This is a genomic window from Fusobacterium mortiferum ATCC 9817 (assembly GCF_000158195.2).
GTDB lineage: Bacteria > Fusobacteriota > Fusobacteriia > Fusobacteriales > Fusobacteriaceae > Fusobacterium_A > Fusobacterium_A mortiferum.
Window position 1 is genome coordinate 697,058 of sequence record NZ_GL987994.1, and the last position, 57,671, is coordinate 754,728.

The 57,671-nt window shown below is 29.0% G+C and carries 54 protein-coding genes and 2 riboswitches (2 of these 56 running past the window's edge); of the genes, 47 read left to right on the forward strand and 7 right to left on the reverse strand.

The window, feature by feature from the left end:
• A protein-coding gene (locus FMAG_RS12945; protein WP_005887382.1) for a sirohydrochlorin cobaltochelatase crosses the window boundary here: on the reverse strand, positions 1 to 686 show its 5' portion. It extends 253 nt beyond the left edge of the window; the window shows 686 of its 939 coding nt (coding positions 1-686); its start codon is at positions 684 to 686; the stop codon falls past the left edge of the window.
• Between the two features lie 103 nt (positions 687 to 789).
• Positions 790 to 964: riboswitch (cobalamin riboswitch) on the reverse strand.
• Between the two features lie 178 nt (positions 965 to 1,142).
• Here FMAG_RS12945 and FMAG_RS12950 point away from each other — a divergent pair.
• From FMAG_RS12950 to FMAG_RS12975, 6 genes are all read left to right on the forward strand, one after another.
• Positions 1,143 to 2,036, forward strand: a complete 894-nt coding sequence (locus tag FMAG_RS12950) for an ABC transporter substrate-binding protein (protein WP_005887383.1) — start codon at positions 1,143 to 1,145, stop codon at positions 2,034 to 2,036.
• Positions 2,020 to 3,009 carry a FecCD family ABC transporter permease gene (locus FMAG_RS12955; RefSeq protein ID WP_005887384.1) on the forward strand — a complete coding sequence of 330 codons (990 nt, stop codon included), beginning with the start codon at positions 2,020 to 2,022 and terminating at the stop codon, positions 3,007 to 3,009. The genes FMAG_RS12950 and FMAG_RS12955 overlap by 17 nt, the downstream gene beginning before the upstream one ends.
• 1 nt (position 3,010) lies before the next feature.
• A complete protein-coding gene (locus FMAG_RS12960) occupies positions 3,011 to 3,781 on the forward strand; it encodes an ABC transporter ATP-binding protein (protein ID WP_005887385.1) in 771 nt (256 codons plus the stop codon).
• A 69-nt stretch (positions 3,782 to 3,850) separates the two neighbouring features.
• A complete protein-coding gene (locus FMAG_RS12965; RefSeq protein WP_005887386.1) occupies positions 3,851 to 4,534 on the forward strand; it encodes a response regulator transcription factor in 684 nt (227 codons plus the stop codon).
• The gene (locus FMAG_RS12970) at positions 4,531 to 5,862 is read left to right on the forward strand and encodes a sensor histidine kinase (RefSeq protein ID WP_005887387.1); all 1,332 of its coding nucleotides are present in this window, start codon (positions 4,531 to 4,533) and stop codon (positions 5,860 to 5,862) included. The genes FMAG_RS12965 and FMAG_RS12970 overlap by 4 nt, the downstream gene beginning before the upstream one ends.
• A 101-nt stretch (positions 5,863 to 5,963) precedes the next feature.
• The gene (locus FMAG_RS12975) at positions 5,964 to 6,335 is read left to right on the forward strand and encodes a hypothetical protein (protein WP_005887388.1); all 372 of its coding nucleotides are present in this window, start codon (positions 5,964 to 5,966) and stop codon (positions 6,333 to 6,335) included.
• 235 nt (positions 6,336 to 6,570) lie between these two features.
• Here the strand turns inward: FMAG_RS12975 and FMAG_RS12980 are convergent, their stop codons facing one another.
• Positions 6,571 to 8,700 (reverse strand): heavy metal translocating P-type ATPase, encoded by a 2,130-nt coding sequence (locus FMAG_RS12980; RefSeq protein WP_005887389.1) that lies wholly within the window; start codon positions 8,698 to 8,700, stop codon positions 6,571 to 6,573.
• Between the two features lie 167 nt (positions 8,701 to 8,867).
• Here FMAG_RS12980 and FMAG_RS12985 point away from each other — a divergent pair, with 167 nt between their 5' ends.
• The 3 genes from FMAG_RS12985 (at position 8,868) to FMAG_RS12995 (ending at position 12,593) form a co-directional block, all read left to right on the forward strand.
• Entirely contained in the window at positions 8,868 to 10,082 is a 1,215-nt protein-coding gene (locus FMAG_RS12985; protein ID WP_005887390.1) for a class I SAM-dependent methyltransferase, read from the forward strand.
• A gap of 94 nt (positions 10,083 to 10,176) precedes the next feature.
• Positions 10,177 to 12,237 (forward strand): elongation factor G, encoded by a 2,061-nt coding sequence (gene fusA, locus FMAG_RS12990; protein WP_005887392.1) that lies wholly within the window; start codon positions 10,177 to 10,179, stop codon positions 12,235 to 12,237.
• A 110-nt stretch (positions 12,238 to 12,347) separates the two neighbouring features.
• Positions 12,348 to 12,593, forward strand: a complete 246-nt coding sequence (locus tag FMAG_RS12995; RefSeq protein WP_005887394.1) for a hypothetical protein — start codon at positions 12,348 to 12,350, stop codon at positions 12,591 to 12,593.
• A gap of 180 nt (positions 12,594 to 12,773) precedes the next feature.
• Here FMAG_RS12995 and FMAG_RS13000 read toward each other — a convergent pair whose 3' ends face one another.
• The 4 genes from FMAG_RS13000 to FMAG_RS13015 form a co-directional block, all read right to left on the reverse strand.
• Positions 12,774 to 13,166, reverse strand: coding sequence for a hypothetical protein (locus FMAG_RS13000; protein ID WP_005887396.1), 393 nt, complete (start codon positions 13,164 to 13,166; stop codon positions 12,774 to 12,776).
• An 83-nt stretch (positions 13,167 to 13,249) separates the two neighbouring features.
• Positions 13,250 to 14,425 carry a MalY/PatB family protein gene (locus tag FMAG_RS13005; RefSeq protein WP_005887399.1) on the reverse strand — a complete coding sequence of 392 codons (1,176 nt, stop codon included), beginning with the start codon at positions 14,423 to 14,425 and terminating at the stop codon, positions 13,250 to 13,252.
• Positions 14,426 to 14,452: 27 nt separating this feature from the next.
• The gene (locus FMAG_RS13010) at positions 14,453 to 15,298 is read right to left on the reverse strand and encodes an aldo/keto reductase (RefSeq protein ID WP_005887401.1); all 846 of its coding nucleotides are present in this window, start codon (positions 15,296 to 15,298) and stop codon (positions 14,453 to 14,455) included.
• Between the two features lie 24 nt (positions 15,299 to 15,322).
• Positions 15,323 to 16,033, reverse strand: coding sequence for an NAD-dependent protein deacylase (locus FMAG_RS13015; protein ID WP_005887403.1), 711 nt, complete (start codon positions 16,031 to 16,033; stop codon positions 15,323 to 15,325).
• 209 nt (positions 16,034 to 16,242) lie between these two features.
• On the opposite strand from FMAG_RS13015, the gene FMAG_RS13020 reads away from it, so the two are divergent.
• The 9 genes from FMAG_RS13020 (at position 16,243) to FMAG_RS13060 (ending at position 24,450) form a co-directional block, all read left to right on the forward strand.
• On the forward strand, positions 16,243 to 16,659 hold the full coding sequence (locus tag FMAG_RS13020) for an META domain-containing protein (RefSeq protein WP_005887405.1): 417 nt from the start codon (positions 16,243 to 16,245) through the stop codon (positions 16,657 to 16,659).
• A gap of 21 nt (positions 16,660 to 16,680) precedes the next feature.
• Positions 16,681 to 17,286 (forward strand): HD domain-containing protein, encoded by a 606-nt coding sequence (locus tag FMAG_RS13025; RefSeq protein WP_005887407.1) that lies wholly within the window; start codon positions 16,681 to 16,683, stop codon positions 17,284 to 17,286.
• Positions 17,287 to 17,301: 15 nt separating this feature from the next.
• Entirely contained in the window at positions 17,302 to 18,012 is a 711-nt protein-coding gene (locus FMAG_RS13030; protein WP_005887410.1) for a hypothetical protein, read from the forward strand.
• A 9-nt stretch (positions 18,013 to 18,021) separates the two neighbouring features.
• Positions 18,022 to 19,185 carry a bifunctional phosphopantothenoylcysteine decarboxylase/phosphopantothenate--cysteine ligase CoaBC gene (coaBC, locus tag FMAG_RS13035; RefSeq protein ID WP_005887412.1) on the forward strand — a complete coding sequence of 388 codons (1,164 nt, stop codon included), beginning with the start codon at positions 18,022 to 18,024 and terminating at the stop codon, positions 19,183 to 19,185.
• A 206-nt stretch (positions 19,186 to 19,391) separates the two neighbouring features.
• Entirely contained in the window at positions 19,392 to 20,318 is a 927-nt protein-coding gene (gene nikB, locus FMAG_RS13040; protein ID WP_005887414.1) for a nickel ABC transporter permease, read from the forward strand.
• 2 nt (positions 20,319 to 20,320) lie between these two features.
• On the forward strand, positions 20,321 to 21,145 hold the full coding sequence (gene nikC / locus FMAG_RS13045) for a nickel transporter permease (RefSeq protein ID WP_005887415.1): 825 nt from the start codon (positions 20,321 to 20,323) through the stop codon (positions 21,143 to 21,145).
• Positions 21,146 to 21,176: 31 nt separating this feature from the next.
• Positions 21,177 to 22,727 (forward strand): ABC transporter substrate-binding protein, encoded by a 1,551-nt coding sequence (locus FMAG_RS13050; protein WP_005887417.1) that lies wholly within the window; start codon positions 21,177 to 21,179, stop codon positions 22,725 to 22,727.
• A 12-nt stretch (positions 22,728 to 22,739) separates the two neighbouring features.
• Positions 22,740 to 23,513, forward strand: a complete 774-nt coding sequence (locus tag FMAG_RS13055; protein WP_005887419.1) for an ABC transporter ATP-binding protein — start codon at positions 22,740 to 22,742, stop codon at positions 23,511 to 23,513.
• Complete coding sequence (locus FMAG_RS13060; RefSeq protein ID WP_005887421.1) at positions 23,506 to 24,450, forward strand: ABC transporter ATP-binding protein; 945 nt, start codon at positions 23,506 to 23,508, stop codon at positions 24,448 to 24,450. Before FMAG_RS13055 ends, FMAG_RS13060 begins: the two co-directional genes overlap by 8 nt.
• Positions 24,451 to 24,560: 110 nt before the next feature.
• Here the strand turns inward: FMAG_RS13060 and FMAG_RS13065 are convergent, their stop codons facing one another.
• Positions 24,561 to 25,862, reverse strand: coding sequence for an MATE family efflux transporter (locus FMAG_RS13065; protein WP_005887423.1), 1,302 nt, complete (start codon positions 25,860 to 25,862; stop codon positions 24,561 to 24,563).
• A gap of 428 nt (positions 25,863 to 26,290) precedes the next feature.
• Here FMAG_RS13065 and FMAG_RS14205 point away from each other — a divergent pair, with 428 nt between their 5' ends.
• From FMAG_RS14205 to FMAG_RS13195, 29 genes are all read left to right on the forward strand, one after another.
• Positions 26,291 to 26,719 carry a transporter substrate-binding domain-containing protein gene (locus FMAG_RS14205; protein WP_261660877.1) on the forward strand — a complete coding sequence of 143 codons (429 nt, stop codon included), beginning with the start codon at positions 26,291 to 26,293 and terminating at the stop codon, positions 26,717 to 26,719.
• Positions 26,720 to 26,936: 217 nt separating this feature from the next.
• Positions 26,937 to 28,340, forward strand: coding sequence for an ABC transporter substrate-binding protein (locus tag FMAG_RS13075; RefSeq protein WP_005887426.1), 1,404 nt, complete (start codon positions 26,937 to 26,939; stop codon positions 28,338 to 28,340).
• Positions 28,341 to 28,627: 287 nt separating this feature from the next.
• Positions 28,628 to 29,599: a thiamine ABC transporter substrate-binding protein gene (locus FMAG_RS13080; protein WP_005887428.1), complete on the forward strand. Its 972-nt coding sequence runs from the start codon at positions 28,628 to 28,630 to the stop codon at positions 29,597 to 29,599.
• Positions 29,600 to 29,672: 73 nt separating this feature from the next.
• On the forward strand, positions 29,673 to 29,795 hold the full coding sequence (locus FMAG_RS14210; protein WP_005887429.1) for a hypothetical protein: 123 nt from the start codon (positions 29,673 to 29,675) through the stop codon (positions 29,793 to 29,795).
• A gap of 65 nt (positions 29,796 to 29,860) precedes the next feature.
• A complete protein-coding gene (gene pyrB, locus FMAG_RS13085) occupies positions 29,861 to 30,928 on the forward strand; it encodes an aspartate carbamoyltransferase (RefSeq protein WP_005887432.1) in 1,068 nt (355 codons plus the stop codon).
• 27 nt (positions 30,929 to 30,955) lie between these two features.
• A complete protein-coding gene (locus FMAG_RS13090) occupies positions 30,956 to 31,762 on the forward strand; it encodes a dihydroorotate dehydrogenase electron transfer subunit (RefSeq protein ID WP_005887434.1) in 807 nt (268 codons plus the stop codon).
• Positions 31,763 to 31,778: 16 nt separating this feature from the next.
• A complete protein-coding gene (locus tag FMAG_RS13095; RefSeq protein ID WP_005887436.1) occupies positions 31,779 to 32,696 on the forward strand; it encodes a dihydroorotate dehydrogenase in 918 nt (305 codons plus the stop codon).
• A 207-nt stretch (positions 32,697 to 32,903) separates the two neighbouring features.
• The gene (gene pyrF, locus FMAG_RS13100) at positions 32,904 to 33,632 is read left to right on the forward strand and encodes an orotidine-5'-phosphate decarboxylase (RefSeq protein ID WP_005887438.1); all 729 of its coding nucleotides are present in this window, start codon (positions 32,904 to 32,906) and stop codon (positions 33,630 to 33,632) included.
• On the forward strand, positions 33,626 to 34,840 hold the full coding sequence (locus tag FMAG_RS13105) for a dihydroorotase (protein ID WP_005887440.1): 1,215 nt from the start codon (positions 33,626 to 33,628) through the stop codon (positions 34,838 to 34,840). Before pyrF ends, FMAG_RS13105 begins: the two co-directional genes overlap by 7 nt.
• On the forward strand, positions 34,833 to 35,456 hold the full coding sequence (gene pyrE / locus FMAG_RS13110; protein ID WP_005887442.1) for an orotate phosphoribosyltransferase: 624 nt from the start codon (positions 34,833 to 34,835) through the stop codon (positions 35,454 to 35,456). The genes FMAG_RS13105 and pyrE overlap by 8 nt, the downstream gene beginning before the upstream one ends.
• 240 nt (positions 35,457 to 35,696) lie before the next feature.
• The gene (locus tag FMAG_RS13115; protein WP_005887444.1) at positions 35,697 to 38,291 is read left to right on the forward strand and encodes a cation-translocating P-type ATPase; all 2,595 of its coding nucleotides are present in this window, start codon (positions 35,697 to 35,699) and stop codon (positions 38,289 to 38,291) included.
• A gap of 367 nt (positions 38,292 to 38,658) precedes the next feature.
• Complete coding sequence (locus FMAG_RS13120; RefSeq protein ID WP_005887446.1) at positions 38,659 to 42,705, forward strand: hypothetical protein; 4,047 nt, start codon at positions 38,659 to 38,661, stop codon at positions 42,703 to 42,705.
• On the forward strand, positions 42,706 to 44,628 hold the full coding sequence (locus FMAG_RS13125; RefSeq protein ID WP_005887448.1) for a hypothetical protein: 1,923 nt from the start codon (positions 42,706 to 42,708) through the stop codon (positions 44,626 to 44,628).
• A gap of 106 nt (positions 44,629 to 44,734) precedes the next feature.
• Positions 44,735 to 45,826, forward strand: a complete 1,092-nt coding sequence (locus FMAG_RS13130; RefSeq protein WP_005887450.1) for a ParA family protein — start codon at positions 44,735 to 44,737, stop codon at positions 45,824 to 45,826.
• 13 nt (positions 45,827 to 45,839) lie between these two features.
• Positions 45,840 to 46,550 (forward strand): hypothetical protein, encoded by a 711-nt coding sequence (locus FMAG_RS13135; RefSeq protein ID WP_005887452.1) that lies wholly within the window; start codon positions 45,840 to 45,842, stop codon positions 46,548 to 46,550.
• 59 nt (positions 46,551 to 46,609) lie between these two features.
• Positions 46,610 to 48,892: a bifunctional dihydroorotate dehydrogenase B NAD binding subunit/NADPH-dependent glutamate synthase gene (locus FMAG_RS13140; protein ID WP_005887454.1), complete on the forward strand. Its 2,283-nt coding sequence runs from the start codon at positions 46,610 to 46,612 to the stop codon at positions 48,890 to 48,892.
• A gap of 66 nt (positions 48,893 to 48,958) precedes the next feature.
• Positions 48,959 to 49,057, forward strand: a riboswitch (TPP riboswitch).
• Between the two features lie 88 nt (positions 49,058 to 49,145).
• A complete protein-coding gene (gene thiC, locus FMAG_RS13145; RefSeq protein WP_040494284.1) occupies positions 49,146 to 50,423 on the forward strand; it encodes a phosphomethylpyrimidine synthase ThiC in 1,278 nt (425 codons plus the stop codon).
• A gap of 9 nt (positions 50,424 to 50,432) precedes the next feature.
• Positions 50,433 to 50,648, forward strand: coding sequence for a sulfur carrier protein ThiS (thiS, locus tag FMAG_RS13150; RefSeq protein WP_005887457.1), 216 nt, complete (start codon positions 50,433 to 50,435; stop codon positions 50,646 to 50,648).
• A 123-nt stretch (positions 50,649 to 50,771) separates the two neighbouring features.
• Positions 50,772 to 51,545, forward strand: a complete 774-nt coding sequence (locus FMAG_RS13155; RefSeq protein ID WP_005887458.1) for a thiazole synthase — start codon at positions 50,772 to 50,774, stop codon at positions 51,543 to 51,545.
• Position 51,546: 1 nt separating this feature from the next.
• The gene (thiH, locus tag FMAG_RS13160) at positions 51,547 to 52,653 is read left to right on the forward strand and encodes a 2-iminoacetate synthase ThiH (protein WP_005887460.1); all 1,107 of its coding nucleotides are present in this window, start codon (positions 51,547 to 51,549) and stop codon (positions 52,651 to 52,653) included.
• Positions 52,650 to 53,186, forward strand: a complete 537-nt coding sequence (thiF, locus tag FMAG_RS13165) for a sulfur carrier protein ThiS adenylyltransferase ThiF (protein WP_005887462.1) — start codon at positions 52,650 to 52,652, stop codon at positions 53,184 to 53,186. The genes thiH and thiF overlap by 4 nt, the downstream gene beginning before the upstream one ends.
• A complete protein-coding gene (gene thiE / locus FMAG_RS13170; protein WP_005887463.1) occupies positions 53,176 to 53,808 on the forward strand; it encodes a thiamine phosphate synthase in 633 nt (210 codons plus the stop codon). The genes thiF and thiE overlap by 11 nt, the downstream gene beginning before the upstream one ends.
• A 323-nt stretch (positions 53,809 to 54,131) precedes the next feature.
• Positions 54,132 to 54,578: a hypothetical protein gene (locus FMAG_RS13175; protein ID WP_005887465.1), complete on the forward strand. Its 447-nt coding sequence runs from the start codon at positions 54,132 to 54,134 to the stop codon at positions 54,576 to 54,578.
• Positions 54,579 to 54,599: 21 nt separating this feature from the next.
• Positions 54,600 to 54,914: an alpha/beta fold hydrolase gene (locus FMAG_RS13495; protein ID WP_050795462.1), complete on the forward strand. Its 315-nt coding sequence runs from the start codon at positions 54,600 to 54,602 to the stop codon at positions 54,912 to 54,914.
• Positions 54,915 to 54,928: 14 nt separating this feature from the next.
• Positions 54,929 to 55,114, forward strand: a complete 186-nt coding sequence (locus FMAG_RS13500) for a hypothetical protein (protein ID WP_050795463.1) — start codon at positions 54,929 to 54,931, stop codon at positions 55,112 to 55,114.
• A 68-nt stretch (positions 55,115 to 55,182) separates the two neighbouring features.
• Positions 55,183 to 55,380: an alpha/beta fold hydrolase gene (locus FMAG_RS13505; protein ID WP_050795464.1), complete on the forward strand. Its 198-nt coding sequence runs from the start codon at positions 55,183 to 55,185 to the stop codon at positions 55,378 to 55,380.
• 300 nt (positions 55,381 to 55,680) lie between these two features.
• Complete coding sequence (locus FMAG_RS13185) at positions 55,681 to 56,466, forward strand: alpha/beta fold hydrolase (RefSeq protein WP_005887467.1); 786 nt, start codon at positions 55,681 to 55,683, stop codon at positions 56,464 to 56,466.
• Between the two features lie 221 nt (positions 56,467 to 56,687).
• The gene (tnpA, locus tag FMAG_RS13190) at positions 56,688 to 57,092 is read left to right on the forward strand and encodes an IS200/IS605 family transposase (protein WP_005887469.1); all 405 of its coding nucleotides are present in this window, start codon (positions 56,688 to 56,690) and stop codon (positions 57,090 to 57,092) included.
• Positions 57,093 to 57,110: 18 nt separating this feature from the next.
• Positions 57,111 to 57,671: part of an RNA-guided endonuclease TnpB family protein coding region (locus tag FMAG_RS13195; protein ID WP_005887471.1), annotated on the forward strand (this coding region is incomplete at its 3' end). The annotated region continues 202 nt past the right edge of the window; the window shows 561 of its 763 annotated nt.

Sequence of the window (57,671 nt, forward strand, 5' to 3'; positions counted from 1 at the left end):
TCTTTTAATTTTTTTACTACATTGTCAAATTCTGGATATCCTTCAACTGTTCCTACAGCATAATTTTCATAACCTTCAGCAGAGAAAACATAATCCATCATAGCATAAGCTGAACCACCAAAGTGATGAGTACCATGTCCTACTAAAACAACTCCTTGATTTTCTTTTAGTGGACCAATTTTTTCAGCAATAGCTTTAGCTACTTTCTCATAGTCATGAGCCTCTGTAAGAAGAGGAGCACCTAATCTTATATCCTTAAATGAATCTTCATAAAAAGCTACCTCATTTTTTAAGTTTTCACTCTCTACTCCATTCATTATATTTGTACCTTGAACTAATACATGAGTATAGCCTTGTGCTTTTAATTCATCAAGCACCTCTTGAGGATTTAATTTTACAATTCCTCTCTCTTTCAATCTTCTCATAATAATTCTAGAAGTATAAGCTTCTTTTACATCTACATTTTTAAATTCTTTTTTTACTTTTTCATTGATTCTGTCAATAGTTAAAGCTCTAGTGTCGTCAAAAGTAGTACCAAAATGTACCATCAAGATAGCTGCCTTATCATCTTTCTTCATTCCTTTAAAAAAATCTTTGTCCACAAATCCTCCATCTGAATGAGCTAGTGCCATAGTCCCATTGACTAAAAGCATTGAGCTTAGAAATAGTTTTGTAATTGTTCTCATAAAAGTCCTCCTAATTTTATTTTAGGGAAATAAAAAATCCCCATATTCTAGGGGACAGATATAGACTCCAATAGAGTAAATATCCTTGTCCTCGCAAGATATTTTAAAATAATGTATCAAGGCTGGTCTCCTGACTTAGCTTCAATTTACTCAGTAACCTTCCCAACAGAGTCAGTGGCATAACTACCTTTCATCAGCAACACAGTGGCGGGACCGTGGAGGAATAAAACCTCTCTTCCCAATTAATCTCAAAAGAGAACCTCTAACATATATTTCATCTAATATCAATATACTATCTTTATTTTAAAAAGTCAATCCTTTGACGGTGAAAAAATATGATTATATAAAAAGAATATCTTTTATCAAATTATAATAAAAAAAAGGAATATTATTTTCAATTGACAAAGAGTGGATAACATAATAAAATTTAGATATTAAGTTTAAAAGGAGTTCATAATGAAAAGATTTAATATTTTATTTTTATTCATATTTTTAACTCTAGAGATTTTAGGAGAGGGATTTTATATCAGACAGGGAGATGAAGAGTTAAGATTAGATTACACTCCTAAAAAAATTATAACTGATTCAGCTATTCTTTCAAGATTTTTTGATGCATTGGATATAGACTTAGTTGGTATTCCAAACTCCTCTACAAAAATACCAGAGAGATACAAAGACGTAGAGAGGATAGGAAAAGCTGGAATACCAGATTTAGAAAAGGTAAAAGCACTAGGAACTGATTTAGTAGTAGCAACTCTTTTTTCTAAACCAACTATAAAACCAAAGTATGATATGCTAAATATTCCAAGTTTTTATATAGATGTGGAAACTTATGGAGAATCTAAAGAGGCAGTGGAGATTTTAGGAAAAGCTTTTGATAGAGAGGAGAAAGCACAAGAGATTTTAAAAGAGTGGGAGAGAAGAGAAAAAATTTTACAGGAGAAGGTAGAAAATAGAAAAGGGAAAAAGATAGCTATCATATATGGAAATGGAGAGAGCTTCTTTATGACAGGAAAAGAACATTTTTTAGAGGAGTTAATAGAAAAGATAGGTTGTGAAAATGTAGTTACATCTTTAGATAAAAAAGCTACTGAAAAAAAATCTGTACCTTTTAGCTTGGAACAATTAGTTTTATTAAATCCAGATGTGATTCTGATTATGCCTAATAGTAAAACTAAAAATGGAGAGGTTTTTAAGGAGAGTTTTAAAACAAACTCCATTTGGCAATTGACAACTGCTTATAAAAATCAGGCTATCCATATAATAGACCCAACACTTTTTAGAATGAGTGCAGGAGTAAATTCTATTGATGCTTTAGAGGAGTTATATAGATATGTCTATGAAAACTAAAAAAATTTCACTGATATTTTTTTCAGTAGTGGCTTTAATTTTTATTACAATTTTCTCCATTAGGTTTGGTAGTGTAAATTTTTCTTTTATAGAGATTGTTAAGGCACTATTTGTAAAAAATTATGAAAATGAAATACTTAAATCTATTCTCTGGGATATACGTATTCCTAGAATTTTAATAGCACTTATGGTGGGAGGAAATCTTGCTCTAGCTGGAGTACTTCTTCAGGCTGTGATGAAAAATCCTCTTGCTGACCCAGGGCTGACAGGAGTATCAGCGGGAGCTAGTGTTTCAGCTCTTATCGTTATGATAATTTATCCAAGTGCTATACTTTTTATGAACTTAACAGCTTTTTTAGGGGGAGCTTTAGCTTGTGGACTTGTATTTCTTCTTGCTTGGAAAAAAGGTTTAAAACCTTTGAGAGTAATCTTATCTGGAGTAGCTGTAAATGCTTTTCTTGGAAGTGTAACAGGACTGATGTTTATCCTTTTTAGTGATGAGATACAGGGAGTTCTCTCTTGGTTGAATGGAAGTTTAAATGGGAAAAACTGGACACACGTATATGGGATACTTCCCTATACTGTATTTGGAATAATTGGCTCTATGACTTTAGTGAGAGATGCTAATATTTTACAATTGGGAGATAATTTTGCTATAAACTTGGGATTAAATATTCCAAGAAAAAGATTGAAATTTTGTATCTTTGCTTGTTTTCTCACAGGAATATCTGTGGCAAATGTAGGGCTGATTGGATTTGTGGGGCTTGTTGTACCACATATGGCAAGAATGATAATTGGTTCTGACCATATGTATCTATTACCATTTTCTGCTATCTTAGGAGCTATTGTTTTGGTATTAGCTGATACAATTTCACGTACTCTCTTCTCTCCTATTGAGATACCAGCTGGAATAGTTATGGCTATAATAGGGGTACCATTTTTCCTATACCTACTCAGAAAGACAGGAGATTAATATGATTAGTGGAAAAAATATAGAGATAGCTTATGAAAAAAATATTGTTATTAAGGATTTAGATATTGAGATAAAAAGGGGAGAGATTCTTACAATATTAGGAACAAATGGTTGTGGAAAATCTACACTTCTCAAAGGAATATCTAGAGTAATTCCCTATAAAAATGGAACTATCTCTTTGGAAAATGAGATAATTCATAATATAAATAGTAAAGAGTTTGCTAAGAGATTGGCATTTGTTTCACAAAATAATGAGATTCCTGAGGATATAACTGTTGAAGAATTTGTAAGATATGGAAGAACTCCTCATAAAAAATGGTATGAGTTATTAAATGAAGATGATGAGAAAATAGTTAGTTGGGCTATGGAGATTTGTAAGATAGAAAAATTTTCTAAAAGGAAAGTGATGAGTTTGTCAGGAGGAGAGCGACAAAAGGTTTGGATTGCTATGGTACTAGCTCAAAAGACTTCAGTTCTATTATTAGATGAACCAACTACATATTTAGATATATGTCATCAGTTTGAAATTATGGAGTTGATAAAGGAGTTAAATAAAAAATTGGGAATAACTATTGTAATGGTACTTCACGATTTAAATCAAGCTTCTCAATACAGTGATAGGGTTTTAGTGTTAAAAGATGGGAAAAAATATATTGAGGGAGATACTAGAGAGGTATTGACAAAGGAGTTAGTAAGAGAGGTATACAAAGTGGAGGCAGAGGTAGAGTATTACAATGAGTTGCCATATTTTAAATTGAGAGGACTGCTATAGTTCCTCTTTTTTAATTTAATTTTAATAAATAAGTGGTATAATATAAAAAATCTTTATGAGGTGAGGGGTATGAGAGTATTAGTAGTAGAAGATGAGAGAGATTTGAATAGAGTAATTTGTAAAAAATTAAAAGTAGAAGGGTACAGTGTAGATGCTTGCTATGATGGAGAAGAGGCTCTTCTTTATATAGATGGAGCTACCTATGATATTATTTTAATGGATATAATGATGCCAAAATTAAATGGATATGAGGTACTAGAAAAGATGAGAAGAGAGAAAAACTCTACCCCTGTACTTTTTTTAACAGCTAAAGATGCTATTGAAGATAGGGTAAAGGGATTAGATTTAGGAGCAGATGACTATATAGTAAAACCTTTTCATTTTGATGAGTTGATGGCGAGAATAAGAGTTTTAATCAGAAGAAATCACGGTTCTGTAAGTAATGAGTTGAGAGTAGCAGATTTAGTTATGGATTGTGCTACTAGAATAGTAAAACGTGGAGATAAGGAGATAGATTTATCAGCTAAGGAGTTTGCAATACTTGAGTATATGATGCAAAATCAAGGAGTGGTATTGAGTAGAGAAAAATTAGAAGAGCATATTTGGAATTATGATTATCAAGGAGCTTCTAATATGATAGATGTATATATTCGTTATCTTCGTATCAAGATGGATAAAGATTTTGAACCAAAACTTATACATACTATAAGAGGTGTAGGTTATGTTTTAAAGGATAAGGAGAGTAATCTATGAGTTTTTTAAATATTAAAACAAAGCTAACTCTATGGTACACTTTTTTTATGGTTGTATTAGTAGGAGGAATATTAGGGATTCTTGTGGAATTTACAGATATGACACTGCTTACTAATCAAAAAAGTCAACTTGTAGAGGTAGTAGAGGATGTAATAGAAGATATAGAAGAGGGAGATGATTTTGATAATTTTGATGATGGAGTATATATTCTCCTATATAATGAAAATGGAGAGTATTTAAGTGGAAGTTTGCCATTTAATTTTCCAATTGAGTATCCATTTAAACTAGGACAAGTACAGGAGATAAAGGAAAAAGATAGAGGTTTTTATATATATGATAAAAAAATAGTAACCGAAGGTGGCGAAAAAATTTGGATACGTGGAGTATTTTCAGATATACAGATTAATCAACTTACTCAGATAATAGTTACAGGAGCTTTTTTAATTTTACCAATACTTGTTATCTTATCCACAGTAATTGGATATTTTATAACAAAAAAAGCTTTCCTTCCAGTGAAAAAAATTCAAGAAACAGCTCAGAATATAACAGAGAGTAATGAGTTATCTTTAAGAATAGGGCTACCTAAGGGAAGAGATGAGATTACAAAATTAGCTAATACGATAGATGAGATGTTAGAGAGATTAGATAAAAGTTTTCAAAAAGAGAAACAGTTTACTTCAGATGCCTCTCATGAACTACGTACTCCAGTTACAGTCATATTAGCAGAGAGCGAGTATATATTAAAACATGGGGAGGATATGGAAGAGGCAAGAGAGTCTATGAAGATTATAAATAGACAAGCTGAAAAGATATCTGGACTTATTAATCAACTCCTATTTTTCAGCAGAGCAGATAGAGGAGATTTAAAATTAAAATTAGAAAACGTAAATATTGTAAAAACTATTGAGGAATTGAAAAATGATAATAGTATAGAGGCTGAAAAGAGAAATATAACTATAACTTATGAAAATAATTTAAAAAATTATGAATATGTTGTAGATAAAATTATGTTTATAAGGGCTATTCAAAATATTATTCAAAATGCTATAAACTATGGAAAAGAAAATGGGAAAATAGAGATAGAGAGTTTTGAAAAGAGTGAATATTTTGCTATTAAAGTAAAAGATGACGGTATAGGAATAGCAGAAGAAAATCTCCAAAAGATGTGGGATAGATTTTACCAAGTAGATGAATCACGTACTACAAAGAGTATGGGACTGGGACTTTCTATGGTAAAATTAATAGTAGAAAAACATGAGGGATATGTAGAAGTAGAGAGCGAATTAGGAAAAGGAACTGCATTTACCCTGTATTTTAAAAAATTATAAAAAATTTTAATTTTAATCTTTCTTTAATAATTCATCTGTATAATAAAAGCATAAAGATAAGAGAAAACTTTTAAATAAGATAAACCGTGGAGGTATTAATTATGAAAAAACTAATAATGGGATTATTTTTAACACTATCAATTATGGCAGTAGCAGGTGAAAAGTATGATTATGTAGAGGATAGATTAGAACTAAAATATACTACTTTAACAGACAGCAAGAAAAATTCATTAAAAATTGATGATATAGATATGGGAGTTTTTAATAATCATATTTATTTAAATATGGAAGTAGAAGCCTTTTCAGGAGATGGAGGTTGGGGAAAATTTGATAAAACTTCATATGATGAAATTGCAAAAACAATAGCAGATGATGTAAGAAAGATGTTAAATGTTAATGATAAAGTGGAGATTACTTTGCTTCTTGAAAGAGAGATAGGTAAGGATATGATGTTACATAATGGACTTTATTAAAAATAAAGTATAAATTAATTAAAAAAAATTTGAAGAAGAGTATAAATTATAGAAAATAAAGAACTCTAAGAGTTAAAAAGAGTTGGAAAAATAAAAGAGCAAGATAGCAAAATTAAACTAAAGCTACTTGCTCTTTATTCTTTGAAAAAAAAATAATTATAGAGTTATTTTTTCTTATTAGAATATAAAATAATTTTCAGATTTTTTAAGTAAAAAATGTTGAACAATTGTTAATTTAATTATATCCTCTTTTTATTCCCCAAGAGGCATTGATTACAGCTAAAAGAGATACTCCTACATCTGAAAATATTGCCATCCACATATTAGCTATTCCAAATACTCCCAAAATCATAACAAGGATTTTTATACCAAGGGCAAAAACTATATTTTGAATAACTACTTTTTTATTAAGTTTAGCAATTTTTAAAAGCTCTACAATCTTTGAAGGCTCATCTTTCATAATTACCACGTCAGCAGACTCTACTGCTATATCACTTCCAGCTCCTCCCATAGCAATACCAATATCAGCTAGGGATAAAACAGGGGCATCATTTATACCATCTCCAACAAACACCACTTTTTTATTAGAAGTATTCATTATCTCTTGAAGTTTCTCTACTTTATTTTGAGGAAGTAGATGAGTAAAGATATTTTTTAAAGGGATACCTAATTTGTTTCCAACCATCTCTCCAATAGTTTTACTATCTCCAGTTAGCATATAGCTATCTACTCCAAGATTTTTTAGATTCTCAATAGTTGAGAATGAATCATCTTTTATCTCATCTGAGATATAGATATATCCTAAAAATTCTCCATCTTGAGCTGTATATATTACAGTTCCAGCATACTCTTTCTCTTGGGCAGCTATACTGTATTCTTCCATAAGTTTATAGTTTCCCACTAAAATCTCTTTTCCTTCATAGTAAGCTACTACTCCAAAGCCACTTAGTTCTTTATATCCTTCAATATAATCCTCATCTATCTCTTCACTAAGTTGTGAAAGAATAGCTTTTCCAATAGGGTGGTTAGAATAAAGCTCTCCTATTTGAGCAGTTTTTAGAAGCTCTTTTTCATCACAATTTATAGCCACGATTGAGTCAATTTTAAATTTTCCCTTTGTCAATGTACCAGTTTTATCAAATACCACTGCTCCAATATTAGTAAGAGTTTCTAAATAGTTTCCACCTTTTATTAATATTCCTTGCTTAGATGCCATTCCAATACTACTAAAGAAAGTAAGTGGAACAGAGATAACAAGAGCACAAGGACAAGAGATAACTAAGAATATAAGTGCTCTACCAAACCAAAGATTAAAGTTTCCAAATACAAGTGGGAATAAAATTCCAACAACAACAGCTGAGATTACCACAATAGGTGTATAATATCTAGCAAATTTTGTAATAAATTTTTCTGATTCAGCTTTTTTATTGCTAGCATTTTCTACCATCTCTATTATCTTATTAATTGTAGAATCAGAGAAAAGCTTTGTTACTTTTACTTCTAAAATCCCATTTCCATTGATACTTCCACTTAAAACTTCGCTGTTTATATTTACTTCCAAAGGAAGAGATTCTCCAGTAAGAGCTGATGTATTAAGAGTGGATTCTCCTTTAACTACAATTCCATCCACTGGGATTTTTTCTCCAGCCTTAACTACAATTATATCTCCTTTTTTTAATTTTTTAGGTGATATTGTAAGAAGCTCTCCATTTTCTCCTTTTATATTTGCATAATCAGGTCTGATATCTAAAAGTTTTTCAATAGATTTTCTTGAATTAGATACAGCTTTATCTTGGAAGTATTCTCCTATTTTATAAAACAGCATTACTCCTACAGCTTCTGTACTTTCATTGAGATAAAAAGCTCCAAAGGTAGCTATTGTCATTAAGAAATTTTCATCCATAAAGTTACCTTTAGTAATATTTTTAAAAGATTTTAATACTACATCCCAACCTAAGATGATATAAGCTATTATAGAGAGTATCAATCTAATTTGTAGAGAGATATTACCAGAGATAATAGCTACGATAAAAAGAATAGTTCCCATTATTATTGTAATTTTTTCTCTTTTCTCTCTTCTTTCCTCCTCTTCTCTCTCTTGAAGTTTTCTTTTTGTCTCTTCCTCTTCATCATACTCTTCCATTTTTAAAATCTGTGTGCCTGGTTCTATAGAATCAGCAAAGAAATTAATCTCATGTAAAAAAAGCTCCTCTTCATAATTTTCATCAGTTTCAAGGGTAAATCTTTTTTTATATAAATCTAGGTTAGCATTTAAAACACCGGCCATAGTTCCAGCTTTATGTTGAATTTTACCAGCACAACCAGCACAATCTAAATTTTTTACTTCATACTCTACTTTTTTCATTTTAATCTATCCTTTCATAAAATATTTTATTACACTATATACCCCTATACCCTATATATAAAATTTAACATATTTGATTTTTTTTGTCAAGAAATATTTAAAATAATAGACAAGCTCTATCCTCTATGCTAAGATATATTTAGAAAAATAGTAGAGGTGAAAAATTTATGAAGGTTAACAAAGAATACATTGAAAATCTTTTTAAAGATATTGTAGAAAAAAATATTTTTATAAAGGGAAGTGTTTCTAATCCTATAAATAAAAAAAATGGAATTACTAAGGGGAATTTAAAACCTGTAAAAATAAAAAATGAGATTTTTATACAATTAGAATATTTTATAGATAAGAAAGCTTATCATGATAATATTTGTCTATGTGATTTTACTTCAAAATTTTCAGAGATATTAGATAGTTTCAAACAAATTTTACTTATTACTCAAGGAATAGATTATCAAATTTTGAAAGGGAAGAATGAATACACTATAAAGGAGATAAAAAATAGTAGAGCAGTAGAATCTTTAGAGCATAATAAGAAGAAAAAATATATTATAGATGAGGGAGTTCCTGTTCCATTTTTAATTAAGCTTGGAGTTATGGGAGAAGATGGAAAAGTTTTTAAAAATTCCTATGATAAGTTTAGACAGATTAATAAATATCTTGAGTTTATAGATGATACTATAAGAGAGATACAAAATAAAAAACTTATAAATAATCATATTAAAGTTGTAGATTTTGGTTGTGGAAAATCTTATCTCACTTTTGCCCTTCGCTATTATTTAAATAATATAAGAGAGTTTACTTATGAGATAATTGGATTGGACTTAAAAAAAGATGTTATGGAAAAATGTAATAAAATAGCTCAAGAGTTAAACTGTGAAAATCTTGAGTTTTTAACAGGAAACATTAAAGATTTTGATAAGTTACAAAATGTAGATTTAATTTTTTCGTTACATGCTTGTAATAATGCTACTGATTATGCACTGCTTAAGGGATTAGAGCTAGGGGCAAAAGCAATTTTAGCTGTACCTTGTTGCCAACATGAATTTAATGAAAAGATGAGTAAGAATAAAGGTTCTGAATTTTTCCAAACAGAGCTACCATTAGGAAAACATGGAATACTATTTGAAAGATTTACTTCATTGGCAACTGATGCATTTAGAGCACAATGTCTAGAGTTATGTGGATTCAAAACTCAAGTTATGGAGTTTATAGATATGGAGCATACTCCTAAAAATATTTTAATAAAAGCAATAAAAGAAAAAGTTTCTAAAGATAGCTTAGAAAAAAAATATAGTGAATACAGAAGATTTAAAGCTTATTTAGGAATAGAACCATTGCTAGATGAGTTACTTTCTCCATATTTCTTAATAAAATATAATTAATTTGAGTTTTCCTCTTGACTTATTGAAGTTTATTAGCTATATACAGTAGTAGGGATACAGAAATAAACTACAATATTAACAGGAGGGCATACTTATGAAAAACTATGAAATTGCAAAAATAAGAAACATATCTCTTTTAGGACATAGAGGTAGTGGAAAAACTACTTTGATGGAAGCTCTACTTTATATTTCAAAAACTATTGATAAGATGGGAACAATAGAAGATGGGAATACTGTATCAGACTATGACAAAGAGGAAATAAGAAGAGTTTTCTCTATCAATACATCAGTTATACCTATAGAGTATGGAGATGGAAAATATAATTTCTTAGATACTCCAGGATATTTTGACTTCGTTGGAGAGGTAGAATCAGCAGTAAGAGTTTCTGGAAGCTCAGTTATTGTATTAGATGCTACATCAGGGGTAGAGGTTGGAGCTGAAAAAGCTTGGAGAATATTGGAAGAGAAAAAACAACCAAGAATAATCTATCTAAATAAGATGGATAAAGGATATATAAACTATGAAAAATTACTCTATGAATTAAAAGAAAAATTTGGTAAAAAAATAGCTCCATTTTGTATACCAATAGGAGAAAAAGAAGAGTTCAAAGGTTTTGTCAATGTTATTGAAATGAAGAGTAGAATATTTAATGGAGTAGAGTGTGAAGATAGACCTATACCAGACTTTATGGATGTTTCAGAAGTAAGAAATCTTTTGATGGAAGCTGTGGCAGAAACTGATGAAGAGCTTATGGAAAAATATTTTAATGGAGAGGAATTCACTACTGAAGAGATAAAAAGAGGACTTCATAAAGGTGTCGTAAATGGAGATGTAGTTCCTGTTATTGTAGGTTCTGCTGTACAAGGAATTGGAATACATACACTATTTAAAATTATAAATGACTATATGCCATTACCTAATGAGATGTTTAATGGAGAGAGAATTGGTAAGAATTTAGAAGGAGAAGAGGTAGTTAGAAAAGTAGATAGAGAGGAGCCATTCTCAGCTATAGTTTTCAAAACATTAGTTGACCCATTTATTGGAAAAATTACTTTATTTAAAGTAAACTCTGGTGTTCTTAAAAAAGACATGGAAGTTTTCAATATAAATAAAAATAAAAAAGAGAAAATATCTCAAATTTTCTTCTTAAGAGGAAATAAGCAAGAAGAAGCTTTAGAAATAGCTGCTGGAGATATAGGTGCTACTACAAAACTTCAATATACTCAAACAGGGGATACTCTTTGTGATAAGGATAACCCTATACAATATCCAGCAATTAATTTCCCAGCACCATGTTTCTACTCTGGTGTAGAACCAGCAGAAAAAGCTGATGATGAAAAATTAAGTACTTGTTTACAAAGAATGATGGAAGAAGATCCTACATTTAAAGTATATAGAAATCATGAAACAAAACAGTTATTAATAGGTGGATTAGGAGAAAAACATCTATATATTATAATTTGTAAGATTAAAAATAAATTTGGAGTGCATGCTGTATTAACTGACCCTATTGTTTCATATAGAGAAACAATAAAAGGACAAGCTTCTGTACAAGGAAAACATAAGAAACAATCTGGAGGAGCTGGACAATATGGAGATGTATTTATAAAATTTGAACATAGTGAAAAAGAGTTTGAATTTATAGATGATATTCATGGTGGAGTAGTTCCAAAATCATTTATTCCAGCAGTAGAAAAGGGACTTTTAGAAGCAAAAGAAAAAGGAACTTTAGCTGGATATCCAGTAATTAATTTTAAAGCTACACTTTATGATGGTTCTTACCACCCAGTTGACTCTAATGAGATTTCATTTAAACAAGCAGCAATACTAGCTTTTAGAAAAGGAATGGAAGAAGCTAAACCTGTATTACTTGAGCCAGTTTTATCTATGCAAATTACTATCCCAGAAGTTTATCTTGGAGATGTAATGGGAGATATGAATAAACGTAGAGGAAGAATTTTGGGAATGGAACACAATAGCTATGGAGAGCATGTATTAAATGTAGAAGTTCCACAAGTAGAGGTACTAAAATATGCTCTAGATTTGAGAGCAATGACTCAAGGAAGAGGAGAATTTTCATTTGAATTTGCTAGATATGAAGAGGTACCAGAGGTACTAGCCCAAAAAATAATTGCTAGCAGAAAAAAAGATTAGTGTAACATATGTTACTGAAATTAAAAAAAATATAGTGTAAAATATTAAGAGTTGTGGAAGAGATGAAGCAACTCTTAATTTATTGTATAAAAATTTAGGAGGATAAAATTATGCACGATGGTTGCTCTGGAAAATTTGAAAATGGGAAACAAGTAGTAGAAAAATTAAGAATGATGGGATTTAATGAACAGTTGATGCCAATACCAGCTCAATTTATTTGTGAAGAGTGTAATAATGAGATAACTATGGATACATTTGAATATAAATGTCCACACTGTGGAACAATTTATGCTGTAACTCCTTGCCATGCTTTTGATGTAGAAAATATAATGTGTGCTGGAAAAGAGGAGAAATAAATAAAGTATTTCTTAAGTTGAAATTAAAGTAACTAGTCAGCTAGTAAATTAATTTGAGAAAACTCAAAGAATTGTGTAATTTATCAGAGTTTAAAGTTATTTCTTATTTAACTTCTTGGAATATAAAACAATTCTTAGTTTTCTTTTTAAATTATAAATAGCTGACTAGTTACATATTAATTATTCTGGTTTATATACTCCACTATTTATAGCATTTTGCATAGCAGCTCTTATTTTTGTAGCTCTTACAGAAGCTCCAGCTCTAGGAATATCTTCTGGTGCGTAAAGAGATTCTAAGGCATCTCCTACTTTTTTGCCTTGAGTAGAATCTAAAGCTGCTTGGTATCTATCTTTTTCTTCTTTTAAATTTTCAGTTTTTAAATAGTTTTTTCCTTTATAAAAAAGTGTTCTAAATTTAGGTTTATCAACTACATCATCTTTTAAATTAAACTGAACTTCTACCTGTGTTTCTTGTCCACTTACAAATGTACCTCTGTAAGTTCCATTTCTATACTCACTAGCTAAGCTCATCATACTACAAAGTAAAAAAGAAAAAATAACAAATTTTTTCATATAGCCTCCTTCAAAAAATTAATATACACTATTTTACTATATATTTTTGAAAGAGTCAATTACTTTGTAAATAAAAATATTAGTTATTTAAGAGAATTTACTATTCTATTTAATGCTTCCTCAAGAATAGATTTAGGACAAGCAAAGTTAAGTCTAATATAACCTCTACCCTCTTCTCCAAACCAATGTCCATAATCAATAGCTACTTTTGCTTCCTCTTCAAAGAATTTTTCAATCTCTCTATCTTTTAATACATCTCCTAAATATATCCATGCTAAGTACGTTCCCTCAGGTTTTACATATTTAGCTTCAGGAAGATTTTTCTTTAAAAACTCTTCAATAAAAGCTCTATTATTATCAAGATACTCAATAACTTGATCTAACCACTCTTCTCCCTCGGTATATCCAGATTTTATAGCAGCAATACCAAAGCTATTAGGAGTTTCTATTCTAACATTTCCTAAAGTTTTTTGATAAGCTTTTCTCAAATTTTCATCAGGAATAATTATAAGGGAAGTTTGTACTCCTGCTAAGTTAAATGTCTTACTAGGAGCTGTACAAACAATTAGTTTAGAAAAATATTTTTTATCTAATGTAAGGAATGAACAGTGTTTATGTTCTTTGAAAATTAAGTCAGAGTGAATTTCATCTGAAATAATTAAAACATTATGTTTAAGACAGATATCTCCCATCTTAATTAATTCTTCTTTTGTCCATACTCTTCCTACTGGGTTGTGAGGATTACAAAGAATGAAAATTTTTACATTGTTATCTACTATTTTTCTTTCAAAATCTTCAAAGTCTATAGTATATACTCCCTCATTATTAATAAGAGGATTAGTAACTATATTTCTCTCATTATTTTCAGTTGTCATTCTGAAAGGGTGATATACTGGAGTTTGTATTAAGATATTATCTCCTTTTTGTGTAAAAGTTTGTACCATAAAACTAATAGCTGGAACTACTCCATTAGTAAAAACTACCCACTCTTTTTCAATATGACTATTTTTTCTTTTTTTATTCCAATTTATAATAGCTTGATAGTACTCTTCATCTACACCAGTATATCCTAAAACTCCATGTTCAATAATTTTACTCATAGAGTCTAAGATAGGTTGAGCTACTCTAAAATCCATATCAGCTACCCAAAGTGGTAATAAATCATTATGTCCATTATAAGTAGCCTTATATATATCTGGATTCCATTTTTTTGAATTTGTATTAGCTCTATTAATTATTTCATCAAAGTTGTATTTCATTTTCTTTATATCCTCCAAGTTATTTTGTTATCTTAAATTTTCAAATCCATATTCCATCTCATCTGGATGAGAACCAAGTCTTTCATTTCTATTTAATAATTTTATTTTTTCCATTTCCTCTTTACTTAATACAAAATCTAACTCTCTATTCTCTTTTATTCTAGAAGGAGTAATAGATTTTGGAAGAGGTAATAACCAATTTTGAATATGCCATCTCAAAATTACTTGAGCAGGTGATTTACCATGAATTTTACCTATTTCAACAAGCACAGGATCATTAATATTACCTTGAATCAATGGACTCCAAGACTCTACAATAATATTTTTACTTTCACAATAAGCTCTTAGTTCATCTTGTTGATTATATGGATGAATCTCTATTTGGTTTACCATAGGAGTAATAGTAGAGTTTTTTTCTAACTCTTCAAGGTGATGTTTTTCAAAGTTGCATACACCAATTGCTCTAACTCTTTTATCTTTGTAAAGTTTTTCTAATGCTCTCCAAGTTTCAAAAGTTGTTTTCATATTTTTAGTATTAGGCCAATGTATAAGATAAAGATCAATATAATCTAGATTTAATCTAGTCAAAGAATCTTCAAAGGCTTTTAAAGTTTCCTCATATCCTTGGTCACTATTCCAAACTTTTGTGGTGATAAAGAGATCTTCTCTTTTAACATTAGGAGTTCTTTCTAAAAATTCAGCTATACCTTTACCAACGAAAACTTCATTGTTATAAATTTTTGCAGCATCAATATGACGATAACCACATTCTAAAGCATATCTAACACTTTTTCTACAAATGTTTTCATCTGATATTTTCCAAGTCCCAAAAGCAATACTAGGAATTTCTACGCCATTCATAAGTTTATACATATATATCCCCCCTTTGATTAATACCTATTTTAAAATATTCATAACTTCAGTCATTACTTGAGCAAATCTCTCTCTTATTACAAGAGTAGCAATATCATCTCTTGAAGTAGGAGTTTCATTTAAAATTATAAGATTTTTTCCTTTAAAATACTCTATATAGTAAGCTGCTGGATAAACTGTAAGACTTGTACCCACAATAATTAAGGTATCAGCTTTTTCTATTTCACGAATAGCTTCACTAGTAACTTTTTCATTGAGCATCTCTCCATACAAAGTTACATCAGGTCTAACAACTCCACCACATTCACATATAAAATCTTTATCAGATGTTTTTCCACATTTTAGACAATACCATCTTTTTAAAGTTCCATGAAGTTCTAAAACTTTTTTACTTCCAGCATCTTGGTGTAAATTATCTATATTTTGAGTAATTACAGCCTTAACTTTTCCCATCTCTTCTAATTTGGCTATAGCTAAATGCCCATTGTTAGGTTTTATATTGTTAATAGATAATTTTTCTGTAAGATATTTATTGAAAATATCTCTGTGTAAGAAGAAAAAATCATGACTAAGAATCTCTTCTGGTTCATATTCCATAAATTTTCTTTCATTATATAGTCCATTTTTACCTCTAAAGTCAGCTAATCCAGAATCTGTAGATGCACCAGCTCCAGTAAAAAAAACTACATAGTTACTATTTTTAATAATATTAGCTAAAGTTTCAACACTGTTCATAAATCCCTCCTGTAATCTTATGCAAAGGAAGTATTTTCTACTTTCTTAATAATATTATACTATATTTTTTTTATTTTGTGTAAAGAGAAGCTTAAAATTCTTGAATAAAATAAAATTATTGGGAAATTTATAGAATTTTATATACAATTTATTAAGATATGTAGTATAATCTTCTTATAGATAATCAAATAAAATAGGGAGTGAGGAAGATGAAAAAAATTGCTATATTGATGACAATGATAATTTCATTAGTAGGTTGTAGTAATTTACAAGAAAAACCTAAAGATGTACCACAAAATGTTAGTAGTTCACTTGAGATATCAAATGTGGAATATACTTTAATAAATATATTTCCAGGACAAGGGCTAACTGTTGGATTTGATGAAGCAGGAAGAATATTTGGTTATTCTGGATTGAATAGATTTTTTGGAAAAGTAGAAATAAAAGATGGTAAAATGGTAGTAGATCCATTGGCATCTACTAGAATGGGTGGTTCAAGAGAAGCACTTATAAGAGAGGATCAATACTTGACACTTTTAAAAAGTATGACTACAATAACTAAAAAAGAAAACAGTTTAATATTATCAAATGAAAAAGGAGAACAACTTATTTTCCAAGGAAAATAGTTTTATTACGAGAGGAATTTTATGAGTAAGTTACAAAATCAAATAAATTTTTTAATGGAAATAGATAAAGTAAAGGGGATTTTAAGACAATCAGTTATACTTGGGGATACTAATAGGAGAGAAAATGATGCTGAGCATAGTTGGCATATGGCTATTTGTGCTATAACTCTAAAGGAATATGTAGAGTTTGATAAGATAGATATAGAGAGAGTATTAAAAATGATATTATTACACGATGTGGTAGAGATTTATAGTGATGATACTCCTGCATTTAGCAAATATGATAAAGAGGAGAAGTTTCGTAAAGAGCTAGCAGCAGCTGAAAAAATATTCTCTTTACTTCCAGAGGAGCAGTATAAAGAGTATTTCAAATTGTGGTTAGAGTTTGAAAATATGGAGTCTGATGATTCAAAATTTGCAAATGTCTTTGATAGATTTCAAGGATTTATACAAAATTTATCTTCTGATGGACATACTTGGAAAAAATGGAGTGTAAATAAAGATATGGTAATAAAAAGATTAGAACCAGTAGTAAAATATGCACCTAGATTATTTGAAGAGTTTGTTTTTCCAGAGATAGAAAAATATATAGAGAGAGGTATTATAAAAAATAACATAGGGGAATAAAGTTTGGAGGTTTTTATGGGATTATTTTCTATATTTGGCAAAAAAGATCTTGAGGCAGAACAAAAATTATTGAAGAAAATAGAAGAGTTAGAGCAAACAATAGCTAGAAAAGATAAAGAGATATCTGATTTAATAAATGAATTGGATAGAGTAAATCAAAGTATACCAAATACCAATACTAATACTAATTTAAATTCTAAACAACTTGAGCTAATCGAAAAAAATATTAAGGATACTAAAGAGGAAAATGATAGATTAAAACAAGTTATAGATGAGTATAATCTTTCTTCTAAAAAAGAGAAATATTATTATAAAGTAGATATAGAAAAATTTTACTCAGCTGCTAGATTTAAAGAGTTAGCAAATACAATAGTAAACAACGGGATAGTATATCTTCAAGATTTGACTTTAGAGTTTTTTGATACTCTTTCACAAGATATAAAAAATTTAGAAGAGGGGAAAATAAGATTTCAAAAATTTCTTACTAAAGAGTTTATTGAATGGGAAGTAGTAACATATCTAAATAAAGGGGAGAGAGTTTCAAAATTATATAGTAAAAGTAGAAAGTTAGTAAACATTTTTATAGAAAATGATATTGAATTTATGGAAGATTTAATAAATTTTGATTTCTCTAAACTTGTGGATTTAGGTTTTAAAGATAGCCAAATAGAAGAGTTTATATTAAAAAGAGATGAATATTATCAAGAGAGAAGAGTAGTAAAATAAGGAGTGATTATGAAAAATATACTTATAGGAGTTACAGGAGGAATTTCAGCATATAAGTCTGCTAATATTATTTCAAAATTAAAGAAAAAGGGATATAATGTCAAAGTTATTATGACAGAAAATGCTACAAAAATAATTACTCCACTTACATTGGAAACTCTTTCAAGAAATAGAGTGTATGTGGATATGTGGGATAAAAATCCGCATTTTGAAGTGGAACATATCTCATTAGCAGATTGGGCTGATGTAGTATTAGTAGCTCCAGCTACATATAATATAGTAGGAAAAGTAGCTAATGGAATAGCTGATGATATGCTGTCAACTGTAATTTCAGCTTGCAAAAAGCCTGTGTATTTTGCTTTGGCTATGAATGTAAATATGTATGAAAATCCTATTTTGAAAGATAATATAGAGAAGTTAAAAAAATATGGATATAAATTTATAGAAGCAGATGAAGGATTTTTAGCTTGTAATGTAAATGCAAAGGGACGTTTGAAAGATGAAAATGAGATAATAGAGATTATAGAAAAAGATAATATCTATAGAGAAAAAGTTTTAACAGGAAAAAAAATCCTTATAACAGCTGGGAGAACAGAGGAAGCAATAGACCCAATAAGATATCTTTCAAATAGATCAAGTGGACAGATGGGTTATGCTCTAGCTAAGTCAGCTGTTGATTTGGGAGCAGAGGTTGTTCTTATTTCTGGACCAACTAATTTGGAAATACCAACAGGAGTAAAGGAGTTTGTTCAAGTAAGAAGTGCTCAAGAGATGTATGATGAAACTATAAAAAGATTTTCAAAAATGGATATAGCAATAGCTTGTGCAGCAGTAGCTGATTATAAACCTAAATATTATTCAAATGAAAAAATAAAGAAAAAAGATGGGGAACTGACAATAGTGTTAGATAGAAATCCAGATATACTATTAGAGATGGGAAAATTAAAGAAAGAGCAAATATTAATAGGGTTTGCAGCTGAAACTGAAAATCTAATAGAAAATGCAATAGGAAAATTAGAAAGAAAAAATTTAGATATGATAGTAGCTAATGATGCAAGCAATATGCAAAAATCAACAAATGAAATTTACATAATTAAAGGAAAAGATTCTATAAAATCTCTTCCGGAAAAGAAAAAAGAAGAGTTAGCATATGATATTCTTATGAATATATAATAAAATAGCTTTTTGTGAGAAGTTTATTCTTACAGAAGGCTATTTTTATTTGTAGTTATAGTTTTTCTTAAAAATATTAAAAATTAACAAATTTGGTATAAAATTATCTTGATTTTTTTAATAAAAAATGTTTAAATATATTTGATTATTAAAATTTTAGTTTTTATTAAAAAATTATTTATTAGATTAAAATTAAGGAGTATTTAATGAAAAGTTTTATAAGTAAGTCTTTTCAAATTTTAATTGTTTTAATAGGGGTTAGTTTTATAACTTTTACTTTAACTTATCTTGCTCCTGGAGATCCGGCAGAAATTATGTTAACTGATTCAGGGAATATCCCCTCTCCAGAACTATTGGCTAAAGTAAGAGCTGAACTAGGATTGGATAAACCCTTTCTAATTCAATATAAGGTTTGGCTTTTAAAGGTTTTAAAGGGAGATTTGGGAATGTCCTTTTCTTTAAAAGTTCCAGTTTTTACAAAATTGATTTCTAGTTTTCTTATCACACTAAAATTAAGTGTAGTATCATTTGTTTTAATGTTGCTAATATCAATACCATTAGGTTTTATATCAGCTTTAAATAGAAATAAAATAATAGATTATATTATAAGAGGCTTTAGTTTTTTAGGAATATCTATTCCAAGTTTTTGGATGGGATTGATATTTTTAAGTATATTTGGTGTAAAGTTAGGTTGGGTTCCTATCATAGGAGGAACTGATAATATAAAAGCTCTAATTTTACCAGCAGTTACCTTAGCTTTGGCAATGTCATCTAAATATACTAGACAAATTAGAATTATTGTATTGGAAGAGTTAAAACAAGAGTATATAGTCGCTAGTAAAATAAGGGGATTAAGTAAGAGAACTATAATATTTAAACAGTTGCTTCCTAATGTAATGTTACCTATAATGACACTTTTAGGAGTAACTGTAGGAAATTTAATAAGTGGAACAGCAATTATAGAAATAGTTTATAACTGGCCTGGAATGGGAAATCTAGCTATAAAGGCTATATCAGCACATGACTATCCATTGATTCAAGGATATGTTTTATTTATTGCACTATTTTATATGATAGTAAATTTAGCTGTGGATTTTTCATATAAATTTTTAGATCCAAGAGTAAAGGAGTAAAATTGAAGAGAATAAGAAAAATTTTAGAAAATAAACAATTTTTAATATATCTATCTCTGAGTATGATTGTCATATTGATAGCGATATTAGCTCCAATTCTAGCCCCTAAAGATCCATACCATGCTGTTATGTTGGACTCCTTGAAACCACCTTCAAAGGAGTATATATTAGGAACTGATGTTTTAGGAAGAGATATTTTTTCAAGAATTATTTATGGAACAAGAACAACATTAGTGATGGCTTTTTCACTACTGGCAATAGTTTTTTTTGTTGGAGGAACATTGGGAGTTATAGCTGGGTTTTATGGTGGAATAGTAGATAATGTAATCATGAAAATATCAGATATGATGATGGCTTTTCCGGGATTAATACTAGCTATAGCAATAGCAGGTATACTTGGGCCAAGTACTTTTAATGCTGTTTTAGCAATAAGTTTAGTTACATGGCCTAGATATGCTAGACTAGCTAGAAGTTTAACTTTGAAAATAAGAAAAAATACATATATAGAAGTAGCAATAATGGGGGGAATAACACCTTTAAATCTATTTCTTAAATATCTATTGCCAAATATCTTTCCTACAATGTTAGTTACAGCAACTATTGATATAGGTATGTTGATATTAGAGATAACATCTTTATCATTTCTAGGAGTAGGGGTACAGGCTCCAATACCAGAGTGGGGATTGATGTTAAACGAAGGAAGATTATATATATTTAAGGCCCCATGGTTAATATATTCACCTGGGATAGCAATTATAATAGTTGTTGTGATATTTAACTTATTAGGGGATAGTATTAGAGATATATTAGATCCAAAAGAAAATTAAAAAAATATAAGTATAAAGGAGAAGAATTTAAATGAAAAAAGTATTAAAATTTATTTCAATATTATGTTTAATATTGTTAACAGCCTGTGGAAAGGAGAAGGTTGAAAATAAAAATTCAGTAAGTGAAGTTAAGGAAATAGTAATAGGGACACCTAGTTTTGCTAACACTTTAGAAACAACAGAGCAGTATTTTAGTTGGACAGTAGCAAGATATGGAGTTGGAGAAACACTTACAAAATTTGATGAAAAAGGAGAGTTAGTACCACTATTGGCAGAGAGTTGGGAAAATAGTAAAGATGGAAAAAGTTGGAAATTTAAAATAAGAGAGGGAGTAAAATTTTCAGATGGAACATTAATGACATCAGAAAGTGTAAAAAACTCTTTAGAGCGTACTTTTAAGTTAAATCAGAGAGCTAATACATTTTTTATTCCAAAGAGTATAGTAGCAGATAAAAATTATTTAATAATTGAAACTGAAAAGCCAGTGACAACACTTCCAGGATGTCTTGCAGATCCTCTTTTCATAATTGTAAATACAGAAGCTGATACAACAAAATTTGCTATGGAGGGACCTATTTCAACAGGACCATATGTTGTAGAGAAATTTAATCCAACAGAGTATTGTTCAGTAGTTAGAAATGAAAACTACTGGGGAGGAGAGGTTCCATTTGATCGTGTGGTATTTAAATATATAAATGACCAAGCAACACGTTCTTTAGCACTACAAAGTGGAGAAATTCAAATGGCATATAGCCTAAAGCCAGAAAATTTAGTTGATTTTAAAAATAATGATAAGTATAATATTCAAAGTATAAAGTCATTAAGAGGAACTTTTGCTTTTATGAATGAAAATGGAATTTTAAAAGATAAAGTATTACGTCAAGCTATAAATAGAGCTTTGAATAAAGAGGTTTATACAACTGTTTTATTAGGAGGAGCAGCAACTCCAGGAAAAGCACCAGTACCACCAACATTAAATTTTGGATTTGATCAACTTGTTGATGAAAACACATATAATCCTGAAAATGCAAAGGAAATTTTAGCTAAGGCTGGATATAAAGATATTGATGGAGATGGGTATTTAGAAACTCCAGATGGGCAAAAAATAGAGTTAAACTTTGTTATCTATACAAGTAGAGAAGAGTTAAAAGTTTATGCACAAGCGGCTCAAGTTAGTTTAAAAGAGATTGGAATAAAAGTAAAATTAATAACAGTAAGTTATGAAACAGTATTAAAATATAGAGATAGTGGAAATTTTGATTTACTTATATGGAATGTTTTAGTTGCTAATAGTGGAGATCCTGAAAATTATTTACGTGAGAACTGGTACAGTAAAGCTTCTACAAATCAAACTGGATATAATAATCCAAAAGTAGATGCTTTATTAGATGAGCTTTCATCAGAGTTTGATCCTGATAAGAGAAGAGAGTTAATTATAGAAATTCAGCAACTTATAATGGATGATTGTGCAACAATATTCTTTGGATATGAAACTGCTTACTTAATCTCTTCAACAAAATTAAAAAATGTAGTGATGTATCCAATGGATTACTATTGGTTAACAGATAAGATGTCATTTTAAATAGGAGTGTATATGCTAACTTTAAAAAATATTGGGATAACTTATGAGAATGGAAAGGTAGCAGTTTCAGATTTTAATCTTGATATAAAAAAAGGTGAAATTATAGGTATAGTAGGTGAGAGTGGAAGTGGAAAATCCACTCTCATTAAAAGTATTGTAGGAGGACTTCCTGAAACTACTAAGATAGTAGGAGAAGTACTATTTGAAGGAAAAAACATTTTAAATGATAAGAAGTTTGAAAAAGGAAGAGATATAACAATCGTTTTTCAAGAGACACGTCATACTCTTAATCCTATTAGAAAGATAGGAAGGCAATATATTGAATATATTAGACAACATCTCAAAATCTCAAAGGAAGAAGCCGAAACTAAAGCAATAGAGAATTTGAGGAAAACAAATCTTCCATCTCCAGAAAATATAATGAACAGTTATCCATATCAGTTGAGTGGAGGAATGTGCCAAAGAGTAGGAATAGCTATGGCTATGACATTTAATCCTAAAATATTATTAGCAGATGAACCTACAAGTGCTCTAGATGTAACAACACAAGCTCAGATTGTTACTGAATTACTTCACATGAGAGAAAAATTTGGTACGACAATGGTAGTAGTGACACATAGCTTAGGAGTAGCTGCATATTTAGCTGATAGATTGGTTGTTATGAAAGATGGGAAAATTGTTGAAACTGGAAAAACAGAAGAGGTTTTAAAAAATCCAAAGTCTGAATATACTAAATTATTAATAGCCTCTGTTCCTACTTTAGAGAGTGAGGAAAATTATGAGTAAAAAAATATTAGAATTAAAAAATGTAAATAAGTATTTTATAACTTCTGATGGTAAAACTTTAAAAGCTTGTAATAATATAAATTTAGATATAGAAGAGGGAAAAATTACAGGGATAGTAGGAGAGAGTGGATGTGGAAAATCAACTTTAGTGAGATTGATAGTCCAATTAGAGAAACTAACTGAGGGTGAAATACTTTACAAAGGAAAAGATATTTCAAAATTTAATAAAAAGGAGTTAAGGGAGAATAGAAAAAATATTCAAATGATCTTCCAAGATGCTCATGGAGCTTTTAATCCAAGAATGACAATAAAGGATATTTTGACAGAGCCACTTCTTAATTTTGGATTGATAAAAAAGGAAGAGAAAGAGAAGAAAGCAAAAGAGCTTTTAAATATGGTAGAGTTATCAAGTGATTACTTGAATGCTTATCCACATAATTTAAGTGGAGGACAGTTACAGAGGGTAGGAATAGCTAGAGCTATATCACTTAAACCTGAAATTCTTATTTGTGATGAGGCAACCTCAGCCTTAGATGTATCTATTCAAAAAAGTATAATAGAGCTTTTGAAAAAGATACAGAGAGAAACAAATATGAGTATAATATTTATCTGTCATGATTTAGCTTTGGTACAGTCATTAGCTGATGAAGTTGTGGTTATGTATCTAGGGCATATTGTCGAAAAATTAAAGAGTAAAAACTTAAAATTAGAAGCAAAACACCCATATACTCATGCTTTAATAAAGAGTGTATTAAGTTTGGAGAAAAATAATAGGTTGGAGATTTTAGAAGGGGATATTCCTAGTCCAATTCTATTAAAAGATGAGTGTCCTTTTGTTAATAGATGTAAATCAGCAATAGAGGTGTGTAAAGTTAAAAAGCCAAAAATGAAAAGATTTGATAGTGAACATGAAGTAATGTGTCACTTAGAGTTTTAAAAAGAGATAATAAAAAGAGAGAAGGTAAGATAAAATTATACTTTCTCTCTTTATTTTTTAGTAGTTTTTAAATAAAAATATCTAAGTAGACTAGGTATTACATTTGAATTTTAATTAGTTAAGGTCTTTTTTAATTGAGGGATTAAGAATATACCTCTTCCTAAATAGAAGACAAGTAGTGATAACCAAACGCCATTGTTTCCATAAATTGGTATTAAAAATTTCCAAGCTATGAAAAATGAAATAAAAGCTAATACTGTAGATGTCATAATAGGAACTGTTTTAGCTGCTCCTGTAAACACTCCATAAAAAGTTAATCCTAAAAAAGCAATAGAAGGATATAGTACTAACCAGATTGAGTATTTTTGAGTTAATATTAATATATTAGGAAGCTTTGTAAAGATTTCAATAATAGTTCTATTAAATAAGACAAACACTATTGTAATTAAAATTGTTGCAATGATTCCCCAGAAAAAAGTTTGTTTCCAACAATTTTTCATAAGTGTATTATTTTTCTGTCCTCTAGCTCTTCCAGAGAATACACTAGCTGTATTGGCAATTCCATCAAAAGCATATGAGAAAATTGACATTATTTGGAATAGTATAGCATTTGTAGCAAGAATATCTCCACCTAATCTAGAACTAGCCATGGTAAAGAGATTATTGTGAGATACTAAACAGAAAGTTCTAATCATTAAATCTCTATTTACACATAAAATATTTATAATCTCTTTTTTATTTATAATAGATTTAAAATCTAAATATTTATGATAAGAGTATGGAGTAATAAATATTATTCCAAGAATAGTTGAAAAAATTTGTGAGATAAGAGTAGCATAAGCAACTCCTTCAACTTTATAATCTAAGAATATAACAAATAAAATATCTAAAAGTATATTCAATAGATTACCAGAGATTTGCATAGTCATAGAAGATTTGACATTTCCTAATCCCATAAGCCAACCTAAAAGTACATAATTTGTCAAAACAAAGGGAGCTCCCCATATAAGTATTTTAAAATAAGTATAAGCTACTTTTTGAATATTAATATCTGGATTAATAAACTTCATAGAACTTTCAAAAATTAAGTTTTGTGAAATAATCATAATGAAACTAATAATAAAAGCTATTAATAGTGGACGGAAAAAAACATCACTAATATCTTTTTTATTTGTATAATGACTTGATTGAGCACTATAAGCAGTGGTGCTCACTCTTAAAAATCCAAATATCCAATAGATAGTATTGAAAATTAAGGTTCCAATAGAAACACCTGAAATAAAATTAGTATTATTTAACTTTCCAATAACTGCCATATCAGCTGCCCCTAATAAAGGTTGAGTTATTGTAGAAAGAATAAAAGGGATCATAAGACTTAGAAACATCTTATTAGTAATATTGTTGTTTGTCATTTGAAACTCTCCATTCATATTATATTAGACAATAACAGTCCAGAAAAAATTATAACATATAAATTAAATTATAACAATCAAATATTTTTTTTCTTAAAAAATTAAAAAATCTAAATTAAAATGACAACTAAAATTTGTTTGAAAAATTTATAATTTTTAAAATGGTTATTATATTAAATGATGAGATAGAAAATTTATAGAGAAGTAAAAACTTTATAAATTTAATATAAAAAACTTATGTTTTAAAACTTGATTTTTTTTTTTTTTTTTGTTATACACTTATCGTTGGCGTAGAAATTTGTATACTTAATAATATTATAAAAAGATATATAAGTATGTATGGGAGGAGTAATGAAATTTTTTTATCACTTAATAAGAATATCTATTTTTATATTTTGGTGTATTAATTCATTCGGGCTGGAGAAAAAATTTATAAAGTAGCAACTGATATATATTTTCCGCCATTTGAATATGAAGATAAAGATGGGAAACTTAAAGGTATTGATATTGAATTATTAAAAGCCTTAGCAGAAGATCAAAATTTTAAATATGAATTATTACCTTTAGGATTTCAAGCTTCAATGGAGGCATTAGATAATGAAGAAGTAGATGCAATTTTTTCAGGTATGTCAATATCTGAGGCACGTAAAGAAATAGATGATGTTATTTTTGTTGAGTATAATATTGCAAATGGTCTAAAGGTAAAAATGCCATTAGGAGAGGAAGATTATTCTGAATGTGCAGTTATGGTAAAAAAAGGTAAGAATAAAGAGTTTATTGAAGTAATAAATAGAGGGTTATCAAATTTAAAAAAGAATGGAAAATATGAAGAAATTATAAATAAGTATCTTAATTAGATAGTTAAGTCATGAGGAAATCTCATGGCTTTTTTATATTATTGAAGAAAATTATAGTTTTAATTTTAAAAAAATTAAAAACGTGTTTGGAATGTTGACTTTTTTTTGTACAATTATATAAAATGATATAAATGTGTTGGTCAATTTTATAAATATGTAACATACATTTAAATTAAATTTTTTATAAGAGATATAATTTATGAAGAAAGAGGAGAAAATGAAAAAAGTTTTATTTAAAATGATAGTGTTCTTTATTATAAGTACATCTGGATTTTCATTTGAAAATGAAATAAATAATTTGTTTGAGGATGAAAAAATAGAGCAAAGTGATAGTTTGGTAATAGAACAAGAAGTAAAAGTAGAGACAATAGATCCTATATTACTAAGAGATACATATTCTAGAAGAGCGACGAATTATATATATGCACAACTATTTAAAATTGATAAAGATGGGCAAGTTGTTCCATACTTACTAGAAGAGTATAAAAAAAATGATGAGATGGAAATATATTGTAAATTGAGAGAGGATATATATTTTTCTAATGGAGATTCTATAACAGCACAAGATGTAAAAGATTCAATAGAAAATTATTTAAAGAATGGATATATGAACGATTTATACTCTTCAATACAACAAATTCAAGTTTTAAATGATAGAGAATTTATAATTTTATTAAATTATCCGGACCATGAATTAGAAATAGGCTTAACAAATCCTCTAATGTCAATATTAAAAAGAGAGAATAATAAAATTTTTACAAGCGGAAGATATGCTATTGAAGAAATAGAAAAAAATAAAATTAAATTGAAAAAAAATAAATATTATTTTGATCAAAGTTCTATATTTGAAAATGTTGAAATAAAAGGAGAATTAAATAGTTATCAAAGATTGATTAACTCTTTAAATTTACCCAACTATTACTCCTATGATTTATATAAAGAGGATATTGAAACCGCTAAAAAAATAGGAAATTTAAGAGGCAAGAAAATAGTTAAAGATACAGTATATGACATAATATCTTTAGTTTTTGGAAATAAAAAAAATTATTCTTTAAATGATAGAAAAGCATTAGAGTCTCTTTTGAATAGAGAAGCTACCACTATTTGTCCACAAGAGATGTTTGATATAAAAATTTCATTTTTAGAGAAAAACTATAGCAGAAGAGAAGCTATTAAAATTTTAAAAAATAGTGGACATTTTGAGAAAAAGATAAAAATAATGTGTTTGAATACAATTCACAACAGAAATTTTGCACAATATGTAGCACATGATTTAATTCAAAATGGATTGAATGTAGAGATTGAAATTTATAATTTAGATAAATTTTTGAATAAATTAAGAAGTAAGGATTATGATATAGCTCTATACAATATTACAATAAATAGTGTTTATCCATTAACTAGTTTAGAAAAGACTATAGTTGGAGAATTAATAGATTATGATTTAGAAGATTCGCTTTTACCATTTTTTAATTTATTTAAAGAAGAAAGAAATAAGGAGTATAAAGAAAGAATAATTGATAAAATTTTCTATTTAACATATAGTAGTAGATATTTTATTCCACTAGCCCATAAACAGACTTATATTTTAAAAAGTGAAAATATAGTAGGAATGAAGTAAAAAAATTACCCCATCTTAACTAGATGGGGAGTTTTTTTATTAAGTTTTATTTTTTTGCATCAGTAGCAGTTGAAGAAGTAGCAGAAGAAGTTTCTAATGCTTCTTTTTCATCAATATTTATATTAGCAAAATATTTTTTTATATGAACAAAAAAATTTATATTTTGAAAAAGAGGAAAAATAGAGTATAATAGTAACATGAAAACGGGAGCTAAGAGGCTGAGAGGAATTAATATTCGACCGTCAGAACCTATCTAGGTAATGCTAGAAAGGAAAGGAGAGAAAAGTATGAAAAAAATTTTATTAACTTGCCTATTTGTAGGAGGAGCAACAACTATCAACGCTGAGGAGATAACTATCTATGGACCAAGTTCGATGAAATGGATAGAGAAGGAGTACGGAAAGGTATTTCAGAAAGAAACAGGAGATACTATAAAGTTTGTCTCTATAGATGGGATTGTTGGAAGGCTAAAACTGGAAAAGAAAAGACCAAAGGCAGATATTGTAGTAGGACTTACAGAGTTAACTACAGAGATGGCTAAAAGAGAGGGACTAATATTACCATATGTTCCTCAAAATATTGGAAATATTAAAAATAAAAATTTCAAAATGAGTAGTGATTATGTTATTCCAATGGATTATGGTGTTTTAGCAATAAATTACAATAAGGAAAAGATTTCAGTACCACCTAAAAATTTAAAAGAGTTGGAGAAATTTAATAAGCAACTTATGGTAGAAAATCCAAAAGTATCAATTACTGGAGAGGAAGCGTTACAATGGAGTATAGCTCTTTATGGTGAAAATTGGTTAGAGTTTTGGAAGGAATTAAAACCAGCTATATATAGTGTAGAGCCTGGTTGGAGTGAAGCCTTTGCTAAATTTACAGCAGGAGAAGCACCTATGATGATAGGGTATGCTACAAGTAATCTATTTTTTACAGGTGAGGATTCTTCAAAATATGATAGTTTCTTATTAGAAGATGGAAGTTTTATTTATCAAGAGGGAGTTTCACTTGTGAATAAAAAAGAGGTTAAAGCTGGAGCTAAGAAATTTATGGAGAGAGTTTTGAGTGATGATTTCCAAAAAATAATGAGTGAAGAGAATTATATGTTCCCAGTAACAAATGTAGAGGTAAGTGATGGATTTAAAAGTGTTCCACTACCTGAAAAAAGTGTAAAATTGACTAGGGAACAGATAGATAATTTAATAGAGAATTTGAATAATTATAAGACACAACTAATAGAGGTATTAAAAAATTAAAATCATACTTGAAAAAAACTGAAAACTATGATAGAATAGCAAAGATATATGTAGAAAGTAAGGAGGAGTAGAGATGAGAAATTTTATAGATAAGCTAAAAGATATGCACTCTGTTTCTATTTTATTTTCTAATTATTTTATACTTTTTAAAAATTATATTATTAAAGATATCAAAGGAATGTTAACTCTCTTTTAAAAAGAGGGACTCATTCCTTTTTTTATGACTAATTTAAAATATTTTATAACAGGAGGGAGTAGGAAATGAAAGATTTCATATCTATTAAAGATTTAACAAAAGAAGAGATATTAGAAGTATTAGAAGTAGCAAATGAACTTTCACAAAAACCAGAAGCAGAGTTAGCAAAGGGGAAAATAGTAGGAAGTTTATTCTTTGAACCTTCAACAAGAACAAGATTATCATTTACATCAGCAGCTTATAGATTAGGAGCACAAGTTTTAGGATTTGATTCTCCAGATGCTACTTCATTAAAAAAAGGGGAGTCTTTAAGAGATACTATAAAAATGGTAGAGGCTTACTCTGATATAATAGTTATGAGACACTATATAGAGGGAGCAGCAAAATTCGCTTCTGAAATTTCTAAAAATCCTGTTATCAATGCTGGAGATGGAGCAAATGAACACCCTAGCCAAACTCTTTTAGACTTATTTACAATAAAAAAAGAGATTGGAAGAATTGAAAATATTAAAATAGCTTTTGTAGGAGATTTAAAATATGGAAGAACTGTACACTCTCTTACTAAAGCATTAGAGATGTTTGGTGGAGAGTTTTATTTCGTAGCTCCAGAATCAATACAAATACCAGAGTACATCACTAAAGAGTTAGATGAAAAAGGAATGAAATACCATATCTGTTCTGAGTATGAGCCAATATTAAAAGAGATAGATGTACTTTATATGACAAGAATTCAAAGAGAAAGATTTGATGATATAGAGGAGTATAATAAAGTAAGTGGAGTTTACAAAATATCTAAGGATACTATATTAAATAAGTGTCAAGAGCATATGATAATATTACATCCACTACCAAGAGTAGATGAGATAAATATAGATTTAGATGATACAAAGCACGCACTATACTTTAAACAAGCAGCAAATGGAGTTCCTACAAGAGAGGCTATGTATGCTTTAGCACTAGGATTAAAAAATTCCACTGCTCCTAGAAAAGAGGAGAAAGAAGAAGTAGAAGAGCATTTCTTAACTGTTTGTAAAAATCCTAAGTGTGTAACTCACTTTGAAGAGACAGAAAATAAAGTAGTAGTAAAAGATTATGGAAAATTCTGTTACTATTGTGGTAAAGAGATAAAATAGTTAATTTATATAAATTTGGGAGGAGAAATGTTTTTAGAAAATTGTGAAATTTTAGAAAACAAATTAGTTGCTGGACACAACTACCTTATGAAAGTAAAAGGAGATAAAACAGTAAAAGCTGCTAAAGCTGGACAGTTTTATATGTTACAATGTAAAAATGGTGTATATTTTTTAAGAAGACCTATCAGCTTACATTATGCAGATAAAGAGAATAATATTTTAGAGTTTTATTATGAGATAAAAGGTGGAGGAACTAAAGATTTAGCCTCTATGAAAGCTGGAGAGATAATAAATATTCAAGGACCACTTGGAACAGGATTTACAACAGAAATCTCTGGGAAAGAGTTATTAGTAGTAGGTGGAGGAATGGGAATGGCTCCAATGAAACTATTAATAGAAGTTTTATCTAAAAATAATAAAGTTACTTTTATAGCAGGTGGAAGAAACAGAGAAGCTATGGAGATAATGTCAAATTTCAATCTTGATGGAATAGAGAACTATATTACAACTGATGATGGTTCTGTAGGAATACATGGAAATGTTATAGTTAAAATGGAAGAATTAATGAAAGCTAAAAAATATGATATGGTATTTACTTGTGGACCACAAAAAATGATGGAAGCAGTTGCAAAAACAGCTAAGAAATTTGAAACTAAGTGTGAAATTTCATTGGAAGCTAGAATGGCTTGTGGAGTAAAAGCTTGTGTTGGTTGTTCAATCAAAACAAAATTTGGAATGAAAAAAGTATGTCATGATGGACCTGTTTTTGATTCTGAAACTATTGTAGACTTTGACCCAGTTGTAGAAAAAACTGAAACTTGTTGTGGAAATTAATTTGTTGGAGGAAAAGATGAACAGATTACAAACTAAATTTTTAGGTGTAGATTTTAAAAATCCAATAGTAACTTCTTCTGGTTGTTTTGGATTTGGAATGGAATATAAAGAATATTTTGACCCAAATATATTAGGTGGAATAGGAATAAAAGGGCTTACTGTAGAGCCAAGAGATGGAAACTATGGTACAAGAATAGCTGAAACTCCTGCTGGAATGTTAAACTGTGTAGGACTTGAAAATCCTGGAATAGATTATTTTGAATCTCACATTTTACCAGAGATGAAAGCTCAAGGAATAACTACAAATATAATAGCTAATATCAATGGAAAAACTGTAGAGGAGTATGTTGAAATAGCAAAAAGAGTAGATAAAATTCCTGAAATAGCAGTAGTAGAGTTAAATATCTCTTGTCCAAATGTAAAAGATGGAGGTATGGCTTTTGGAGCTAATCCAGAGGTAGCTGCTAGAGTAACAAGAGAGGTAAGAAAAGTTACATCTAAACCATTAGTAGTAAAACTTTCTCCCAATGTTACTGATATAGCTAGTATAGCTAAAATAGTAGAGGAAAATGGAGCAGATGCAGTATCTCTTATCAATACTTTACTTGGAATGGTAATAGATATAAGAACTAAAAAACCAGTGTTAGGAAATACTTTTGGAGGATTTTCTGGACCAGCTGTAAAACCTGTAGCTGTAAGAATGGTTTATCAAGTATATAAAGCTGTAAATATTCCTATTATTGGAATGGGAGGAATAGCTTCAGTAGAAGATGCTCTTGAGTTTATAATGGCTGGAGCTTCTATGATATCAATAGGTTCAGCTATTTTCTCTAATCCTATGTTAGCTGTAGAAATAGCTGAGGGATTACAAAAATATTGTGAAGAGAATGGATTTGAAAATATAAGTGAGTTAGTAGGGGCAGCTCACAGATAAGAAAAATATTTGTACCAAGAAAGAAAACTCAAAGAATTGTGTAATTTATGGAGAGAAGTTAGATTAACTCAGCGAAACTGAATGTTAAAAAACACAACTGTTTGAGCAAAGCGAATTTTGTGTTTTTAGTGAAGTAAGCTTATAGTTAATCAACTTTTTGGAATATGGAACAATTCTTAGTTTTCTTTAAAAGTGAAAGGAGATTTTATGTATAGTGCTAAGGATAGAATGATAATAGCTTTGGATTTCCCAACAGCTGACCAAGCAAAAGAGCTTGTAGAAAAAATTGGAGATGGAGCAACTTTTTATAAAGTTGGATTAGAACTTTTCTTAAACTCTAAAGGAGAGATAATAGAGTATCTTTCTGCTAAAGGGAAAAAAGTTTTCTTGGATTTAAAATTCCACGATATTCCAAATACAACAGCTATGGCTTCTGTGTTTGCTGCTAAGCAAAATGTATTTATGTTCAATGTACATGCTAGTGGTGGAAGAAAGATGATGACTAAAGTTGCAGAAGAGGTTAAAAAAATAAATCAAGATAACCTTGTAATAGGAGTTACAGTTTTAACAAGTTTATCAGTAGAAGATGTAGAGGAGACTTTCCAATCAAAACTTTCTCTTGCTGATTTAGCTTTAAACTGGGCAAAACTTGTAAAAACATCTGGATTAGATGGAGTAGTATGTTCTCCATGGGAAGCTAAACTTATAAAAGATACTTGTGGAAAAGATTTCAAAACTGTGTGTCCAGGAGTAAGACCAAAATGGTCAGCTACAAATGACCAAGAGAGAATAATGACTCCAAAAGATGCAATAATAAATGGTTGTGATTTCTTAGTAGTAGGTAGACCAATTACTAAAAATGAAGACCCAGCTAAAGCAGCACAAATGGTAGAGGCAGAAATCTTAGAAGGAATGAAAGAGGCAGGATTATGCTAATAAAAAACTGTAGAATTCTAATTGATGGAGTAGAAAAAGTTACAGATATATTAACAGCAGATGGGAAAATAATAGAGATATCGGAAAATATTCCAGAAGGAAGATTAGAGGTAGTAGATGCTAAAGGAAAATGGGTAATTCCTGGAGTGGTAGATGCTCATTGTCATATGAGAGACCCAGGACTTTCTCATAAAGAGGATTTTATGACTGGAAGTATGGCTTGTGCTAGAGGTGGAGTTACTACATTTATTGATATGCCAAATACAATACCAGCTGTAACTACTTCTGAAATATTTGAAGAAAAAAGAGCTATGATGGTTGGAAAATCATATGTAGACTATGGATTTAATTTTGGTGGAAGTAGAAACGATAACAGTGAAGAGATAAAAAAAGTAATAGATAAGGTTGCTTCTACAAAGATATTTTTAAATATGTCTACTGGAGATATGTTAATAACAGAAGATAGTGTTATAGAAAATATTTTTAGAGAATCAAAAATTATATCTGTACATGCTGAAGAAGAGATGGTAGCCAAAGCTATTGAGCTTTGTGAAAAATATGATAAACCATTATATCTATGTCATCTATCTAAAGCTAGTGAAGCTAAGATGTTAAGAGAAGCAAAGGCTAAGGGATTAAAAGTTTACGGAGAAGTTACTCCACACCACCTTTTCTTAAATGTAGATGATGTAAATGCTGATGAGAGAAGTTCAATGTTACTTAGAATGAAGCCAGAATTAAAAACTAAAGAGGATAATGAGGAGTTATGGAAAGCTCTTGCTGATGGAACTATTGATACAATAGGAACAGACCATGCACCTCATCTAATAGAGGAAAAATTAGCAAAACTTACTTTTGGTATACCTGGAGTAGAAAACTCACTTGAGATGATGCTGAAAGGTGTAGATGAAGGGAAAATCTCAATGGCAAGACTCATTGAGGTAATGTGTACAAAACCAGCTGAAATTTTTAATATAGCAAATAAAGGAAAAATTCAAGTTGGATATGATGCTGATTTAGTAATAATAGATAGAGAAGATAAGTCAGCTATAAAAGATGATGATGTAATAACTAAAGCAAATTGGACACCATATGAAAAATTTAATAGAGGTGGAAGAGTTGTTACAACAATTTTAAGAGGTCAAATAGTATATTCAAATAAAGAGTTTTATGGAAAATATGGGAGGGAAATTAATTATCATGAGTAGAGCAAAAGATGTAGCAAAATCATTATTAAGCACAGGAGCAGTAAAATTAAATGTAAAGGAACCATTTACATTTGTATCTGGAATCAAAAGTCCAATCTATTGTGACAATAGAAAAATGATAGGATATCCTGTTGAAAGACAAGTAGTAGTAGATGAGTTTATAAAAAAATTATCTGAAAAAGATTTTGATGTAGTAGCAGGAACAGCAACTGCTGGAATTCCTTGGGCAGCTTTTATAGCACAACTGATGAATAAACCAATGAGTTATATAAGAGGAGAGAAAAAAGCTCACGGAGCAGGAAGACAAATAGAAGGAGCAGATTTTGAAGGAAAAAAAGTTATTGTAATTGAAGACTTAATCTCTACTGGGGGAAGCTCAATAAAAGCTGTTGAAGCTGCTAGAAATGAAGGAGCTAAAGAAGTAGAAGTACTAGCTATCTTCTCTTATGAGTTTGATAAAGCTTATAAAAACTTTGGAGAAAAAAATATCAAATGGGAAACTTTATCTAACTTCACAGCATTACTTGAATTAGCAAAAGAAGAAAAATATTTAACTGAAGAGGAAGCTGAAATAGCTGCTTCTTGGAATAAAAATACAGATACTTGGGGAAGATAGGATAAACCTCTTGACTTTTAATAAAAGTTATGATATTATTATTTAAGTAAATAGAAAAAGATATTTGTATTAAGAGGGAGTAGTTGAAAATATAGTATCAACATCACGGAGTCTAGGACTTTCTGGTACTGTATACCCAAGTGGTAACAAGACTTTTAGTACGGAGTTTATATACTTCGTATTAAAAGTCTTTTTTTATTAATTAAGTAAATATAAAATAAAATTATAAAAGGAGGATTTATGAAAAACTATTTTTCAAAATCAAAAGAGGAAGTTTTACAAGAACTTCAAGTAACTGAAAATGGACTGAATAGTCAAGAGGTGAAGGAAAGAGTTAAAAAGTATGGTAAGAACCAACTAAATGAAGAGGAGAAGATAAGTACTCTAGCAGTTTTTTTATCACAGTTTAAAGATTTTTTAGTAATCATTCTAATAATTGCTTCTATTATTTCTGCTATATCTGGAAATATAGAGAGTACAATAGTTATTCTTGTGGTAATAGTAATTAATGCTATACTTGGTACTGTTCAACATATCAAGGCTGAAGAATCAATTAATAGCTTAAAATCTCTATCTTCTCCTAAAACAAAGGTTTTAAGAAATGGTGAAAAAGTTGAGTTATCATCAGAAGAGATAGTTCCAGGGGATATTATTTTTATAGAAGCTGGAGATTTAGTACCTGCTGATGGTAGAGTATTGGATAGCTTTTCACTACTTGTAAATGAGAGCTCTCTTACTGGAGAATCTGAAGGAGTAGAGAAAAAAAGTGATGTAATTGTGGCTGAAGAGCTAGCATTAGGAGACCAAAAAAATATGGTTTTTTCTGGAAGTTTAGTAAGCTATGGAAGAGGAGTAGTATTAGTAACAGCTACTGGTATGAATACAGAGCTTGGAAAAATTGCTAAATTATTAGAGTCAACAAAAGAAAAAACTACTCCATTACAAGTTTCATTAGATAACTTTGGTAAAAAATTATCAATAGGTATAATTATATTATGTGGAATAATATTTGTAATGAACTTATTCCATGGTGTAAATATATTAGATTCGTTAATGTTTGCTGTGGCTTTAGCAGTTGCTGCTATACCAGAGGCACTTAGCTCAATAGTTACTATTGTATTGGCAATAGGTACTCAAAAACTTTCTAAAGAGAATGCTATTATTAAAAATTTAAAATCTGTAGAAGCTTTAGGTTGTGTAGGAGTAATATGTTCTGATAAGACAGGAACACTTACACAAAATAAGATGACTGTAAAAAAAGTTTATGTAAGTGGAAGAGTTTTAGAAGATAGTGGATTAGATTCTACAAGATTAGCTGAAGATATTATCTTAAAAGAATCAGTATTATGTAATGACGCTACTACTGAAGTAGGAGATCCTACTGAGATAGCTTTAATAAATCTTGCTGAAAAATATAGTGTAGGATATAAAGAGTTAAAAGAAAAATATCCACGTATATCAGAGATACCATTTGACTCAGATAGAAAACTTATGAGTACTGTTCATGAGATAGATGATAAAATAATAATGTTTACTAAGGGAGCTTTAGATTCTTTACTTCCAAGATTAAAATCTATCATTCATGGAAGTGAGATAAGAGAGATAACTCCTGAAGATATAAAAGAGATAGAAAATATAAATACTATGTTTGCTGAAACAGGGCTTAGAGTATTAACTTATGCTTATAAAGTATTAGAGTGTGAAAAAGATATTTGTCATGATGATGAAAATGGATATATCTTTGTTAGTCTAGTAGGTATGATAGATCCACCAAGAGTTGAATCAAAAGAGGCAGTAGAAAAATGTATAATGGCTGGAATTAAACCTGTAATGATAACTGGAGATCATAAAGTTACAGCTAGAACAATAGCTAAAGAGATTGGAATCTATCAAGAAGGAGATAATGTTCTTGAAGGAGTAGAGGTAGAAAAAATGTCAGATGAAGAGTTAAAAGAAAAAGTTGCTCATACATCTGTATATGCTAGAGTTTCTCCAGAACATAAAATAAGAATAGTAACAGCTTGGCAATCACTAGGAAAAATTTGTGCTATGACTGGAGATGGAGTAAATGATGCTCCTGCATTAAAGAGGGCAGATATTGGAATAGCTATGGGAATAACTGGAACAGAGGTTTCTAAAGATGCTGCTTCTATGATACTTGCTGATGATAATTTCTCTACAATAGTTAAAGCTGTTACAACTGGAAGAAATATCTATGCTAATATTAAAAACTCAATAAGATTTTTACTTTCTGGAAATACTGCTGCTATATTAGCTGTAATTTATTCATCATTTGCTGGATTACCAGTAATATTTGCTCCAGTGCATCTATTATTTATAAATTTACTTACAGATAGTTTACCAGCTATAGCTATTGGAATGGAACCATCACATGGAGAGGTTTTAAAAGAAAAGCCAAGAGATCCTAAAGAACCAATTCTTACTCAAGCACTTTCTAGTAGAATTTTAGGAGAGGGATTATTGATAGCTATATTTGTAATGGCAGGATTCTATTTAGGATATGGAGAGATGAAAGATGCTCTTAAAGGAAGTACAATGGCTTTTGCTGTACTATGTTTAGCAAGATTATTCCATGGATTTAACTGTAGAGGAAATAGTTCGATTTTTGGACTTGGATTTATGAGCAATCCATTCTCAGTTGTTGCTTTCTTAATAGGATTTGTATTATTAAGTGGAGTTTTAATGATACCAGCTTTACATGGAGTATTTGAAGTAGCTCCTTTAGGGATGAATGACTTATTAGCTATCTATGGATTAGCATTTATTCCAACTGTTATTATTCAAGCTGCTAAATATTTTAAATATAAGAGATAATTTAGATGAAATATAAAATATTAACTAAAAATTGTTATTAGTCAAAAAATTAGTCACTTTAAACTAGCTAAAATAGCTGGTTTGAGGTGGCTTTTTTTAGAGTGATTTTATGGGCTTAGAGAGGTATATTTTTTAGCCATAGTTTTATATCAAAAAGTTTTTAAAAAGCTTTTTAGAGGTATTTTACGAGGTCGTTTTTTTAAAGAAAAAATTTGAAAATTAGAAAAAAGATAAATTAAATAAAGTTTTTGTTTAATAGAGAAGTTAAAAGAGAAAAATAAAAAAATTAGATTTTAGAAAAAATACTTGACGGTCTCAGAGACCAGATGTATGATAAGAAAAAATATAAAAGAAAGAGAGAGATAAAATGATAAAATATGATATAGAATTTGTAGCTGAAATGACAAGATATACCAAAAGAAAGATAAATCAGTTGAAAGGGATATATCAAGAGGCTCGTAATGGAAAGACAGATAATCCATTACTATCTCCAATAGAAAAGATAGTAACTTTAGATGATTTAAAATTACTATATCTCTATGATTATTATAGAAAGTTTTCTAATACTGGTGAAATAGAGCCAATAAAAAATAGAATATTTAAAGAGTTAGAGATTAGAGATGGAGATTTAGATGAGTTAGTAAAAGAGATATTAATAGAAGATGGAAAAAAGGAATATCTAAGTAGAATAGATGCTGGAGGGACTTATCTTACTTTACTTGCTAAAGATAATTTAATTACTGATGAAGAGTTAGATAGTGATTTTATAATTGAAGATACAACAGAGATAGATGGGGAAAATGAGTGTAAAAAAGTAAAAGGAAAACAAATATTAAATAGTAGTTCTCCATTAATAGATATATTTATAGAGAGAAGTTATTATAAAAATGGACTATTTTTAGTACAACATCCAACGGGAAATGGAAAGACTTTTGCTTTGGAAGAAACTGTGGTAAAACTTCTTGAAGATATGGAGAGATTGGAAGAAAGAAAGATAATTATCTTAACAGGAAATAAGGTAAATAGCAAACCTATATTTAAAAATATTGAGAAGAAACTAGAGAGTAAGGGAATAGGTAAAGATAAAATACTCTATCTAAATTCTGCTACTGAAAAATTTCAAGAGAAAGATTTTTTAGAGAAGGTTAAAAAGAATTTAGAAGAGAGAAAATATGAGAGATTTTTTAAATTGACAAGTAAAAGTGAAAAAATTAAGGTAATGGTAAGAGATATCACTGCTTTATCTGATATAAACAGAGAGATTTATGGAAGAGAAAAATTAGTTGAAGAAGTTTTAAAGGAGCTAACTAGTTGGATAAATATATTTCTTGAAAATATAAATAAAAATCAAGTGAAATATGAAAAAATAGCTATACCAGAGTTTTATTTTGAATTATATCCTATGCTTGATGAGAAGAATTTTGAGAAAAAAGTATATGTAATGACAATATCAAAATTTTTATATGGGTATAAAACAAAAGAGAGGACAAAGTATTTTTATGAGGATAAAAAAAATCTGTATTTTATAGATGAGATAGATAGTAGTAAAAGTTTTTTTGTAAATTATATTCTAGATAAAAAAACACTGAGTATAAAGAATATTGTTCAAAATTATTATAAAAGATGGATTTCTACAAGAGATATGAGAGAAGCTTTTATTAGAAAAGTATATGATGTATTAAAATCTAAAGTTGGAGGAAAAGATAGCATAGTAAGTGCCAAAGAGTTAAAATTTTTAAGAGATAAAGTAAAGGAATATAGAAAGAGAGGCACAGAGTTAAATAAGATATATAATTTGAATAAAAATTACATATACTTAGAAGAAAAAATGAATATAGATTTATTCCAAGACGATAACTATATTTTTGTAGATAAAGATAAGAATGAGATATTTTTAGATAGAAGAGAGGAGATATATGTATCTACTAAAAAAGGACAAGTAAAACTTGGAAATTTTATTGAGGATTTATATGAACATTTTTATGAGGAGTTTCATAAAATAATTGATTTTTTCTATGAGAAATTAAAGAAGAAATTAGAAAGCGAAAGTAAGATATATCCTGATGAGGTAATATTAAAAGAGATACTTCAACATTATCGTTTTAGTGATGAGGAGCTAGATACAATAATAAAGGAGCATCAAAACTTTTATAGATATAGAAGTAATATAAAGTTTATAAATAAAAGTGAAGGGTATAGATATATCAATATTGCAGAAGAAAATAGCGAATATTACGAAAATCAAAGAGCAATGATAAATTATTATCAGATGTTTGTAACTCCAGAGAGTATGTTGAGGGATATATGTAGAAATAATATGGTAATAGGAATTTCAGCAACAGCTCTATCTAAGACAGTAGTAGGAAATTTTAATTTAAGATATTTAGAAAATTTTTTAGGGGATAATTATTACACTTTAACTAAATCTGAAAAAAGAATCTTAAAAGAAAATTTGATGGAAATAAATCAATATGAAAAAGGTGTTAAAAGAAAATTACACATATATGATTCTTACTCTTCAATAAGTAGTGAAAATTGTAGAGCTGAGATAGAAAAATTAGAGGGATTTGAAAATCTAAAAAGATTTATGGAAGAGAATGAAAAAGAAAATGTAGTTACTATCTTACTAAGAAAATTGAATAAAGAATATAGTGAGAGTGGAGATAAAAATAGAGATGAGGATTTGAAAAAGAGATTGACATATAAGATTTTTGTATTTTTAAATTTTCTTTTAGATAATGACAGTAGTAGTTTAGTTTTTCTTTCAAATAGAATAGAGAGTGTAAAAGACGAGTTAAGTAAGATAATAGATGAGATGAAAAAGGAAAATGAGGAAAGAAGATTTTTACCAGAGGGATTTAAAGAGATATATTTTGAATCTTTAAATGCTAGAGGAATAGAGAAACATTTTGGAGAGCAAGAGGAAAAACTAAAAGAAAAATTAAAAGAGGAAGGGGTAAAAGTAATACTATATACAACTTATCAAAGTAGTGGTATAGGGGTAAATTTGAAATATCAGTATAATCCTCAAAAAGAAAAAGAGTTGATATATCCTGATGAAAAACTTTTTAAGAAATATAAATTTTCAAAAGATGAGAAAGATTTTGATGAGATAGCTCTAGAGGAGAAAACTTTTTTACTTCCAGTACAAGAGAAAATAGAAAATAGAATGAGAGAGGTACTCTATATCACACAATTAGAGGAGAGTGAAGCTATAACTTCAAAACAAAAGGCTTATATGCTAAATAGTGGAAGAGTAGACAAAAAACTTAGTGAGTATGCTACTACCAATGATTATGTAGAAAATCAGATGAGTTATTTGATACAAGGATTAGGAAGAGTAAATCGTACTAAGGTAAAGAGCAAAAAGAGAAATATCTATATTACTTCAAAGATTGAAGATACTTTGGAAAGATTTAGAAGAGATGAGAGAGATGTTATTGAGGATATGGAATTTTTATTAAGAGAAGTAGATAAAAGAATTCCAGAAGATAAAAAAGAGATAAGAGAGATAATAAAATTAAATAGAAAAGCTGAAGCATTATGGGCTAGTAATTTTTTACAAAAAATAAAAAAATATAATAGAATTATAAGAAAAAACAAAACAGTGGAGAGTATAGATAATTTAAGAGAATTAGTAAAAAATTATGAAACTTATAGGGAGTATATAGTAGCTAATCCTACAACTAATATTTCTAAGAGAAAAGATGAGTTGTATCTTGAAGTAGAAAGTCCAATAAATAGTTACTCTGTAATGGGATATAGTGGTAAAGATTTTTCAAATATAGAGTTAGGAGCAGAGGGACAATTTTCCTTTAGAGGAGCTAAATTAGATATTTTAAGTGAAATACCAGAATTAAAATCTCTCTTTGAAAAAAGAATAGGAAAATTTTATAAAAATAGAAGAGTACTATTACCATATGTATATCAAGCTATATTTAAAGGAAAGATTGGAGAAATTATAATAGAGGAGATTTTAAAAGTTTTTGGAATGAAGTTTCTAAGTAGAGACGAGGTTATTGAAATTGGAATGTATGAAGAGTTTGATGACTTTACTCACTGTGGTTACAGTATAGATTATAAAAATTATGATTTAGATAATTTTTATAATAGAGATAAGTTATATGAGAAAATTTTAGGACAGATAGCTAGAAAAAATAACTTTATAAGCAGAGAGAGAAAATGTTTTATTATAAACTTATTGCCACCAACAACAGATATTCCAAATGATAAATTAAGATATTATTTGATAGATAGAGAAAACTATGATACTCCAATTAGAGTAAATGATTTTGAAAGAGCAGAGATAATAGCTATTCCATCACTTTTAAAGTATGATGAAAAGAAAAAGGGAATGATAATAGATAGAGAGTTAGTAAGATTAGTAGTAAGTTATTTGAAGGGGGATATATAGATGTTAAAATTTTATAGTGGAGAGTTTTTAGTTAAGAGAATATATTTTGATACAATATTAGAGGATTTTAAATTATTCATTTTTTCTATCAAAGCGGAGATATTTTATGGAGAAAGTAAAGATGAAAAACAAAAGAAATTAAATAATATGTTAAAATCTTTTTATTCAAAAATAAAAAATGAAAAAGAGATTTACAGTTTCTATGTAGATAATTTTTCAAAAAAAATTTATCTACTAGGAAGTAAAGAATGCAGTATTGATAAAGAGAAATATAAAGAGTATATAAATAAAGTAGAAGAGATAGATGAGAAAGGAATTTTAGATATAAAGGATATAACTCTTTTCAATCTTTTTGTAAGGTATATACCCTATGAAGAATATAGATACTATTTTCCTAAAGATAGCATAAATTTTAAAACTATTAATGATTTGATTTTTCATATAAAAACAGAGAGAGATGGAGATGTTTTGAGATGCTTAGAGTTAAAGTTAGCACGATATGGAAATAGAGATAGAAATGAGATTTGGTTGAATCAAGTTACATTTACTAAAATAGATAAAGTAAATAAAAAAGAAAAATATAAAAATAGTATAAAGATGGAGTATAATCATCACACTAATCTAATAATACCTAGTGATAAAGAGAGTGGACAAAATATTTATGTAAGATATAGTGGGAAAAAAGAAAATGTGATAGACTTTATACCACTAAAGAGATTTACAGAAAGAACTAGAGCAAGATATTTTACTTTTTTTATGAAAAGTGTAGAGGAAAAATTGGAAAAATATTTTGAAGTAGAATTTTCTACTTTGGAAAGTTATGAACAATTTAAATTTAGAAGAGGAGCAGGGACACATTTTACTAATTCAGTTTTTGGAAAGAGTAAAGGTGTGATAAATATATATCAAACAAAAGATGTAAAAAAGAGTGGTGAGGTGGTAGTATCTTGTAAGTTAGGAGCAGAGAGAGTAAAGAAAGAGTTAGAAGAGATTTTTAAGGAAAAGATGATAGAAAAAAATATAAAGATAAAAATAAAGGGAGAAGTAGGAAATAAAAATAGATTAAGAAATGAGGATTGGAATATATTTATATTAAATGATGCTACTGGGAAAATGTTAGAGATAGATACTTATGGGGAGATAAAGAAAAAGGGAAATATTATAAGTCAAGGAATAGGAGAAGAAAAAATAGAGAATAGTGGATTAAAAACTGTATGTAAGAAATTATTTGAGGAGATATTTATAAAAGAACAGATAAAAAGAAGAAGTATAAAAAATTTATTGATAAATTATAAAGATTTTGTTGGAGTAAAAGTTTGGGAATATAGTACTAAGTGGGAAGAGAAAAGTAAAAAAACTATTAGAGTATTGAAGAAGATAGAGATTCTAGAAGATGGTAAATTTATATCTGAAAAAAGTAATATGGAAGATGGAAAGGATATAATTAAAGAGTTTATAGATATAGCTGAAAGTTTTGACAATATGGGAGAGGCTATGTTAAAGAAATATAATGAAGGAAGTACAATAGACAGATTAAAAGGAGAATTAAAATTAATAGAGATAAAAGGAAATAAAATTTTAATTGAGGATACTAGCTTAAGATTATATTATGATTTTAATAAATTTGTAGAATTAAAAAGTGAAAAATTAGTTAATAGGAAAAAAGGAGAAGATGGAACTTTAAAATATATGATGAACCCTTGGTTTGACAAGGAGAGGCAATATTACTATTCATATTATTTTGGAAGTTTAGAAGAGGAAAACTTTATTTTCTCTCCCAATATAAAAAAGTTAATATCAACTAGAAAAATAAGTGAAGAAGAGTATAAACTTTATGGAGATAGTTTAGGATTTAAATATCTAACAAGTGGAAGTAAAATAATAGCTTATCCAATATTTTTTAAAATTTTAAAAGAGTTGTAAAAATATAAAACTATTGATTTCATACCAAAAATATGATAAAATATCTATAACAAAAACTAACTAAGTCGCATGCATGCGACTTAGTTTTTTATAAAAGGAGTTACAAATGAAAAAAAAGGTAGGACTATTTTATAAAAAAAATGGAAGTTTTAATAATGCAGTGTTGACAATAGATAGGAGTATAACAGAGGCTCTTGATGTAAACAAAGAGGAAAATGAGATAGTTTTTTCTATGAGTAATAGAATAATTACCCTAACTAAAGGTAGATGTGAAGATGAAGTAGAAGAAAAAGATATTCATGAAAATTTAATTAATTATAGAAAAAATGTAAGTATAAATTTTAGTAAAGTATATAAAGATAAAGATTATTATGTAGCAAAACTTAATATTCCCTTTGGTGTAGTGAATACATTAAAAATTACTAAAGAGAGTAATGATGTGAATATAACAACAGGAGATGGAATAGTTACAATAGATAGAGGGGAAAGAGTAGGAAAAGTATATACTCTAAAGGTAAATAAAGGAGGAATAGGAAAAACTTTTCTTACAGTTCAATTAGCTCATGGACTTACAATGAAAGGGAGTAAAGTAATAATTTTAACTTCAGACTCTCAAAATAATATAATTGATTTTACAATCCCAGAGGAAAAGCAAGAGAGGGTAGAGTTAAAAAAGGGACTTAGAAGTTGGGTAATGACTGGAAAAGGAGATAAGATTAATTTAAGAAAAAATTTAGATTTTATTCCTTTGGAGAGTTCAGTTTTTACAGAGAGATTTTTAGAAAAATTACCAATTTTTATAGAGCATCTAAAAAGAGAGTATGACTATGTATTGATAGATAGTATTCCTACTATGAAGATAGATACTGAATTTGTAAAATGTTCTGATAAAATAATAATACCAGCTTTCTGTGATATTCCTACATTAAAAGGGGTAATCAATGTAATAGAAGAGGCAGGAGTAGAGAAGATACATGCTATATTAGTAAATTTATATAGACCAACTGTTACACAAAAAGATATTTTAAATAAATTAAAGATGATGTTAGAAGATACAGATGTATTATTCCCAGAGCCAATTAAAGAAACTTCACTTATAGAAAGTCTTGTGAAAAAAGGTAAAACTGTATGGGAGAGCAAGGCAAAATCTGTAGAGGAAGCACAAAATAGTTTGCTAGATATAATAATGGAGATGTAGAGCAGGAGGAAAAATGAGTACAGCAGAAGAAAGATTTCAAGCTATGATGGCAAAAAGGAAGAAGACAAAAGAGAGTGTAGAAAAAGAAGAGAAGCCGATTATAGTAAATGAAAAGAATAGTAAAAAAGATATTAAAGAGATTTTTGTAATAGAAGATTCTGTGTTTGGAGATTTTACTAATGATGTAGAATTAATAGAATATTTGAAAAATAAATCCTTAGAGATGTTAAAAATTCAAGGAAATAATATCATTATGCTTGGTAAAAATCTTACAGAAGTTTTTGAAGAGCTTGGAAGAAAAGGAAGTCCTGATGGATTATATTTAAAATATTTAGAGTTTAATGGATATAAAAAAGATACAGCTCTAAGACTTAGAAAGAGATATGAGTTATTTAAGAAAAGTAAAGCTGATGTAGTAAAACAAATAATAGCCATACTGCCAGTGAGAAGTATAGAGCAACTGTATAAGGAACAGGATTCAGTATTGCCAGAACTAGAGAAAAATAGTGAAAATTTGACATATAAAAAGATGTTAGATATGCTGAAGAAGAGCAATGAAGCTATTGAAGTAAAAGAGAAAAATAGTATAGAGATTTCAAGTTATAACATTGATAGACTAGATAGCTTATATAGAAGAATAAATAATAGATATGATGAGTTAGATGAAAAAAGAAAAGAGAAATTAGATAAACTTTTATTTGAAATTGAGAAGTTATTGGGGTAAAATAAAGGATAATATAAAATCACTATATAAAAATATATACTGGAAAAAGGAGTGTACTTATGTATAAAATTTTAAAGAAAAAATGGTTAACTAAAGAGATTTGTTATATGGATGTTGAGGCAAAAGATTTAGCAAATGGAGCAAAGCCAGGACAATTTTTGATTGTAAAAACTGATGAAAAAGGGGAGAGAATACCACTTACTATTTGTGATTATGACAGAGAGGTAGGAAGTGTAGCAATAGTTTTCCAAGTAGTTGGAGAGGGAACAAAAAAGATGGCAAGCTACAATGAGGGAGAGTATTTTCAAGATGTAGTAGGTCCATTGGGACAACCAAGTGAATTTTTACATATACCATTAGAAGAATTAAAAATAAAAAAATATCTATTTGTTGCTGGAGGAGTAGGTACAGCCCCTATCTATCCACAAGTAAAATGGTTTAAGGAAAATGGAATAGAAGCAGATGTAATAGTTGGAGCTAGAAGCAAAGATATATTAATATTAGAAGAAGAGATGAAAGAGGTAGCAAATAATCTCTATATCTGTACTGATGATGGAAGCTATGGAATACACGGAAGAGTAACTGATGTAATAGATAGACTAATAAAAGAAGAAAATAAAAAATATGACCATGCTATTGTAATTGGACCTATGATAATGATGAAATTTGCCTCTATGAAATGTAGAGAGTATAATCTGCCAAATACAGTAAGCTTAAACCCACTTATGGTAGATGGAACAGGAATGTGTGGAGCTTGTAGAGTTACAATAGATGGTAAGGTAAAATTTGCTTGTGTAGATGGACCAGAGTTTGATGGAGATAAGGTAGACTATGATGAAGCAATGAGAAGACAGATGATGTATAAAACTACAGAGGGAAGAAATATTCTTGAGATAGAAGATGGAGAGACACATCATAATGATTCTTGTCCTATGCATAGTGACTTATCTGAAATAAAAGGAAGGGTTCCTGTAAGAGAGCAAGACCCAGATAAGAGAAATAAAAATTTCTATGAAGTGTGCTATGGATATAATCTTGAAGAAGCACAAAAAGAAGCACAAAGATGTCTGAATTGTAAAAATCCACTATGTGTAAAAGAATGTCCAGTATCAATAGATATACCAGCTTTTATTCAAGAGATAAAGAGAGGGGATATAGAGGGAGCTAGTAAAGTAATTTCAAAATACTCTAATCTACCAGCTATATGTGGAAGAGTGTGCCCTCAAGAAACTCAATGTGAAGGAAAGTGTATTTTAGGAATAAAAGGGGAGCCTGTATCTATTGGAAAACTAGAGAGATTTGTAGGAGATTGGGCTATTAGAAATAATACAAAGGTAGAAGTAGAGGAGAAAAGAGAGGAAAAGGTAGCTATAATTGGTGGAGGACCTGCTGGACTTACAGCTGCTGGAGATTTAGCAAAGCTTGGTTATGATGTAACTATATATGAAGCATTACATAAACTTGGTGGTGTATTGAGTTATGGTATTCCAGAGTTTAGACTTCCAAAAGAAGAAGTAGTAGATAAAGAGATAGAGAAATTATACTCTTTAGGAGTAAAGGTACATACTGATACTTTTGTAGGAAGAACTTTTACTGTGGATGATTTGTTAGATAAAAAGGGATATTCTGCTGTATTTATAGGAAGTGGAGCAGGACTTCCGAGATTTATGAATATTCCAGGAGAAAATTATAATGGAGTAATTTCAGCTAATGAGTTTTTAACAAGAGTAAACTTAATGAAAGCTAATAGAAAGGATTGTGCTACTCCTATAAAAATAGGAAAGAGAGTCTTTGTTGTAGGTGGAGGAAACGTAGCTATGGATGCAGCTAGAACAGCAAAGAGATTAGGAGCAGATGTAACTGTGCTATATAGAAGAGGAGAGGCAGAATTACCAGCAAGACGTGAAGAGATACATCATGCTAAAGAAGAGGGAGTAAAATTCCAATTTCTAGTAAACCCAATAGAGATAATTGGAGATGAAAAAGGTTGGGTAAAAGAGGTTAAGTGTGTAAGAATGGAATTAGGAGAGCCAGATGAAAGTGGAAGAGCAAAATTCTCTGTGATAGATGGAAGTGAATTTATATTAGAGGGAGAAACTGTCATTATGTCACTGGGAACTTCTCCAAATCCATTGATTGCTGATACTACTAAAGATTTAGTAACTACTAGATGGAAAGGTATCGAGACAGATGAAAATGGAAAAACTTCAAGAGAGGGAGTTTTTGCTGGTGGAGATGCTGTAACAGGAGCAGCTACTGTTATATTAGCTATGGAAGCTGGGAAAAAAGCAGCAGCTGAGATAGATAGATATCTTAGAGGAAAGAAAGCGGAAAACAAATAAAAAATTATCTTGACAAAATAAAATTACAAGTATATAATTTGCTTGTAAGGATAGAAAAATTGAATAGTTGATTGCTAGGGGAGCCGTTAGGCTGAGAAAGAGAAATCTTGACCCTTAGAACCTGATATGGATAATACCAGCGTAGGGAAGCAATATGTTTACTAGATTTTTATTAATCAGTATAATTATAGCTCTGTACATTGGTACAGAGCTTTTTTTATTAGAAAAATTAGAGAAAGATTTAGGAGGAAATATGTATTCAACACAGATGGAAGCAGCAAAAAAAGGAATATTTACTAAGGAGATGGAAATAGTAGCTAGAGATGAGCAAATGAGCAAGGAAGAGCTTATGGAAAAGATAGCTAAAGGGAGCATAGTAATTCCAGCAAATAAAAACCATAAAAATATATATCCAAGAGCAGTAGGAGAGGGGACAAGAACAAAAGTAAATGTAAATCTAGGGGTATCAGAAGATTGTTGTGATTACTGTGGGGAGATGGTAAAGGTACAAAAAGCTATTGAGTATGGAGCAGATGCTATAATGGATTTGAGTACTTTTGGAGATACACAAAAATTTAGAAAAGAGCTAGTAGAAAAGTCGACAGTTATGTTAGGAACTGTTCCTATGTATGATGCAGTAGCAAAACTAGGAAAAAATATAAAAGATATGAGCGTAGAAGATCTGTTTAGAGTAGTAGAGATGCATTGTGAAGATGGAATAGATTTCTTAACTATACATGCAGGACTAAATAGAACTTGTGTAGATAGATTAAAAAATAATAAAAGACTTACAAAGATAGTAAGTAGAGGAGGTTCTATTCTTTTTCAATGGATGATATTAAATGATAAAGAAAATCCTTTCTATGAGCACTATGATAGATTACTTGAAATTTGTAGAAAATATGATGTTACATTAAGCTTAGGAGATGGATTAAGACCAGGAAGTATAGCTGACTCAACTGATGCTCCTCAAATTCAAGAGTTGATAATACTAGGAGAACTTACAAAAAGAGCTTGGGAAAAAGATGTACAAGTGATGATAGAGGGACCTGGACATATCCCTATGCATGAGATAGTTACTAATATGCAAATTGAGAAAAAACTTTGTCATAATGCACCTTTCTATGTACTTGGACCATTAGTAACTGATGTGGCACCTGGATATGACCATATAACAGCTGCTATTGGTGGAGCTATTGCTGCAGCTAATGGAGCAGATTTCCTATGTTATGTAACTCCAGCTGAACACTTAAGACTTCCAACTTTAGAAGATATGAAAGAGGGAATTATGGCTTCAAGAATAGCTGGACATGCAGCAGATATAGCTAAGGGAATAAAAGGAGCTAGAGATTGGGATAATAGAATGAGTAAACATAGAGGGGAGTTAAACTGGAATGGAATGTTTGAAGAGTGTCTAGACCCAGAAAAAGCAAAAGAGTATAGAAAATCTTCAAAACCTATTGAAGAAGAGGTTTGTACAATGTGTGGAGATCTATGCCCAATGAAGAGATGTAACGAAATTTTAGATTAAGGTGATAATATGAATATTATTTTAAATGGGGAAAAATATGAGATTTCAAAAGATAATATCACTGTGGAAGAGTTACTTAATGAATTATCAGTAAAATGGAATATAGATTTATCTGGAGCTGTTGTTCTAGTAAATGATGAAATAGTGAAAAAAAATAACTGGAAAACAGAAAAAATAGCTGAAGATTATCATCTAGAAGTTTTATCTTTCGTTTCTGGAGGATAGTTTTATAATTGATAATATAGGACAAATTTGTGAAAATTTAAGGATAAAAAGAGAAATTTATTAAATTATAAAGAGAGAATGAGTTGCTAGTAAAAAATACTAACAATATAATTGGAGGAAAAGATGGAAAAATTTATTTTAAAAGGAAAAGAGTTTAGTAGTAGATTACTTACAGGAACAGGAAAATTTGCTGATAAAAATTTAGTAGCTCCTATGTTAGAAGCTAGTGGTTCTCAAATTATAACAATGGCACTTAGAAGAATAAACTTCCAAAATCCAAAGGAGAATATTTTAAACTATATTCCAAAACATATAACATTGTTACCTAATACTTCAGGGGCTAGAACAGCAGAGGAAGCTATAAAAATAGCAAGAATAGCTAGAGAAGCTGGATGTGGAGATTTTATAAAAATTGAGATAATAAATGATAGTAAATATCTTATGCCAGATAATAGTGAAACTATAAAGGCAACTAAGGTTTTAGCTGATGAGGGATTTATAGTATTACCATATATTATGCCTGATTTAATAACAGCTAAAAGATTAGAAGATGCTGGGGCAGCAGCAGTTATGCCACTTGGTTCTCCTATTGGTTCAAATAGAGGAATACTTACAAAACCATTTGTAGAGATGTTATTAGAAAATAATAGAGTACCTATCATAGTAGATGCTGGAATAGGGAAACCATCAGATGCAGCTATAGCTATGGAGATGGGGTGTGATGCTGTACTTGTAAATACAGCTATTGCCACAGCACAAGACCCAGTTAAAATGGGAAGAGCTTTTGCACTAGCGGTAGAAGCTGGAAGAGAAGCTTTCTTAGCTCAACTAGCAGAGGAACAAAAATATGCTAGTGCTTCATCACCACTTACAGGATTTTTATTTAGAGGTGAGTAGAATGAGTTACTATGATGAACTAGTTAAATGGAAAGATTTTGATTTTGAGGGATATTTTAATTCTGTAACTGATGAAGAGATATTGAAAAGTATAGAAAAAGACAAATTATCTGTATATGATTATCTAAATCTTTTATCTCCTAGAGCAAAAAATCATATAGAAAAAATGGCTCAAAGAGCACATAAGTTGACAAGACAATATTTTGGGAATGTAATAGGACTATATCTTCCAATATATGTTTCTAATTATTGTACTAGTAACTGTATCTATTGTGGATTTTCTAAAAAAAATCATATAATAAGAAGACATATGAAATATGAGGAGATAGAAAGAGAAGCTAAAGAGATAGCAAAATCTGGAATAGAAAATATACTTCTTTTAACTGGAGAAGCTAAAGGATTAGTAGATAAGGAGTATTTAAAAGGAGGAATAGATGTATTGAAAAAATATTTCTCATCTGTATCTATTGAAGTAATGCCATTAGACGAAGAAGATTATAGATATCTAGCAGAAGATGGATTAGATGGACTTACTGTATACCAAGAGACTTATGATGAAAAAAGATATGCAGAGGTACATCTATCGGGTGAAAAAAGAAATTTTAGATATAGATTGGACACTCCAGAAAGAGGGGCTAAAGCTGGCTTAAGAACAATAGGAATAGGAGCACTATTAGGACTTGGAGATATAAGAAGTGATGCTTTTAAAACAGGATTGCATCTGAAATACCTTATAGATAATTATCCAAACAGTGAGTTTAGTATCTCTTTCCCTAGAGTAAATGAAGCAGAAGGAAATTTAAAAGATAGTTATGCTGTTGATGATATTACCTTTGTACAGATAATATTAGCCAATAGAATTTTCCAACCAACAGCAGGAATAACTCTATCAACTAGGGAGAGTGCTTATATGAGAGACAATCTATTACAACTAGGAATTACTAAATTTTCAGCAGGTTCAAAAACTGAAGTAGGTGGTTATTCACACGAAAATGAATCAACAGCTCAATTTGATATAACTGACAATAGAAGTGTAGAAGAGATAGTGGAAGCTATTAGAAAAAGAGGATTAGAACCTAAGTATAAAGATTGGGAGACATTATTATGAAAATAGGTATAGCTGGTACAGGTGGGATAGGCTCAAATGTGGCTATGCATCTAGTTAGAAGTGGAATTACTAATCTAAAATTTGGAGATTTTGATAGAATAGAAAAATCCAATCTCAATAGACAGTTTTACTTTGAAGAGCAGATAGGAAAATATAAATCTGAAACTCTAAAGGAAAATCTTACCAAAATCTCACAGGGTAATTATGAGGTTGAAGTAATAAAACTTGAAAAAGAGAATATGAGAGAGTTTTTCAAAGATTGTGATATAGTAGTAGATGGATTTGACAAAAAGGAGTATAAGGCTCTTTTACTTGAAGAGGTTTTTGATGGAAAGAAACTTTTAATAACAGTATCTGGGATAGGTGGGATAGATTCCTCAAGTGTACAGATAGTAAAGAGAATGAAAAACCTCTATATAGTGGGAGATATGAAAAGTGATGTTTCAGAATATAAAACTTATTCACATAAGGTAAATATAGTAGCTAGCAAAGTAGTAGAAGTAATCTTAAAGGAGCTATACAATGAGAAATAGAATAGAGATTCCTAAGGGAATATATGGAATAACAGGAGATAATTTTTCTAATGGAAGAAGTAACTACTTCTGTGTAGAAGAGATGATAAAAGGTGGAATAAAAATAGTTCAATATAGGGCTAAAACAAAAGATACTAGAGAAAAGGTAAAGGAAGCTAGAGAGATAAGAGAGCTTTGTAGAAAGAATGGAGTAATATTTATAGTAAATGATAATGTAGATATAGCCCTTCTTGTAGATGCAGATGGAGTTCATATAGGACAAGAGGATATGCACCCAGATGATGTGAGAAAACTTATAGGAGATAATAAAATCATCGGGCTTTCTACTCATTCAGAAAAGCAGGGAATGGAAGCTTATAAAAATCCCAATGTTGATTATATAGGAGTAGGACCGATATTTCCAACAACTACTAAGGATACGACTCCAGTAGGATTAGGGTATCTTGAGTATGCAGTAAAAAATTTAGATTTGCCTTTTGTAGCAATTGGTGGAATAAAAGCACATAATATAGATGCTATCATAGCTAAAGGAGCACAGAGAGTATGCCTTGTTAGTGAGATAGTAGGAGCTGATTCAATCTCTGATATGGCTAGAAATTTACAAGAAAAGTTTAATAAATAATTATAGTTTATAAAAAATTTAAATAATTTATAAAAGAAGATAAGTATATCAAAAATTATCTTCTTTTTTTATTGTACTATTTTAGTTGTTATATTTCTAATAATATAGCTTTATAATGTAAATAAAGCGCTTTTAAATAAATAAATTTTTGTGAAAAATAAAATTACAAGTGTATGCCATAAAAATGTCAAATTAAAATAGTAGAATAGTGAAAAATTTTTAAAAAAACTAAAAAATACCTTTCCTAGAAATAAATATAGTACTATAAGGAAAAATGGAAGGAATTATATGAAATTAATTTTACTATAACTGCGGGGTGTTATATGAAAGAAAATCAAGTCATTTTGAAAAAAAGGGAAAGATTTTTTTTAGAAGATAAGTTTTATTTGATTTCAAAAGGAAGTGTAGAAGTAGGTAATAATATAAATTTAGAAGATATAAATACTAATAGTAAAAAAGGAGGAGTAGATATTGTAGCATCTGTAGGACAAGCAGGAGAGATAGGAGTTACAGGAACAATAGCAGATAAATTAGATAAAAAAGTAGTTACATCATCAGCTATTGTAGTAGAGAATTTAAGTAATAATGGAAATATTACTATTGATAGAGAAAAGAGGGAAAATAAAGATATAGAAAGAGATGAGAAAAATATAGAAAAAATAATTGAAAATAGTTCTAGCAAAGGGGGAACTTTTTTAATAATTGGTCCTGTTAAAGCAGGTGCTAATGCTACAAAATCTCATAGAACAGGTAGCTATGATGTAAATTAAGCAAGAGGAGGTAATAAAATATTGAAATTGGAGTATATAGATGAAGGAAAAGGTGAAGTAATAGTGTTTGTTCACTCTTACCTTTGGGATAAAGAGATGTGGAGACCTCAAGTTGAACATTTAAAAGAAAAATATAGATGTATATCAATAGATTTACCAGGACATGGAGATTCTTCTAATTTAGAAAATATAGGTAGTAACGAAGTGATATCAAGTATTTCTTTAGCTATATCTGAATTGCTTTCAAATTTAAATATAAGTAGTTATACTTATATAGGATTATCTATTGGTGGAATGTTAGCAATACCATTGTATAGAATAGATAAAAAAAAATAAAAAAAATGATAATAATGGATTCTTATTTAGGAGAAGAGAAGAAAGTTACTAAAATTTCTTATTCGAATATTTTAGCTCAAGTAGAAAAAAATAAAAAAATATCTAGTAGAGTGGCAGAAGAGATAGTTCCTTTATTTTTTTCAAAACAACTTTTAAATATAAAGCATGATTTATATAGAAAGTTTTTTCTAAACTTATAAATATAGAAGAAAGTAGGATAGAGACGATTGTAAAGATCGGAAAAGCTATAAATAATAGAAAAAATTTTTTGGAAGAACTAAAAACAGTAGAAGTTCCAATGGTTTTTATAGCTGGAGAGTATGATATACCTAGACCTTTTTCTGAGTCTGAAGAAATGTTGAACTTAAAAAAAGATTCACTCTTATTTAAAATAAAAGATGCAGGTCATATATCTAATTTAGAAAATATAGTAGATGTTAATTCTATTCTAGATAAAATCCTATAATTAAGAATATAAAAAACATATAAGTAATAAAAAAACTACATCTAAAATTTTAATTAATCTTGGAGATGATGAAATAGATACCACTGGAATGGAATATTTCGTTGAAATTTACAAATGGTGTCAAGACAATGGGGGATAGTACCAAAAGTTTGTGGAATTGTCCGAGGGAGAATATAAGAAATTAGAAAAATTAATGCAAGATAAAAGAAACATAATTAAAAAATAGATATTTTGAAAATAAAATAGTAGCAATTATGGAGTATTTATAAAATAAAAAATTAATACGTTAGGAGATGATTTATGAAATTTTCATATAGTTGTGAAGGAAAGGGCGAAACTTTAGTTTTTATTCATTCTTATCTTTGGGATAAAAATATGTGGGAACCTCAAATAAAATTTTTAAAAGAGTATTATCAGTGTATTTCAATTGATTTACCAGGACATGGACAATCTAGTGTTTTAGATGATAGAGAAAATATATCATTAAGAGATTTAGCAAAAGAACTTACGAAGTTTATAGATGAACTTGGAGTAGAAAAATATATATATATTGGTCTTTCTGTTGGAGGAATGTTGGCACCTTACATGTATGAATATCATAAAGAAAAAATAAAAAAAATAGTAATAATGGATTCATATGTTGGTATTGAACCAGAAGAAAAGAAGAAGATGTATTTTTCAATGCTTGATACAATAGACTTAATAAAAAAAGTGCCAGAAAATATGGCAGAAAAAATAGCAGAGATGTTTTTTTCGCCAATTGTTTCTGAAAAAAGAACTAAATTGTATAAAACACTTTATGCTAACTTGGTAAATATATCTGCTGAAAAAATAGATACGATTGTAAAGATAGGAAGAATTATTTTTGGAAGAGAGAATGCAATAGAGATTTTGAAAAATATAGATATACAAGTTGTATTTATCACAGGAGAATATGATATTCCAAGACCATTTGAAGAAGCTAGAGAAATGGCGAATTATGTGAAGGATTCTAAATTATTTTTAGTAGAAAATGCTGGTCATATTTCAAATTTAGAAAATTATGATAGAGTAAATGAAATATTTAAAGAAATTTTAAATATTTGAAATAAGTAGAATATAATTAAATTAAATAATGAAATGAAAAAATATAATATAGAATTTGAGAAATATAATTATTATTTAAAATATACTTTCATTAAATTTTTAACCTAACGGGCAAGAAGTCGCCCACCTCTATAGGTGGTGCGATGAATTGCCCTATTGTTTTTTAGAAGACAAAGTGATATAATACAATCAGTAGATATATAAAAATAGGAGTAAAAACAATGGAATTAGATAGTAATTGTCATTCAGTATTTTTGCTGTATTATCACTTAGTTCTTGTAGTAAAATATAGAAGAAATGTATTTGATGACACAATTTCTGAATTTGCTAAAGATATGTTTGTAAGAATTGGAGTTCCGTATCATATAACTTTAGTACAATGGAATCACGATAAAGACTACGTACATATAATGTTCAAAGCTCATCCTAAAACAGAATTGACTAAATTCATAAATGCGTATAAATCAGCAAGTTCTAGGATAATAAAAAAAGAATTTCCACATATAAGAAAATATCTATGGAAAGAAATGTTTTGGTCTAAAAGTTTTTGTTTGTTGACTACTGGAGGAGCTCCTATTGAAGTCATAAAAAAATATATAGAAGAACAAGGACAAAAGAGTAAATAATTTTGAGGAGGTGGACTGATGAAACAACTAAAAGCATATAAATTTAGAATTTATCCAAACGAAGAACAAAAGATATTTTTTAGTAAAACTTTTGGTTGTGTTCGTCTTGTCTATAATCTTATGCTAAATGATAGAATTAAAGCATATGAAGAAAGTAAAGGTAATCCTGATAAAAAGATAAAATATCCAACTCCTGCTCAATATAAAAAAGAGTATGAATTTCTAAAAGAAGTTGATAGTCTTGCTCTTGCTAATGCTCAAATGAATTTAGACAAAGCGTATAAAAATTTTTTTAGAGATAAATCTATTGGATTTCCTAAATTCAAATCTAAGAAAAATCCTGTACAAAGCTATACAACCAATAATCAAAATGGAACTGTAAATATTTTTGAAAATTGGTTAAAAGTTCCAAAGCTTAAAGAATTAGTAAAAATTAAAGTGCATAGAAAAATAGAGGGTATAATAAAATCTGCTACTATCTCGCGTAATGGAAGTGGTAAGTATTTTATCTCTTTGTTATGTGAAACTGATATTCAAGAATTACCAAAAACTAATTCATCAGTAGGAATTGACTTAGGT

Coding starts and splice junctions, on each gene's coding strand:
- thiE (WP_005887463.1), top strand. CDS start 53,176: ATGAGAAATAGAATAGAGATTCCTAAGGGAATATATGGAATAACAGGA.
- FMAG_RS13015 (WP_005887403.1), bottom strand. CDS start 16,033: ATGAACAGTGTTGAAACTTTAGCTAATATTATTAAAAATAGTAACTAT.
- FMAG_RS12955 (WP_005887384.1), top strand. CDS start 2,020: ATGTCTATGAAAACTAAAAAAATTTCACTGATATTTTTTTCAGTAGTG.
- FMAG_RS13105 (WP_005887440.1), top strand. CDS start 33,626: ATGCTAATAAAAAACTGTAGAATTCTAATTGATGGAGTAGAAAAAGTT.
- FMAG_RS13500 (WP_050795463.1), top strand. CDS start 54,929: ATGGATTCTTATTTAGGAGAAGAGAAGAAAGTTACTAAAATTTCTTAT.
- pyrF (WP_005887438.1), top strand. CDS start 32,904: ATGTATAGTGCTAAGGATAGAATGATAATAGCTTTGGATTTCCCAACA.
- FMAG_RS13025 (WP_005887407.1), top strand. CDS start 16,681: ATGAGTAAGTTACAAAATCAAATAAATTTTTTAATGGAAATAGATAAA.
- FMAG_RS13000 (WP_005887396.1), bottom strand. CDS start 13,166: ATGAAAAAATTTGTTATTTTTTCTTTTTTACTTTGTAGTATGATGAGC.
- FMAG_RS13065 (WP_005887423.1), bottom strand. CDS start 25,862: ATGACAAACAACAATATTACTAATAAGATGTTTCTAAGTCTTATGATC.
- FMAG_RS13030 (WP_005887410.1), top strand. CDS start 17,302: ATGGGATTATTTTCTATATTTGGCAAAAAAGATCTTGAGGCAGAACAA.
- FMAG_RS13010 (WP_005887401.1), bottom strand. CDS start 15,298: ATGTATAAACTTATGAATGGCGTAGAAATTCCTAGTATTGCTTTTGGG.
- FMAG_RS12985 (WP_005887390.1), top strand. CDS start 8,868: ATGAAGGTTAACAAAGAATACATTGAAAATCTTTTTAAAGATATTGTA.
- FMAG_RS12995 (WP_005887394.1), top strand. CDS start 12,348: ATGCACGATGGTTGCTCTGGAAAATTTGAAAATGGGAAACAAGTAGTA.
- FMAG_RS13125 (WP_005887448.1), top strand. CDS start 42,706: ATGTTAAAATTTTATAGTGGAGAGTTTTTAGTTAAGAGAATATATTTT.
- FMAG_RS12970 (WP_005887387.1), top strand. CDS start 4,531: ATGAGTTTTTTAAATATTAAAACAAAGCTAACTCTATGGTACACTTTT.
- nikB (WP_005887414.1), top strand. CDS start 19,392: ATGAAAAGTTTTATAAGTAAGTCTTTTCAAATTTTAATTGTTTTAATA.
- FMAG_RS13060 (WP_005887421.1), top strand. CDS start 23,506: ATGAGTAAAAAAATATTAGAATTAAAAAATGTAAATAAGTATTTTATA.
- FMAG_RS12975 (WP_005887388.1), top strand. CDS start 5,964: ATGAAAAAACTAATAATGGGATTATTTTTAACACTATCAATTATGGCA.
- FMAG_RS13185 (WP_005887467.1), top strand. CDS start 55,681: ATGAAATTTTCATATAGTTGTGAAGGAAAGGGCGAAACTTTAGTTTTT.
- fusA (WP_005887392.1), top strand. CDS start 10,177: ATGAAAAACTATGAAATTGCAAAAATAAGAAACATATCTCTTTTAGGA.
- pyrB (WP_005887432.1), top strand. CDS start 29,861: ATGAAAGATTTCATATCTATTAAAGATTTAACAAAAGAAGAGATATTA.
- FMAG_RS13050 (WP_005887417.1), top strand. CDS start 21,177: ATGAAAAAAGTATTAAAATTTATTTCAATATTATGTTTAATATTGTTA.
- thiF (WP_005887462.1), top strand. CDS start 52,650: ATGAAAATAGGTATAGCTGGTACAGGTGGGATAGGCTCAAATGTGGCT.
- thiH (WP_005887460.1), top strand. CDS start 51,547: ATGAGTTACTATGATGAACTAGTTAAATGGAAAGATTTTGATTTTGAG.
- FMAG_RS12960 (WP_005887385.1), top strand. CDS start 3,011: ATGATTAGTGGAAAAAATATAGAGATAGCTTATGAAAAAAATATTGTT.
- FMAG_RS13135 (WP_005887452.1), top strand. CDS start 45,840: ATGAGTACAGCAGAAGAAAGATTTCAAGCTATGATGGCAAAAAGGAAG.
- FMAG_RS13055 (WP_005887419.1), top strand. CDS start 22,740: ATGCTAACTTTAAAAAATATTGGGATAACTTATGAGAATGGAAAGGTA.
- thiS (WP_005887457.1), top strand. CDS start 50,433: ATGAATATTATTTTAAATGGGGAAAAATATGAGATTTCAAAAGATAAT.
- tnpA (WP_005887469.1), top strand. CDS start 56,688: ATGGAATTAGATAGTAATTGTCATTCAGTATTTTTGCTGTATTATCAC.
- FMAG_RS13020 (WP_005887405.1), top strand. CDS start 16,243: ATGAAAAAAATTGCTATATTGATGACAATGATAATTTCATTAGTAGGT.
- FMAG_RS13090 (WP_005887434.1), top strand. CDS start 30,956: ATGTTTTTAGAAAATTGTGAAATTTTAGAAAACAAATTAGTTGCTGGA.
- FMAG_RS13095 (WP_005887436.1), top strand. CDS start 31,779: ATGAACAGATTACAAACTAAATTTTTAGGTGTAGATTTTAAAAATCCA.
- FMAG_RS12980 (WP_005887389.1), bottom strand. CDS start 8,700: ATGAAAAAAGTAGAGTATGAAGTAAAAAATTTAGATTGTGCTGGTTGT.
- FMAG_RS12965 (WP_005887386.1), top strand. CDS start 3,851: ATGAGAGTATTAGTAGTAGAAGATGAGAGAGATTTGAATAGAGTAATT.
- FMAG_RS13175 (WP_005887465.1), top strand. CDS start 54,132: ATGAAAGAAAATCAAGTCATTTTGAAAAAAAGGGAAAGATTTTTTTTA.
- FMAG_RS13115 (WP_005887444.1), top strand. CDS start 35,697: ATGAAAAACTATTTTTCAAAATCAAAAGAGGAAGTTTTACAAGAACTT.
- FMAG_RS12950 (WP_005887383.1), top strand. CDS start 1,143: ATGAAAAGATTTAATATTTTATTTTTATTCATATTTTTAACTCTAGAG.
- FMAG_RS13130 (WP_005887450.1), top strand. CDS start 44,735: ATGAAAAAAAAGGTAGGACTATTTTATAAAAAAAATGGAAGTTTTAAT.
- FMAG_RS13120 (WP_005887446.1), top strand. CDS start 38,659: ATGATAAAATATGATATAGAATTTGTAGCTGAAATGACAAGATATACC.
- FMAG_RS13155 (WP_005887458.1), top strand. CDS start 50,772: ATGGAAAAATTTATTTTAAAAGGAAAAGAGTTTAGTAGTAGATTACTT.
- FMAG_RS13080 (WP_005887428.1), top strand. CDS start 28,628: ATGAAAAAAATTTTATTAACTTGCCTATTTGTAGGAGGAGCAACAACT.
- FMAG_RS13075 (WP_005887426.1), top strand. CDS start 26,937: ATGAAAAAAGTTTTATTTAAAATGATAGTGTTCTTTATTATAAGTACA.
- pyrE (WP_005887442.1), top strand. CDS start 34,833: ATGAGTAGAGCAAAAGATGTAGCAAAATCATTATTAAGCACAGGAGCA.
- FMAG_RS14210 (WP_005887429.1), top strand. CDS start 29,673: ATGAGAAATTTTATAGATAAGCTAAAAGATATGCACTCTGTTTCTATT.
- FMAG_RS13005 (WP_005887399.1), bottom strand. CDS start 14,425: ATGAAATACAACTTTGATGAAATAATTAATAGAGCTAATACAAATTCA.
- coaBC (WP_005887412.1), top strand. CDS start 18,022: ATGAAAAATATACTTATAGGAGTTACAGGAGGAATTTCAGCATATAAG.
- thiC (WP_040494284.1), top strand. CDS start 49,146: ATGTATTCAACACAGATGGAAGCAGCAAAAAAAGGAATATTTACTAAG.
- FMAG_RS13140 (WP_005887454.1), top strand. CDS start 46,610: ATGTATAAAATTTTAAAGAAAAAATGGTTAACTAAAGAGATTTGTTAT.